Genomic DNA, 57,671 nt, shown 5'->3' on the forward strand with positions numbered 1-57,671 from the left:
CATTGTTGGATTACACAACATTAGTGCACGAGGCTTCAAGTAATCATGCGACGCATCAGTTGGTGGCAGCTATAAATACCCGTACTGTCGGATACGCAAAGAAAACTGACTACTACGTAGACAAACTAGCTGAAGGTATAGCGAAGGTTGCAGCTACGTTTTGGCCGCACGACGTCATTATTCGGTTCTCTGATTTTAAGACCAATGAGTACCGCACGCTTCTTGGTGGCGAACGCTACGAGCCAGCCGAGGAGAATCCAATGCTGGGTTGGCGGGGCGCGTCCAGATACTACGATCCTAAGTTTACGAAAGCGTTTGGTTTAGAATGTCAGGCCTTAAAACGGGTTCGGAATGAATTAGGACTCACCAATGTTATTCCCATGGTGCCGTTCTGCCGTACGGTTGCGGAAGCAGAGCAAGTACTTGCCGTCATGGTCAAACATGGTCTAACAAAAGCAAAAGATAGAAGCCTGAAAATTTACATGATGTGTGAGATACCATCGAACGTGTTGCTCGCCGATACATTTCTAGATTACTTTGACGGCCTCTCAATTGGGTCAAATGATTTAACCCAATTAACGTTAGGGTTAGACAGAGATTCAGGAATTGTCGCTCACGTAGGGAACGAAAACGATCCAGCGGTCAAACAGCTGATTGCAAGCGTTATCGCCGTTTGCAAGAAGCGCGGGAAATACATTGGCATTTGTGGGCAGGCCCCATCGGACTATCCTGACTTTGCAGCCTTTTTGGTTGAGAAGGGAATAGACAGTATGTCACTTAATCCTGACGTGGTTGTAAAAACGATTGTTGCCGTCGCAAAGCAAGAGAAAAAAAGTAAGTAGTATGGCAACACGAATCGCCTTCTTTGACCTAGAGGGATGGGAAGATGAGGAAATTAAACAGCGTTTTTCCGATGCTGATCTGTTTCTCTCTCGAGAGACATTAAACGACGCAGCAGCACCAGCTCGTACCGATGCCGAAGTAATTTCCGTATTTGTCCGTTCGCGGATAACAGCACAGGTGCTTGAAAAGTTTCCAAACTTAAAATTGATTGTGACACGGTCAACAGGCTACGATCACGTTGACGCGGCGGCCTGCAGAGAGCGCAATGTCACCGTCGCGTACGTTCCTGGCTATGGCGACAACACTGTTGCCGAGTATGCGTTTGGACTACTGCTGGCACTTTCACGAAAAGTGTACGAGGCCGTTGATCGACTGAAAGAGGGTGGTCCTTTTTCACCAGACGGATTACGTGGCTTTGATTTAAAAGGAAAAGTTATCGGTGTTGTCGGTACGGGGAGAATAGGCAGAGAAGCCATTTCGATTGCTAAAGGCTTTGGTATGCAGGTCGTGGCGTATGATCCTTTTCCAGATGAAAAAATTACAGCCACGCTCGGTTTTACCTATGCTAGTCTCGAGTCGCTCCTGGCGACTGCTGATGTTGTAACACTTCATGCGCCATATATGCCCGAAACACATCACCTTTTGAATGCGGCTCGTATTGCATTGATGAAACCAAGCGCTGTTATTATTAATACCGCCCGTGGCGGCCTTATTGATACAACGGCTTTATTTGCGGCTTTAACCGAGAAGCGTTTAGGGGGTGCGGCGTTGGATGTTTTAGAGGCTGAGGGCGACATCAGCGATGAGGCCGCACTTATGCGACATGCTGATGCGACGCTGGAAGAATATAAAGTAGCTCTTGAGAATCAATCGCTCATGCGCATGTCAAACGTACTCATCAGTCCTCACAACGCTTTCAACACCATTGAGGCCATGCGGCGGATTTTGGAAACAACCTATACAGATATTGAGCAGTTTCTTCAGGGTAAGCCAATCAACATCATTCCCTCATGAAGATACTTGGGTTGACCGTTCGCTCAGAATTCGATTCGCGTGGCGAAGAAACGATCGCCGTGAGCGTTGTTGATGGCGAGAAGCATGTATCGGAAGCGTTTGTTCCTGCTGGTAAAAGTCGCGGCAGCGGCGAGGCAAGTGTTTTTTCACTCATTGACGCCAAGCGTTCCGTAACAGCACTGCAGCAGTCGCTGACGGGAAAATCATTTCAATCAATCAGTGAATTCGATTCGGTATTACTTGGTGTTGACGGTACTCAAGACAAAAATATTTTAGGGGGTAATGTGATGCTCGGTCTATCAACGGCCGTAGCTCGCGCGATTGCGACAACAGAAAAGCGTGAGTTGTGGGAACTCATGCGGAGTGAATTTTTTCCCCACGTGCAGGCTGTCCGCCCAAAAGTGTATGCCAACTTTATTAACGGCGGGGCGCACGCTGATAACGGTTTGGCCATTCAGGAGTACCACATTGTTGGTTCACCAATGACATCATACGAAGATTTGACAATTGAGCTCGTGCGATTTTATCGAGCTCTTGGTCTCGTTTTAGCAACGCAACCGGGTCCGGTACCTATTGGGGACGAGAGTGGTTATGCTACCCAGTTTTCTGATAGTTTACGACCGCTCAGTGTGCTTACACAGCTGCTCGCGGAAGCTGGGAGTGAGCGGTTTACTTTGGCAATTGATGCCGCTGCATCAAGCTTTTTTCGTGACGGCGTCTATGAAGTAGATGGTGACCAACTATCCACGAACGCTTTGGCCGAACTGTATGGTCGATTTTTGACTACCGCACCACTGCTCAAAAGTATCGAAGATCCTTTTGCCGAGCATGATGCTGATGGGTTTCGCGTTCTCCGAGACCGTCGTCCCGATTTGCAGGTAGTGGGGGATGATCTTACGGTCACAAACGCCGCCAAAATTGAAACGTTTGCCGCCAGCGGATGCATCAATGCCGTCATTATAAAACCAAATCAGGTTGGTACTGTGAGTGAGGCTTGTCAGGCTATTGTGGCAGCACGTCGGCATAAGGTGCAGGTAATCGTTTCGCATAGATCAGGAGAAACCGAAGACCCTTTTATTATCTCACTAGCAAAGGCGTGTGCGGCGGACGGGGTAAAAATTGGGGCACCAATGCATGAACGGATTTCAAAGTATAATGAGCTGATACGTCTGTTTGATGGTTTAACTTGACGACAGAAATGTCTTTGCTATCATTACTTTGTATGCAGAACAGTTTATACATCATGTCGCTGTCAATCGTCGTGAAGAACGTCGATTGTATTGTCGTGCTTAAGGACGGCGCTGTGGTGTAGGGGAAAGAACATTCAACAAACCCGAAACCACTCCGCCACAAGCGGGGTGGTTTCTTTATATCTGGAAACAGAAGGAGAAGTAACATGAAGAACGATGTGGTAGTTGAGGAGCAGGCTGATGCCTCGAAAGCGGTAGTGACCGGACCTTTCGGCGGGGGGTTTCAGTACCTACTGGCTTGCGACTTTCCTCCGGTGGACCACCGGCGGACCTATGGTCAGTATCGTCCTGACCAATTCGGGGATTGAGTCATGAAACGGTTTTTGTTGATCGAGGCATCCATTGACGAATTCGGGCAGCTCAGCCCAGAGTTCGTTCAGGATTGCGTCGATGGGTGGGGTAGCGGCGCAATCCAAATCCTGGTTGTCAGGCTTCAGGTTGAAGCTCGAAAACGTCGTGGCAACTTGGGGCTTGAAAAGATCGGCATCATCTACCGTAACTTTGCCCGTTTGCGACTTCTCGCAAGCCTGCGACGGCGAGCCGAAACGGGTGTTTCTTAGTAACGCAACCAAGAGGAGGTGTCACTCTAAACAAAGGCTTAGGGGTCGGTTTCGCAACGCGAACCGACCCCTTACTCGTGTTATACTTTTTTTATGGAAGAAATCCTAGCGGATTTAAATGATGCCCAAAAAGCCGCGGTAACGCACCCCTCTGGCCCGCAGCTTGTGCTGGCTGGGGCGGGTACTGGTAAAACAACGGTTATCACTCGGCGTTTGGCGTGGCTTATTCGTGAAGGCCAGGCAAAAACATCTGAAGTTTTGGCACTCACGTTCACCGATAAGGCGGCCGGAGAACTTGAGGAACGACTGGATAAACTTTTACCGTACGGCTATACCGACCTTTGGGTGTCAACGTTTCATGCGTTTGGTCAGCGACTCCTCGAGCGTCACGGTCTTGATATTGGCTTGCCACATTCATTTAAAGTGCTCTCTGAGACAGAGCAGTGGCTCTTGGTACGTCAAAATCTGGACCGCTTTGCTTTGTCGTATTACCGACCATTGGGTAACCCGACAAAGTTTATTCATGCGTTGGTACGGCACTTTTCAAGAATGAAAGATGAAGGTGTCCTGCCGTCTCAGTATGCTACGTATGCCGAGGATCTGCGGCTTGACAGTGACCAAGTGATTACTCGCCGCGCAAAACGAAAGAAATCTGTACCAGACGTTGACGAAGCAGCGCGACTAGAGGAAGTGGCTCATGCGTATACGGTGTATCAAACGTTACTGCGAGAGCAGAGCGCCCTTGATTTTGGCGATCTAATTTTGGAAGCAGTGCGGCTGCTTGAAACACGGCCAGATTTGCTAGCCTCATATCGTGCCATGTTTCGTCACGTACTCGTTGACGAGTTTCAAGATACAAACGCATCACAGTACCGTTTAGTGAAGTTATTGGCTGCCCCAAATAATAATCTCACCGTGGTGGGTGACGATGATCAAGCCATTTATCGTTTCCGTGGTGCGGCTATGAGTAATATTCTTCAATTCAGAAAAGAATACCCAACGGCAGTAACAACGGTATTGACCAAAAATTATCGTTCTAACCAAACAATTCTTGATGCTGCATATGCGTTTATTCAGCACAATAATCCAAATCGATTAGAGACTACTTTGACGGCTACTGACGGAGCACAGTTGTCGAAACAGCTACAGGCGGCTCGACCTGAAATTGGTGTTATTCGTCATCGCGCTGGTCAAACTGACCGTGACGAGCAAGAACTTATTATTCGGGATATTCGGGCGTTTAATGCTGGTGGTTCAGCGTGGGGGAGCATGGCTATTCTGGCTCGGTCAAACGAAGTGGCGAATGATTTTGCTGCCGCACTCGCTGCCGCTCATGTGCCACATCAATCGCACACGGCACGTGGTTTATATCGAACACCCTCGACCGTCGACGCACTTTCCTATTTAAAACTTCTTGATAATTACCATGAGAGTGTTTGTCTGTGGCGGGTGCTACTTCTGCCGTGCCTCGGTATGCCGCACGTGGACGCAGTAGCGGTTTCTCATTACAGCACTCGTAAATCGCTCTCTCTCTTTGAAGGCCTGCAAGACGTACGAGTTATTCCGAATATTAGTAAGGAGGGTTTACGCGTCGGGCAGCGAGTGCTTGACCTCATCGCAACGCACGCTGCGATGGCCAGAACGCGTCGGCCAAGCGAAGTTTTTGTTAGTGCATTTACCGACCTTGGCTATACTACGGCGGTTGAAAAAGAGGGGGACGCGATTGCTCGGCAAACATTTAGTCACCTCAATCAGTTTTACGAGCGAATACGACGGTGGGAGGCAACCCAAGACGACCCACGTTTGCGTGAATTTTTAGAGGTAGTTCGTTTTGAGGCCGACGCAGGAGAAACCGGCCCGTTGGCCTTTGATCCTGAAATTGGTCCTGATGCCGTTCAGGTGATGACCGTGCACGCTGCCAAGGGTCTTGAGTTTGACCATGTGTTTATCGTTGGGCTCGTTGACCGGCGTTTTCCTGCAATTTCGCGCCCTGACCCGGTTCCCTTGCCGAAGGCGCTCCTTCATCTGACGACACAAGAAACAGGTGATAGTCATGTAGAAGAAGAACGTCGACTTTTTTATGTAGCGCTTACCAGAGCACGGCATACCGTAACCGTGTCCTCGTTTACAGATTTTGGTGGTGCGCGAGCCAAGAAGCCGTCTCGTTTTTTGTTGGAACTTGGCGTGCCCCTCGCCGAACCAGAAAGCGTGGCTGTCTCGCCGTTTGCGACAGGGAGAAATGACGTAACAACGCCACCGCCATATCTTTTTCCCGAACCAGTGCAAGAACATTTTAGCTATAGTGCGCTGAAAGCATTTGAAACATGCCCGCTGCAGTATCGGTATGCTCACGTGCTACGAGTACCAACGTGGGGTCGACACACGTTTAGTTTTGGAAAATCTTTACATGCCACATTGGAGTTATTTTTTCAGGACGTAGCAGGCAGACAACAAAAGATACAGGCCGGGCTTTTTACTGGTGAAAAGCCGGCGTCCGTTACTGTGCCGTCACTCTCAGAGCTGCTCAAGCTCTATGAAGAAGCATGGATTGATGAATGGTATCCAGATAAAAAAATACGAAACGAGTACTATGCACAAGGACGACGTATGCTTCGCGCTTTCTATGCACGGCATCAAGCATCATGGCCAAACGTGCGAGCTGTTGAGCAACCATTCACCCTTCACCTAGATCAGTTTACGGTTCGGGGGAAAATTGACCGTATTGATGAGGTCGATGGCGGCATCGCTATCGTTGATTACAAGACGGGCAAAGTACCGTCAGAAAAAAACGTTGACCGTAATCAGCTGCTGATATATCAACTAGCAGCAGAACGGTTATGGAACGAACGGCCGATGCAATTAACGTTTTATTACTTAGAGACCGGTGAAACTATTTCCTTTCGAGCGACGCCTGGCGAAGTTGCGACTATAGAAGATACGTTACGAACGACCATTGCGGCGGTTCAACGTGGCTCGTTCCCTGCCACACCCTCGCAGCCGGTGTGTCGACAGTGTGATTTTCGTACTATTTGTCCATTTTCAAAAGCATAATATGTGGCAACCATTTGGAGAACTAATTGATCACGCCATGAATAGGGCCGGGGTAAAACGAACGGTGTCAGCGGCGGTTGTTGTTGACGCGGCGCAGCAGCTTATTCTTCAGGTTGTACCTGAGCTCCGTCCAACCGACTTTCAGGTGGTTTCATTCAAAGGCGGAACCATTACTATTACCGTGGCTAGCGCCATTGTGGCGAGTGAACTAGGCATACGAACAGAAGCGCTGCTTGATGCTCTCCGGCACGAGTTGCCAGAGAGCGGCATTATGCGTTTGTTGTTTCGTCCTATGAGCGCTGTCGATCGTACTGGTTTCCGTTGAGCTTCGCCACTCCTTCTGGTATGGTACATAGATACTTATGACTTTACGTCGCTACGCAGCATTGATGGGTTTCGGAACCATCCTGACCTGGTCGGCCTGGGTGCTGGTGCTTTCCCAGTTCGAGCCGAATAGTGCGGGTTGGCTTGGTTTTACAATGTTTTACGCTTCACTCTACTTGGCACTTGTTGGTACGTTTTCGCTTTTGGGATTAACGTTGCGAAGAATCATAAACCCGACTGAGTTGCCCTACCGGCACGTGGCCACGGCGTTTCGGCAGTCTTTTTCGTTCGCTTTTCTGGTTGTGGTAGCACTTTTTTTGCAGAGTCGAACGCTGCTTACTTGGTGGAACACCTTGTTTTTAGTAACAGCACTTACCTTTCTCGAGTTTGCTATTCTGGCAGTTCGGCGGCCGCAGCTATGAACAGTGTTTCTGAATTACTTAGTGCGGCTAGTCGTGAAATTGCTGCCGCGGGAACTGCCGAGGCCCTCGAAGCAGTCCGTCTGCAGTATCTGGGCCGAAAGGGTTTACTCACAGCAATTTTACGAACGCTGAAAGATTTGTCGGACGAGGAACGTCGGACTGTTGGTGCCTCAGCGAATGAAGCGCGCGAGCGAATAGAGTCGTTACTTAGTGAGCGGCAAGAAGTGGTTGCTCCAACCGTTGCGTGGTTCGACACAACAGTACCCGGTTCATCTCGCACCGTGGGGCATTTGCATCTGGTGACCGAAGCCATTCAGGACATTACGCAAATTTTTAGTGAGCTAGGATTTACGCGCGTACGACATCCAGAGGTGGAAAGTGATTGGTACGCTTTCGAGGCACTCAATATGCCGCCCGATCATCCAGCAAGAGATGAGTGGGAGACATTTTTTATGGCGCACGAGGCTCGTGGTGGTGAGCGATTTATATTAACGCCACACGCTACCTCTGGAACTGCGCGGGCAATTTCCACGGGACCGGTTCCTATTCGAGCGATTAACATTCAAAAGTGTTATCGAAGACAATCTGACGTGTCGCATACACCAATGTTCCATCAGTTTGACGGTGTGTATGTTGCTGAGGGAGTAACCGTTGGGCATCTTAAGGGAGTGCTGGAGTATTTTGTAAAAGCGTATTTTGGGCAGGATCGAGAAGTTCGACTGCGGCCGTTCCATTTTCGTTTTACCGAGCCCAGCTTCGAGGTAGATATTAGTTGTGGTGTTTGTAACGGCAAAGGGTGCCGATTATGCAAACAGGGTTGGGTAGAGCTCGGTGGCGCTGGTATGTTGCACCCAAATGTTTTGCGGGCAGCGAAGCTAAATCCAAATAAAGTAAGTGGCCTAGCCTTTGGTTGGGGGGTAGAGCGAACGCTGCTCATGCGCCAGGGACTTGGCATTCCAGATTTACGGTTGCTGTATGAGAATGACATTCGGTTTCTCAATCAATTTTAACTATGCAATTCCGACTTCCTATTGATTGGTTACGCTCGGTAATTTCTGTGAAGGAATCACCGAGTGAGTTGGCGGCATTACTGTCGGTTCACGGTCCTTCTGTCGATCGGATTATTTCTACGCAACACGAATTTACAAAAGTTATTATTGGCCACATACGCAGCATTGCGCCGCATCCGGATGCTGATCGTCTTCAGGTGGCAGAAGTCGAAATAGGGAAAGGAAAAATTGCTGAAATTGTGTGTGGGGCACCAAACATTGCTGTTGGGCAGAAAGTACCTGTTGCGCTTCCTGGGGCAACGTTACCCGGTGGCATGGTGATAGAGCGGCGTGCTGTGCGGGGTGTTGTGTCTGAGGGCATGCTGTGTTCGGCTCGAGAACTTGGCATTCACGATGATCATGTAGGGATTTTAATACTTAGCGCCGCAGCAATGGTCGGCAAATCGCTGACCGCCGAAGGAATCGAGAAAGATACTATTTTAGATATTGAACCAACCACCAATCGACCTGACGTGGCGTCTGTCATTGGCGTGGCGCGTGAATTGGCGGCCATTACGAATCGTCCACTTCGCTGGCGAGCGCCAAAACCATTAGTCACTGGCAAACGTTCTGGAGTAACCATTCAGATTGAAGACAAGGCGGGTTGTAAAAGGTTTATGGCGGTTTGCCTTAATAACGTTTCTGTTGGGCCGTCACCTTGGTGGCTGCAGGAACGATTGGTGCGCGCCGGTCTACGGCCTATTAACAATATTGTTGATGTCACTAATTACGTCATGCTCGAATTAGGGCACCCCCTACACGTTTTTGATGCTGCCGTTACCGGGTCCACGTTGATTGTTCGTCGGGCAAAGAAGAACGAGTCATTTCTTGCGCTTGATGGAAAGACGTATCAGTTGACCGCTCAAGATCTTGTTGTGGCAAATGAAGTTCGCGCACTGTCATTGGCCGGCGTCATGGGTGGGTCGGAGAGTGGCATCAAATCGGACACCGTGGACGTTATTTTAGAAGCAGCTACCTGGGAGCCGGTTGGCGTCCGACGAACGAGTCGGCAGCACCAACTATCTTCAGATGCGCAAAAACTTTTTGAGAAAGGACTTTCTTCTGAAGCGCCACCACTGGCTTTAGCACGGGCGGCGCAGCTTATCCAAGAGTTAGCCGGAGGTACCATTACTGTGGCGGCTGATTGGCGGCAGAAGACCTACCAATCTCGCTCCATAACGGTTACGACAGCTGCAGTGAGTCGGTTGCTTGGCATAGCACTTCCCATCGTTGTTATTCGTCGATACCTAACGCAACTGGGATTTACTGTTCGGGGCAATGGTCAAGTGCTTTCAGTGACGGTGCCGTATTGGCGTGATGGCGACGTTGTCGCGGCGGAAGACATTATTGAGGAAATCGCACGACTGCATGGCTACGATAAATTTAGTAGTCTGGTTCCAACGCCAGACGTAATGACCCGAGCGGACGGTCAAGTTTTTCAAAGAGAGCATGCGCTAAAGCAGTCATTAGTCGCACTGGGTTATACTGAAATTTATTCTTACGCACTCGTTAGTGAAGCGTTAGTCCGTGCTGCTGGTGAACAGCCGTTGCATGCTCTGGCGGTTGCAAATCCATTGAACAGTGACCTCACCTATTTACGTCCGAATCTATTACCCTCGCTACTAACCGTGCTGGAACGTAATGCGGCCTTTAGCGCATCACTACGACTGTTTGAGATGGCGAAGATTTATCTTCCCGGCAGCGGCAAAAAGGGGATTGATGCCTACCGCACTGAGTCATTGCGGTGTGCGGCTGTTCTGGTCGATACTGCACGCTCACCACAGGAACTCTTTCAGGAGGCGAAAGGTGTTCTTGAAAGTCTCGTACATGAGGCGGGTTTGCCGCTGGAGGATGCTCAATGGCAGAACGGCGCTCCAGACCCATTTTTGGGAAGTCGCAGTGTTACCCTTCGGATAGCGGATCGTACTGTTGGGTCAGTGGGCATTCTTGACTCGGCGTTTACTAAAATAGTTGGTTTATCTGGAACAGTAGCCGCGGTAGATGCTGACGCCACATTTTTGAGTGCTACTGTTGCGAGGCGGCCGTACCAAGCAATCGCAAAATTCCCTGTGGTGAAACGTGACATTAGTCTTGTTGTACCTCAAAACGTTCGCTATACTGACGTTGTTGCCGCTATGCAGAAGGCTTCACCGTTACTCGTTAGTATTGATCTTTTTGATACGTACACTGGTCTTCAAATTGGCGAAGGTATGACGAGTTATAGTCTACATCTTACGTTTCGAGCTGCCGACAGAACACTTAGTGTCGACGAGGTCGCCGGAGCATGGTCGGCACTTGAGACAGCACTTAGTAATAGTAACGTTACGATTCGTTCGTAAATATGCTTTACACCAGTCAAGATCTCTTATTCGTTATCCTGGCGTTTTGTGCGCTTTGGTTAACTATATTACTTTCCTGGTCCCTTTATTACGTCGCGCTACTACTGCGTGGAGTTCATCAAACCTTCGAGGGCGCCCGTCAGCGTCTGCAAGCCGTTGATCGTTTTTTGAAATTAGTGAGCGAGAAGCTTGAGCATACCAGTGCGTCACTGCGCATACTGGTCGAAGGTGTCGGTTCGCTCGTCGGCTATTTGATTGAGCGAAAAACGGCCAAAGGGAGCGCACGGAGGAAGCCGCGTGATTAATGTGCGGTCAACGGCACTGTTCTTCAAGCCCCGCTATGCGGGGTTTGTTGCGTAAATGATATGCGGTTCGTTCATCTCCATACACACAGTCACTACAGCTTGCTCGATGGGCTACCAAAAATTCCTGATTTGGTAGCGCGCACCGCTGAACTCGGCATGGATGCGGTGGCATTAACCGATCACGGAGTGCTCTACGGCGTCATTGAATTTTATAAAGCTGCCTTGTCATTAGGCATCCGTCCGATAATTGGACTTGAAACCTATGTGGCCCCGAATCGACTTTTTGAAAAGCGTCCAAAGATTGACGATAGTCCGTTTCATCTCACACTGCTCACTGAAACAAATGAAGGATATCGAAATTTATTAAAATTGAGTACCGTCGCGCAGCTTGATGGTTTCTACTACCGTCCACGAGTGGATAAGCAATTACTGGAACGTCACGCTCGTGGTCTTATCGCACTGTCGGGCTGTTTGGGCGGCGAAGTTGCCCAAGCGTTATTGAAAGATGATTATGATGCAGCTCGCGCAGTTGCGCGACAGTATCGCGATATTTTTGGTGAACAAAACTATTTTCTTGAAATTCAACAACACCCAAATTTACCAGAACAAGCCAAGGCAAATAAGGGTCTTATTACTTTGGCGGAAGAGCTTGGTATACCGCTCGTGGCAACGAAAGACAGTCATTACCTCACGCTCGACGACGCAGAGGCACAGGACGCCTTGGTGTGCGTTCAGACCGGACGACTTTTGACTGATACCAATAGGCTGAACATGCGAGATACGGATTTGCATTTTGCGAGTCCGGCTGAAATGGAAAAATTATTTGCCGCCTTGCCAGAGGCAGTTAGTAAGACAGCGGAAATAGCTGACCGGTGCAACGTCAACATTGAGCTCGGGAAGTGGATTTTTCCAGGCATAGAAATTCCAAATAGTAGAACGCCAGACGAGCACTTAGAAGTAGCAGCGCAGAGTGGTCTAAAAGAACGAGTGGGGGAGTTAACGGAAGAAGCAAAAGAGCGCTTAACCTACGAGCTCGACATTATTAAAACGAAAGGGTACGCAACATACTTTTTAGTGATGGCTGATCTCACCACCTGGACAAGAAAGCAACGCATTATCACAACAACTCGTGGTTCGGCCGCTGGCTCGTTAGTGGCTTACTCACTGGGGATTACTACGGTGAATCCTTTAACGTACGATTTGCCGTTCGAGCGGTTTCTTAATCCGTTCCGTCCAACACCGCCAGATATTGATCTTGATATTGCTGATAACCGTCGTGATGAGGCTATTCAGTACGTCAAAGAGCGTTATGGAGAGGACCATGTGGCACAAATTGTTACGTTTGGAACAATGCAAGCGAGAGCGGCTGTTCGTGACATTGGCCGAGTGTTGGGTTATTCGTATGCGCTTTGTGATAGGGTTGCCAAAATGGTGCCACTCGGATCGCAAGGTTTCCACATGACCATTGATCGGGCCATCGAGATGGAGTCAGATTTAAAGTTACTTGCGAAAGATGATCCACAAGTCGGGCGTCTTTTGGCGCTTGCAAAAAAAGTTGAAGGCTGCGTGCGACATGCCTCAGTGCATGCGGCCGGCGTCGTTATCACGCCACAGCCTTTGGTAGAGTATCTGCCTCTACAGCGGGAGTCTGGCGGCGAGAAGGTTATCACACAGTATGAAATGCACGCCGTAGAAGATATTGGTGTTCTAAAAATGGATTTTTTGGGAATTAGAAACCTGGCAATTCTCGATAGGGCACTACATCTCATTGAGGATATTCATGGCACCCGTATAGATTTGGACGAGTTGCCGCTTGATGACAAGAAGACCTATGCGCTACTTGCCCGTGGCGAAACCATTGGCCTTTTTCAATTGGGTGGCTCTGGCATGACGCGCTACTTAAAAGAATTGCGCCCGACAACTATCCACGACATCATGGCCATGGTGGCGCTGTTCCGACCTGGTCCGATGAATAATATTCCGCACTACATTGAACGAAAACATAACCCGAAATTAATCTCATATCTCCATCCTAAGTTGAAGCCGATTCTTGAGCGCTCCTTTGGTATCCTGACGTATCAAGATGACGTCCTGCTGATTGCTATTCATATTGCTGGTTATACGTGGGAAGAGGCGGATAAACTTCGTCGGGCAATCGGTAAAAAAATTCCGGAAGAGATGGAAGCGCAGCGAGAAAAATTTTTGCGGGGCTGTGTAGATAAAGGGGGTATTCCGGGGCCACTCGCCGAAGAACTCTGGAAGTTAATCGAACCATTTGCCGCCTATGGTTTCAACAAATCTCATGCAGCGAGTTACGGTATTGTTGCCTACCAGACTGCCTATTTGAAAGCGAACTACCCGAGCTTGTATATGACAGCGGTGCTGCAGGCTGAGAGTGGCAACATGGATAAAATAGGTGAAATCGTGGAAGAATGTCGTCGCATGGGGATAGACGTATTACCACCGAGCATCAATGAAAGTGATGAAAACTTTACTCGTCTGGACGACAAACACATTCGTTTTGGTTTGATGGCCATCAAGAATGTGGGGGAAGAAGTGGCGACGGCAGTAATAACTGAGCGACGTGCCAATGGCGCATTTACTTCACTCGAAGATTTTTTGCGACGTTTGCAAACTAAAAACTTCAATAAACGTTTTCTAGAGAGTGCTATTCGTGCCGGTTGCTTGGATGATTTTGGGGAACGAGGACAACTTATTGAAAGTGTGGAGGCGCTACTGAAGTATAATCGAGCGGCTGGCGAAGCTGTGGGCAATCAGCAAGCGGCCTTATTTGGCGATGTCGCCATGTTCACGGCAGCCCTTGCCTTAGCACCCGCCCCACCAATCGATCGTGCCCAGCGCTTGGCCTGGGAGCGCGAATTGCTGGGGTTATACGTTACGGAGCATCCTCTGGCGCAGTTTGACGGGCTGTCTACAATAAACGTACCGTTTAAAGAATTGACGTTGTACAGTGCCAACGACATTATTGTCGTCGCTGGGGTTGTTGATAGTGTCCGAAAAATTATGACGAAAGCTGGGGAGCCCATGTGCTTCGTTCGTATGTCTGACGTCAGTGGTTCGGCAGAGCTCATTGTTTTTCCTGGGACATTCAAGAAAACTGCTGAGCATTGGGTGGAGGGTACGGTGCTGCTCGTTGGTGGTAAGGTTTCACGGCGAGAAGGGGAGGTACAAATATTGGCAGACACCGTTGAGGCGTTAGTGGTTGAGCGTTTTCCCGATACACTTCGCCGTTGGCAGAAATTACGCTTTCGTCGACGGCAAGCAGAGCCAGCTGCTAGTGGTGATTTTTCAGCTGTGCTAGAATAAAAAAATATGGAAGAATTTCTGCCCGATCGTACCCGCGCATTGCGCAATATTGCTATTACGTTTGTGTTGCTAACTGTTGTGCTGCTCGGTTTTGTGGTGTACACGGCGTTGTCCCGTGCTCGCATTCAAGTCACGCTAACACCAATTCAAAAAGATGTGTCTTTCCAGATTCCCCTACAAGAAAACGTAATAGGGGCTGCTGTTCCGAGTGGTTCGGTTGCTGCCACGTTCTTTGAATCAACAGCGACGATGTCTGACACGTTTACTGTTTCGACTCCCACACAGTTGAGTGAATACGCCGGTGGGGTTGTAAATATTCATAACGAAGCGAATCGCGATCAGCCGCTCGTGGCAACAACTCGGTTCCTGGGGCCAAGTGGCGAACTCTTTCGTTTAGTGGAAGCGGTTCGGGTACCCGCCGGTGGTGAGGTAAAGGCCGTGGTTAAAGCCGACAGTTTGGGTGAGCAGTTTTTACTTGGTGCCAGTCGTTTTACTATCCCGGGTCTTGCTGACACGCTACAGTCGCAGATATATGCGACGTCTGACGTTGCAATGGTGTTAGGTGGCGCAGATGAGCAGGTTGTTACTGAACAAGATATTGAGAATGCACGGCAGACGTTACTGCAACGCATCAGGCAGCAAACGAAAGACGAGCTGATGAGCAGTGTCGCTGAGGGGGACTTGGCTGAGCAAGATTACGTTACCGTGGTGACGCAGGAGACCGTATCAGAAAAGCCTGGTGCGAAGGCTCGTTCGTTCTCGGTATCCCTTGAAACTCGGATTACGGCGGTAGCGTTTAAAAAAGAATTTTTGGATGCACTCATTATTACTCAGGCGGGAGGCAACGTAACAATAGTTCCGGACAGTCGAAAGTATGAAATTGAGTCGTTTGACGCCGTAAAACGATCAGCCACGCTGACCGGTCAGGCGCAAGTTGAAGCAGGCATTGATCGTGGTAGTTCAATATTTTCACCAGTAAATTTTGTGGGTGCGACTCCGAAGGAAATTCAGGAGTTCTTGCAAAATTTTGAGGGTGTGGCTAATGTCGCCGTGTCCGTTTCGCCCTACTGGCAACGTCAGCTACCGCGATTACCAAGTCGCATCCACGTCGAATTTCGCTAGTTGACCATTCTTAATTCCCTGGTTACACTTTTGTTGCTAGCGATTGATGGCGCTACCAACGCCGTGTTCCCCCGTATTGGGCTAAGCTGGCAGACAATTTCTAAGTGTCCGCCTACAGTATGGCGGAAATTTGGGTGGAACCCTCCGACTACTCGGAGCCCAAGGTCACGAACAGTGATGTTGGGTTTTTCTTTTTTAGATTATGGAAAAAGTACATACACTTGAAGAGTTACAAGCGCTCCGCCACTCGTTGGCACATCTTTTGGGTGCGTCACTTCTAGAACTTTATCCTGGTACAAAGCTGGCCATTGGCCCAGCTGTTGAGCATGGTTTTTACTACGATGCTTTTGTACCAGGCGGGGTGAGCGAAGATGATTTAGAGAAGATTGAAGCCACCATGCGACACTTGCTCGGCACGTGGTCGACGTTTACGCACGAGGAGGTAACACCTGAAGCGGCCCGTGCTCGTTTCCTGGGTAACCCATATAAGCTCGAGCTTATAGATGAAATTACCAGTCGGGGTGAACCGATTACGCTATATACCTCAGGAACATTTACTGATTTGTGTCGAGGTGGCCACGTTGACGATGCATCAACGATTCATCCAGATTCTTTTTCTTTAAGTAAGGTCGCTGGTGCGTACTGGCGAGGGGATGAAAAAAATGATCAATTGACGAGGATTTATGGCTTGGCGTTTATGACGCCGCAAGAGCTAGAAGCACACCAAACAATGTTGGCAGAGGCCGAGAAGCGGGACCACCGACGGCTTGGACAAGAGCTTGAGCTGTTTTTCTTTCACGAGACAGCACCAGGGATGCCTTACTGGTTGCCGAAAGGCACAACGCTTTATAATGAACTTATCAACTTTTGGCGAGAAGAGCATCGACAGCGCGGGTATCAAGAGATTGTTTCTCCAATCTTGAATAAGCGGGAACTGTACGAAACTTCAGGGCATTACGAGCATTACTGGCCCGATATGTTTGTGGCAAAGACAAAGGATGGTGAAGAGTACGGTATTAAGGCAATGAATTGCCCAAATGCCATGGTAGTTTTTGGCTCACGCGGCCGAAGCTATCGGGATTTGCCGCTTCGTTTATCTGACACTGATACACTGCATCGAAATGAGCTTTCCGGTACCTTAAATGGGTTACTGCGGGTACGAGAGTTCCGTCAAGATGACGCGCATATTTTTGTAACTGAAGAACAAATCGCATCTGAATATAGAGCCGTTTTTTCGATTGTAGAGCGATTCTATACCATCTTCGGTCTCAACTATTCCTTTCGACTTGGTACACGCCCAGAGAAATTCATGGGAGACATTGAGACGTGGAATCAAGCGGAGGCAGTGTTGCAAGAAATTTTGAAAGAAAGTGGTAAGCCGTTTGTTATACAGGACGGCGATGGTGCTTTCTATGGCCCAAAGATAGACATCCTTATGAAGGATGCAATTGGTCGAGAGTGGCAGATGGGAACGATTCAGCTCGATTTTCAACAACCACGTCGTTTCAATTTACACTACACTGATGCTTCGGGGGAAAAGAAAACGCCCGTAGCAATTCATCGCGTTGTGTACGGTTCGTTGGAGCGTTTCGTTGGTATCATCATCGAACATTTTGCTGGCGCCTTTCCAGTGTGGCTTTCCCCAGTACAGGTTGCCGTGCTGTCAGTTAGTGAAACGCATCTTGAAGCGTGTCGTTCATTAGTTGAGATACTCGAGGCGGTTGGTATTCGGGTAGCACTAGACGCAAGTGGGGATACGGTCGGCAACAAGATTCGACGGTCAGTTGCCGAAAAAATGCCCTACGCACTTGTCATTGGTGACAAGGAAGCACCCGTAAGCGGCACGTGGGATAGCAGCACGATGTTGTCAGTTCGCGTACGCGGCTCAAGAGAGTTACTACAAATCACCTTAGCCGACTTTCAGAAAAGACTAGCGGATGAGATTAAAGAGCGTAAAGATGTAGCCGTTGACGTTGCGAAGCCAGTTTGATAGGGTAGACGAGAAGTATGCAATACCAATCCAGCAGCTACATCATTAGCATTATTATTAGCCAACCCGAAGAGGGTGGAAGGTTTGCGCTGTAGCTAAAGAGTATCTTGAGTTTCAACGCCAGCCCTTCACCGGGGCTGGTGTTTTGTATCCGTCGAAACGGCGAGATATTGGGGTGCGGGAATTGTTCCTTGCACATTCACAACTACGGTAGAGGAAAGGTGGTGAAATGAGAACCGTCGGTTTTAGTGAGCTTGGGAAAGTGGATTTGGTCGGGACAGGCGGTAACGCGGCAGTCGTCATTGCCGAGACCCTTATTGCGGGCACGTTCAATCGTGATGAGGCGGTGTCGCTTGGAATGTGGATGGCGCGCATGGAGCCGGGGTACGTGCCGCCTTTTATGGTGAAGAAGTATCGGGTGATTGAGGCGCATGAGCCCCCCGATGCTGGTGCTGTCACGGCAACTATCATGTTGCAATACGAAGGTGAAGACCATCATGTCGCCGGTGACGGAGACGGTCCCATCAATGCGCTGGACAACGCACTGCGCAAGGTGGTCGGCGCTTGCGTAAATGACCTCGTACTTGGTGACTACCACGTGGTGGTTCGGCGGGGCCAGGAGAGTGGTTCAGCGGTTCGCGTACAGGCATTTGTTGACTGGGAGTTCGGTGATTGGCACTTCCGGACCACAGGGGTGGCGACCAGCGTGGTGGAGGCAAGCTGGATAGCCATGGTCGACGCTTTCGAATTCATCATGGTTGCTGGAGTGAAGTTGCCGACAAGGTAACAAGGGGGGAGTGTGGCGGCGCGAGAGAAAGGGGACTCTCGCGCCGCACAGCCATTGATTTTTTCGTTTAGATGCGGTATACTAGTTACTGTTCGTAAAATAAAAGTAAGAAAAAATAAAAATGCGTGAGCTTTTGATGGGAACATGGCAAGTAGTAATGCCAGTTCTTGAGACAACTCCTTTGAAACAGTGGTGGCAATTTATTGATGCAAATTTCCTTTTCTTAACGTCATCTGCTACGTTGTTTGCCTCGTTAGTGCTCTGGGCGAATATTTAGGTTAGCAAATGGCCAGTGGCAAATAGCCAATATAAAAACTAATGAACCCCGAAAGGGGTTTTTTCAATGCTTGAGTAGATGCGGGGGTTAGGCTAGTATGGCGTGATGCATGAGAAAAAAGTTGTTGTAATTTTAGGGCCAACAGCGTCCGGAAAGTCGGCGTTGGCCGTTACCTTAGCCAAGTCTTTTGGTGGCGAACTTATTTCGGCTGATTCTCGACAGGTGTATAAAGGAATGCAGATTTTGACAGGCATCCTGCAGCCTCCCGCTGGCATAGTGCAGCATTTGGTTAATTTCGTTGAGCCTACTGAAACCTATAGTGTCAAAACATTCAAGCATGATGCGGAAGCGATTATAGCTGAAATCCATGAACATAAGGCGCTACCCATACTTGTTGGTGGTACGGCATTATACATTGATGCAGTGCTTGATAACTGGCAGATGCCGTCAGTGTCGCCTGATCCGGTACTGCGCCTTGAGCTTCAAGAAATCTACGCTCGTGAAGGTTTGGGAGCACTTGTTCGTCGACTTAGTAAAAAAGACCCAGCGGCGCTCACGGTGGTAGATGTTGTAAATCCGCGGAGAATTATGCGAGCGCTTGAGGTGGCTTACAGTTTAGGGAATTGGTCGGCTGTTGCTCGGGAAAAAAGTACGCCAAAGTACAATGTGCTCCGCATCGGAATCACGATCGACAGAGTGGAGCTGCGTAGAAAAATTGCAGCGCGAGTTTCAGAAATGTTTGCGGCGGGAGTAGTTGAAGAAACAAAAAGCTTGCTGCTGCGATATCCTTCGGCGTCGACTGTCATGACAAGCATAGGGTGTGACGCACTGATAGCGCATATTCATGGAATCATGACGCGCGAAGAGTGCGAAGAAAAAATAGTAACAAAAAGCTATCAGTATGCTAGGCGCCAGATGACGTGGTGGAAAAAAGATAAACGGATTCAGTGGACGAGTAGCGAAGAGTCAGCTATTGCACTCGTTCGAAAGTTTCTTTCGTAGTTGGGAGAAGGCCGATCATGGTGATCGGCCTTCATAGAGCGGCGTTGCCACTCCGGGGTTTTTGCGCAGGAGCACTGCGCCGTTCATAATGTGTCGCCTCACTTCGACCGATTCGGCGTAGTCGCCGTAGCGGACTGCGTTTTGGTCGTAGACGCTGGGTGCGTCCGCCATCATGACGAGGAGTGGCGTTGAGAGTTCGTACTTGGGTGCTCGAGGCATTGTGCGAGCAATGCGCACGAGTTCCTGAAGCAGTTCAGCGGCGTGTTTCGGGGGTGCGCTGAGCGTGCAGCAGTATGCCAGCTGTGCGAGTGTCTCGATGCAGACGCTACTGGTTGCCGTAGCTCGGAGCGCTTGAGTGTGAATGGCGCCGGCATCTTGCACCTCCTCAACAGCAGTGGTTGCTATTCTGAACTGTGTGCAGGGCAGCGACTCAGCAAACACCGGCGTGGTAATTGGCTCGCTAGCCGCGAATGCAGCTACTGCCGCGAGTTGAGCCTCGTTCGCCCGTGTGACGAAGTCAACGAGCGCAGCTATCACGAGCCAGCGGTCGCCTAGGCTTTTTTCGTTAAATGCGGCTTCGAATGGGCGATTGGTTGTCAAAGTGCTCATGGATTCTTTCCTCCGTTTTGCTTTTTTGGCCTAAAAAAAAGGCCCCAATTGGGGTCTTCTCTAGATCCTGTTGCTATTCCGCGAAATTTTGGGACGCTTAGCTATTCGCATACCTTGGCGTATGCTAGCAGGGGTTGCAACTGCGGTCAAGAACCAATCTGCGTTATTTTTCAGGTACCTGCTTTAGCCTCGGAGTGCCTTTTGGATGCGTTCAGCCAGGGCTTCCGGGTTTGCCTTACCTTTAGAGGCTTTCATGCCCTGGCCAACTAAAAATTGTAAAACGTTATCCTTTCCGTTTTTATACTCGTTGGCCGGTCCTTCGTTCGCATTGATGACTGACTGCACGGTTTGGTCTAAGGATGCGGTGTCGTTTGTTTGGCTGAGGTCTTTTTCAGCGAGGATAGTCTCAGGATCACTGCCCGTTAAAACCATTTCGCTTAATATGACCTGCCCGGCTGAACTATTTACTCTTCGTAAATAGATAAGTTTAAGAAAATCTGTAAATTGCCCTGGGGTTAGTTTTGCGGTTTTTAGTGTTAGGTTGTGTTCACGGAGGAGCTTAAAGAGTTCACTTGTCATCCAGCCACCGACGAGCTTACCAACTTTTGCTTTAGCGCCTGCCCAGATTTCTTCTTCAGTTCCAGAAACGTCGTCAAGCGTGGGTAACCAAGAACGTATGGAGACCGCCACGGTTTCTACAAACAGTGCCAGTTCAGCATCGCTACTCAGTAGCAGCGCGTCTTCAGCGCTTAACCCAAGGTCGGCCATGAATCGATGTCGTTTCGCCTGCGGTAATTCCGGCAGTGTTCGCCGTAAAGCCGCCACGTCAATGCCGTCGGCTATTGCTATTTCTCCCTCATCAAAGAGTGTGATTGGTGTGAGATCTGGGTCAGGGAAATAACGGTAGTCATGGGCGGATTCCTTGGTGCGCTGCGAATAGGTTTTTTGGCCAGCGTCGTCCCAGCCCCGCGTTTCTTGCAGCACGGTTCCACCACTGTTCAGAACTTCGGTTTGTCGCTTAATCTCGAATTCAATTGCTCGTTCGACTGCCCGGAAAGAGTTAAGATTTTTAACTTCCACTTTCGTGCCAAAGTTTTCTGGTTTCCATTCTTTTGTTTCGGCCATGAGTGAAATATTTGCCTCGCAACGCATTTGTCCTTTTTCCATGTCGGCATCAGAAACGTCCAGCGTTCGCAATAGCAATTGCAGTTCTTGGCAAAATCGTTTCGCTTCGGTTGATGAGCGAACAGCAGGTTCGGTCACGAGTTCCATGAGTGGTACGCTGGCTCGATTGAAATCAACGTAGGAGTAGTTCGCACCAGTTGGATGTTGCAGCTTTCCAGTGTCTTCTTCCAAGTGAATGCGGGTAATGGCAATATCGCGGTCGTTGGCTGATAATGTGCCACCAGCCACCAGCGGTTGGTCGTACTGACTAATTTGGTACCCCTTTGGTAGGTCGGGGTAGAAGTAGTTTTTACGATCAAACTTTGATACTGAAGCAATTTTGCCGCTTATCGCCAGCCCAACCTTTACCACCAGCTTAATTGCTTCGCGGTTAGCGACTGGTAGTGCGCCTGGATGAGCCAAGCAGACCGGGCAGACGTTAGTATTTGCTGGTACATCGAGACCGGCGCCATTTGGGCAACGGCAAAACATCTTACTGGCTGTTTTCAGCTCAGTGTGTACTTCCATGCCGATGACGGGGATAAGTTTGGACATATGTATTAAACAATGGTGCGGACAGTGTCCCAGATCTTCTCGTGAACCTCAAGAGGGGTGAGTAGCTGTTGTTTTTCTATGCAATTAATGACCGAGAAACCCGAGAACTGCTTTGCCATGGTCAAGAAGGTTTGTTCGGCGGCTTTAAGGTGCCCAAGGTCTGCTTCGTGAATATCACGTTTTCGTCGAATGTAGTCCCGTCGGCCCTTTCTGTCTACGAGCCGCTGCGCCATGGCGGCCGGTACGTGCAGCAGTATTGTTTTGTCGGGTCGTGGTAAGCCAAGTAAATCATGTTCAAGCCAGTCGAGCCAGCGAAAGAATTCCCTTCGCTTACTAGCGTTCGTAATTTTACCACCCTGGTGCCCCATATTGGCGCTGACATATCTATTTGAAACCACAATTTTTCCTGCCGCAAGTTCTCTAAGGAGCATGCGTTTTGCGTCGTATCGGTCAAGCGCATAGAAGAGTGAAGCAGCGTGCGGGTCAACGGTTGCCGCCGCACCATAGCGGCCGTTAAGATACTGCTCGACAAAATATGCAGATGGTAGCCCGTAGCGGGGGAAGTCGGCGATGGCAACCTTTTTGCCAGCGGCGCGAAGTCGCGTAACTAAAAGTTTTGTTTGCGTTGTTTTGCCGGTGCCATCGGTGCCATCGATGACAATAAGTCGGCCCTTAGCGTTTGAAGAAGTCGGCATCGTAGTCGGGTATAACAATTCGTAAATCTTCAACGAGTAGCGGGTGTCGGGCTTTGACGAGGTTGTACATATCTAAGACGATTGTTCTGTATGACATATGGCCACCCGGTTTGCTGCGTAATTCAATCATATGATAGAGCTCGCGTAAATTCATTTTGAAGAGCGTCCGTTTTTTACATGCGAGTGGTAAGAGGTAGTCAGCATCGACGCCAATGCGCTTCTTAAGTTCAGTATGGGTGTTTATGGCCATGGTAATCATTTCGTGGTACCGGTCGACAACACCAGCTTCTTCTAGCTCGAATGGCACCTCATAGCCATGCGCAGCGGTAAGTGGCTGGTGAATTTGAGTAGTCATGCGGTGGCGTTGTAAATCACGAAACGCCCCGTAATCCATGAGTGTGTCAAAAATGAACTGCCCGCCAATTTCGTATTCTCGCTTTGGTTGGTCGTGTACGCCTCGTTCGTTGGCCACTGCCCGTAACAAGGTAGCCTGCTGTTCTTGAGGTATGACCTGGACGAGTTTTAAGAGCTGCCGGTAGGGAAGTATTGTTTCTGGGTAGAGTAGCGTGGTTAAAAGCTCATCTTCGTAACTGTGCGGTTCAATATAGTCGACGCGTGGCACGGTGTCTGGAACACTGTTTGCCGTTAACGTAGTAGCGTATGCACGTAATAGTTCTTTGCTACGACTGTAGTAGGGTAGTGGGTCGGTATATTTAATTAAGGTCGGTGCCCCCTTAACCTGAAGTGAGGAGAGTTTTGTCAGTTCATTTGCCAATGCTTCACCTTTCTCTCCCATGGCGATGAGCTCATCAAGGTGCGGTTGTAATTTCTTCGTTTGTGGATTGTAGGCCGATTCAAGGGCGGCTTTCTGAATTGCTTCCCCAAGTTCGCGAATCTCTTGGTAGTCACTTCCTTTCAGCTTTGAAATAAGGTGCCGAAGTGAACGGGCGTTCATTATCATTCCGAAGTTCGTCAGCGTGGCTGTTGGTAGGAGATAACGAACAGCGTCAAGCGAGCGTGCTTTTAGCTTTGCTTCATAGATAGTTTCCGTTTTGTCTTCCGGTTTCTGAAAGCGCCCTCGTAGGTATGCGATAGCCGGACTAAGGAGCTCTTCATATGTAGCCAGCAGTTGCTGTATGGCTGTTTCGTACGTCGCGGCGTCACTCTCAGTCAAGTTTGTTGGGCGATGGTAGCGAGACGTATCAAAATCGACATAGCGGGTGGATTTTTCTTGGAACGAAGCCAGGCGAGTGTCTTCAATCGCTTTTGAAGCAATCATGGAAACGTTTTCACAGGCAATAGCAATAACTGCCATGTCAGCCACTGAGGCGTCTCCGTAACCGATGACCCATTTTTCATGGAATTCAGCAGACTTTTCTTCAGTGAGTTCGTCGATTGTATCGCGAATCGATTGTTTTGAACGGCTGTATTTAGCCATCGCCACAGCTAAGACCTCTGGTGGCAAACCGCTTATTGCGAATATGTCTCTGCTTGCTTGCGGCGCTTTTTCGTTCGGGATGTTGCTAGGCATGTGGTCAAGAAAAATATTTACTGAGACGAATCGCCGTGTCGGTATAGGTGGATCCGGCAGCCGCACCGTAGAGTTTGGTTGGTTTCTCTAGTACTCGCTCGAACATCATTTTACAGATTACTTGGCCATCTGTTAAACGGAAAGGAGCACTATGGGCTCGCACTTCTAATACAACAATATTTCCCTTCATGGTGCCGTCGGTGCCACAGCCAAATCCGGGGTCAAAAAATCCAGCATAGTGTGATCGTAGTTCGCCGGTAGAGGGGTCGTACGGCATGATTTCTGCCGCAAGATACGCCGGTATGCGCACTCGTTCTTTGGTGGCTAAAATATAGAATGAATTTGGTTCGAGAATTAACTCACCTGAAGTTTGACGCTCGATGGGGGTCCAGAATGCAGTGGCATCGTGTACACCGATGGCACTGAGGTCGAGTAGACGGTCGACGTAATGCTGTGCCTTATATCCAACGATGGCACTGCCTGTTAGGTCAACGGTAAAAGACAGTACGTTACCGCGGAGCCGAAGCTCTTCTGGTGGCAGTGGTTTTCCATTGACGTCCATAAGTATGCCGTCTTGCTTGTGGAACGCGAGTAACTCATCAGCAGTTGGAAGCACCTCCGAATTGTGTCGGAACCGAATTTGTGTCATGGCTAGCCCCGGCGCAACGCGAATGGCGAAGGTGAGAGGAATAATTTCTAGATATAAGGGTCCGGTGTACCCAGCAGGAATGAAGTCGTACTGTGGGTTGCGGTCTGTTAGAACACGAACAAATACATCCACCCGTCCGATGGAGCTTTTGGGGTTCGCCATGGCACCGATGTCATGAGGGAGACGGAGCTGCTCATTTAACTCGATGATGTACGGCGTATTCGTTTCAAGAATTGTTCCCGGGGTAATGGTAAATTCGTAGAGCGTTCGCTTTTTTAGTAGCTCGCTAACCGTCTCGTTTTCTTTGGGTAAAAAGCCAGATGAGATACGGTAGGCTTTACTGCCCAGCGTGCAGTCTAGCGACGCTGGTTGCACTTGTGCTTCAGTGATTGGCATTGTTCCCGTGATTGCCTTGTCAAGAAGCATCGATTGGATTTTTTGGTAGGGAAGTGCCATAGAGTTATAGTCCTAGTTTACGTGCGAGCAAGTCGACTTGGCGCTTAACGTCAGTTAGGGATCCGTTGGTGTCTATATGGAAGGCAGCATGGCTACTGGTTTTAGCAATGACGGCTGTTTCAGTTGCTAATTTTTCTTCAGCCAAAAAACGAGCATACGTGAGACTTCGTTCGTCAGCCGTTCTTCCTCGCCGTTCTACGCGTGCGAATCGTAACTTTACATCCGCATGCAGTGCCACAAGGTAGGCGCGCCGATTTTTTTGCCACGGTGTCCAGTCAGCTAGCGGTCGGATGTTATCAATGACGATGAGGCGTCGACTCTTTTTGGGCAATTGGTCAATGACAGCGGCAACCGCTATACCGATGGCAGCTTCGCCAAACGTCTTACGCAATGTTTGAGCCAAAATAATTTGATGTACTCTGGTTTGCCCTTGACCAATGCGGTGGAGAATATCACTGAGTATGTCCGGGCTAGAAACAACGGTAGCGCCGTAGTGATTTTTTAGATACTTTGCAACAGTACCTTTGCCAGACCCCTTAGCGCCAGCAAGACCAATAATGATTGGAGTCGACTTCTTTTCCATTGGAGAAGTGTACCAGATGCGCGGGTAGCAGAAAACCGGCCACGGGGGCCGGTTTTCTGGTGGAAAGACTGTTTGTATTACGCCAGGGTAATGTTGACACCAGGCCCCATGGTGGTCGTTAGTGTTGTTGCGATAATGTAGCCACCCTTCGCGCTAGCGGGCTTCGCTCGACGCAATGCTTCGAGGAAGGCATTGAAGTTTTCTACTAATTCAGACGTTGGTTGTGAGATTTTGCCGATAAGCTGATGAACATTGGCCGTGTCATCGTTTTTGAAAGCGATTTTACCGGCCTTCAGTTCCGTGACCGCTTTTCCAACGTTCTTTGTAACCGTTTCGTTTTTTGGCGAAGGCATGAGACCGCGAGGGCCAAGGATTTTGGCAATTGCGGCTAGTTGCGCCATTATGTCTGGCGTCGCAACAGCAACGTCGAAATCACACTTGCCGGTGGTGCGGATGGTGTCGATGAGGTCTTTGGCGCCAACAATGTCTGCGCCAGCTTGCTTGGCCGCCAATTCTGATTCACCTTCGGCGAAAACAGCCACTCGTTTCGTTTTTCCAGTGCTGTGCGGCAACGTTACCGTGCCACGAACCTGTTGGTCACCCTGTTTGGTGTCAACACTAAGTCGCACGTGAACTTCCACTGATTCAGTGAACTTGGCTTGGCCAAGTGTCTTCAAGAGCTCAATAGCTTCTGTTGGCTGATAAGGTCGTTTTTCAACCTTCTTTACGTTCTGCTGGTGTCGCTTGCCTTTTGTGGCCATAAAATAGAGGTTAGTGGTACAAACGTTCTAAATGAACTCCCACGATTAATGATTTGTTACTCGACGGTAATGCCCATTTGTCGGGCTGTGCCTTGAATAGTGTTCATGGCTGATTCAATACTGGTGGTATTGAGGTCGCTCATTTTCTTTTCAGCAATTTCTCTTAGTTGCGCCTTGCTAATCTTACCCACCTTCTCTTGCAGTGGCTTGCCAGAACCCTTCGCCACGCCGGCTGCTTTTTTGATTAACACCGAAGCAGGGGATGTCTTTAAGATGAAGGTGTAGGTTCGATCCTCGAAAACAGTAATTTCGACTGGGGTAACATCGTCACCGCGATCTTGGGTCGCTGCGTTAAATTTGGTACAGAATTCTTGGATGTTGACACCATGCTGACCAAGCGCCGGACCAACTGGTGGAGCGGGGTTGGCCTTACCAGCGGTGATTTGCAGCTTGATAATTGTCTTAATCTTCTTTGCCATAGTGATGTTAAATACGGGTGATTACACTTTTTGGATTTGGAGGAAGTCTAACTCGACGGGGGTTTCTCGGCCGAACATTGAAACGAGCACCCGTACTTTTCCACGAATATCGTCAACGCTGGCCACTTTTCCTTCAAAGTCTTTGAACGGCCCGTCGGTTATTTTTACCGCTGTATCGGGCGTAACGTCGATGGTATATTTTGGCTCTTCAATACCCATTCTCTTTTGTATTCCTTTCACCTCTTCTTCAGACAACGCGGTTGGCGTGGTGCCAGTACCAATAAACCCGGTGACGTTTGGTGTGTTACGAACAACGTACCAAGAATCATCTGTGACCATCATTTCAACAAGCACATACCCCGGGAAAATCTTTTCAGTCACCACCCGTCGACGACCGTTTCGGATTTTAATTTTTTTCTCAGTCGGAATCAGTATGTTGAAGATTTTGTCTTCAAGCCCCAAGGTTTCGACCCGTTGCTTTAAATTTCTTTCAACGTTCTCTTCATACCCTGAATAGGTGTGCAGTACGTACCATCGTCGCCCTTGGTCGCCAATCTGCTTTGTCATATTTACAACAGCCGAGCTAAGCCCAGGGTGAGTAGGTAATCAACGATACCAAAGAACACTGCCACAATGGCGCTTACTGCCACAACGAGGAGTGCGTGTTGGGTGGCGACAGCTCGAGTTGGCCAGGTGACCTTTTTGAGCTCCATCCACGATGTTTTGAAGTAATTGATGATAGGATTTGTCATCGAATTGTTCGGATTTTAAAACCCCCCGAAACGGGGGTTCATTCACGACTCTACCAGATGTTCTTGCCTTTGGCAAGCGTATGCCGCTCACTGCTAAAATGTCTAAACATCCAAGTTTTTAACTGCTTTGGCATGGGTTTGGATGAAGTGCTTTCGGGGGGCAACCTCTGAACCCATGAGCACAATGAAGGTGGCATCGGCTTTTTCTGCGTCGTCTATTGTAACTTGTCGCAAAATGCGACGGGCGGGATCCATGGTTGTTTCCCATAGTTGTTCGGCATTCATTTCACCAAGTCCTTTGTATCGTTGGATGTTAAGCTTTATTTCGTCCACTGCCTCAGACTCTTCATCAGTGTCTTTTGTTTCTTTCTTTTTTGCTTTAGGAGATTTCGCGGCAGCTTCAGCGATGAGCTCACTGCGCAACGCATCCAGCTCTGCGTCACTGTAGCAGTAGTACGATTCTTTACCTCGGGATACTTTGTACAGGGGCGGCTGCGCGATATAGATGTGACCCTGATTCACAAGGGCGGGGAAGTATCGGTAGAAAAGGGTAAGGAGCAAGGTACGAATGTGGGCGCCGTCAACATCAGCATCGGTCATGATGACAATTTTGTGATAGCGCAATTTTTCGATATCGAACTGTTCACCAATATTCGTACCCATCGCAATAATGAGCGATTTAATTTCGTTGTTGGCCAGCATTTTATCGAGTCGCGCTTTTTCAACGTTCAATATTTTTCCACGGAGCGGTAAAATTGCCTGGTTTTCTCGGCTCCTGCCTTGTTTGGCGCTGCCGCCGGCGCTATCACCCTCAACAATAAAGAGTTCTGATTTGGTGGCGTCTTTGCTGGAACAGTCAGCCAGCTTACCGGGCAACATGAATCCTTCCAAGGCACCTTTACGGAGCACTGAGGCACGAGCTGCCCGAGCAGCCAGCCGGGCTTGGGCGGCCAGCGTCACTTTTCCAACAATTGCCTCTGCGTCTCGAGGGTGCTCTTCAAGGTAGGTAGCAAAGGCGTCGCCGTATACTGTATCAACAATTGAGCGCACCTCAGCATTACCAAGTTTGGCTTTTGTTTGCCCTTCAAATTGTGGATCTCGTACTTTTACACTAATGACAGCGGTCAGGCCTTCACGGAGATCTTCACCCTGCAGGTTTTCATCCTTTTCTTTAAGAAAATTTTTACGACGGGCGTAGGCATTGATGGCGCGGGTTAGCGCAGTGCGGAAACCAGCAACGTGAGTGCCGCCTTCCGGGTTGTAGATGTTATTCGCAAAAGCAAAGAGTGTTTCATTGTATTCGTCGTTGTACTGCACAGCCACCTCAACCAAGACGTCATCAACTTCCTTCTCTATATAGAAGATGTTTTCGTGTTTCGGTGTTTTTAAGTGGTTCAGGTGCCTCACATAAGACGCAACGCCACCTTCAAAGTAGAAGGTATAGGCATTGGCGTTTGCCACGGTCGCACTGGGCAGTGGTTTTCGTTCATCAATGACGCGAATAGTAACGCCTTTGGTCAAGTAGGCCTGTTGCCGGAGGTGACTCAGTATTTCTTTCAATGAGAATTCGGTGACGGTGAATATCTGGTCGTCGGGCGCAAAGCGAATGGTGGTGCCCGTTTCGGCTTTGGTTGTTTTGCCGACAGGCTTTACTTTTCCGGTTGGTTTACCGCGCTCGTAATCCTGGGCATAGATGATGCCCTCACGGCGTACTTCGGCTCGCAATTTTGAGGAGAGAGCATTTACAACGGAAACACCAACACCGTGCAGACCACCTGATACTTTATAACCACCATCGCCGAATTTACCGCCAGCATGAAGCGTGGTGAGGACTGTTTCGAGGGCTGACTTTTTGGTCTGCTTGTGAATATCAATTGGAATACCGCGTCCGTTGTCTATGACTTCAACTTCGTTTCCTGGGAGTAGCCGTACCGTGATGCGAGTGGCAAATCCCGCCATGGCTTCGTCAATGCCGTTGTCCACAACTTCCCAAATCAGGTGGTGGAGACCTTCACTGGCAGTATTACCAATGTACATACCCGGTCGTTTGCGGACCGGGTCGAGACCCTCAAGGACGGTTATTTGTTTCGCAGTGTAGCTTTGGGAGTCAGGAGCATTTCCTGCTTTGCGCTTTTCTGTATCTTGAGCCATTTCTTGGAAGTTATTCAGTAACAGTATTCTAGCATAGCCAGAAGCCACCCGTAAACGATTCGTGGATACAATATGGGCGTATAGTATCAAAAAACGTGGTACAATTTTTTTAACATGATACCTTCAATCGAAAATCCAGCACTCAATGAACGGTGGCTTCGGTGGGCAACGTTTTGGGCGCTGCATCGCGATACGCTCCGTCAATCTATAATTGGGTTTGTTGTTATTGTCGAAGCAGCGGCACTCCTTTTCAGTGGCTATAGCGTTCTCGATTATTTTGTTCTGTCGCGCGCCAGAGATGTGGCCATGGAACGAAGTTTAACGAGAAGTGTTGATGTTACACAGCTTCATGCAGTGATGGCACCGAAACCACTCCCGGCGCCAGTGGTGGTGGCTTTAGCTGGCAGTGGTAACAATGGTCGATTCGACGTGCTTTTAAAGTTTGTTAATGCAAACCCGCAGTGGGTGGCTTGGGTAACGTATCGGGTGGGAGAAGTATCAGGTACAACGCAGGTTTTGCCTGATAGCGAGCGTTTTGCTATTGCCCCGGCTGCGGCGAGCAGCCCCAGTGGGGCCATTGATTTGAGTATCACAACTATACGTTGGCAACGGATACGAGATGTCGCTGCATACAAAGAACGAGTACCGGAATTTGTTGTACGGGATGTCACTTATATTCCTGGCAGCGGGGGGGTCTCGAGCGGAGCCACGCCGAGCCGTGTGCAGTTTATAGCAAAAAATGATAGCGCCTATGGTTTTTGGACAGTCGGTTTTACGGTTGTACTGTTGCAGGGCGACCAGGCAGTTGCCGCCAATATGTTGCGTGTCGAGCAGGTTGCCCCTGGCGCTGAACGAACGATTGCGGTCAATTTCTATTCGGCAATTGTGGGCGTAACGAAAGCGCTCGTTGTGCCAGATGTTAATGTCGTGGACCAAACAAACATCATGGACCAACCAGGTGAATTGATGCGCTTCTAAACTATGTTAGGTGCGTTTCGCGGTCGGGTTGGAAAGTTTGATTGGTTTTTGGCCTTAGGAATCGTTATTTTGTTAGCGGTGAGTTTGGTTACGCTCTACAGCATCGGTGCGGCACGGTCCGATGGTGATTTTGCTGTTTTCACAAAGCAGCTCTGGGTGGCGGTTCTCGGCCTCGGTATTTTTATTATTTTGAGTGCGTTTGATTTTCAACTTTGGCAGTGGTTGAGTCGTTGGACATTTTTGGCAACAGTACTGCTGTTGTTTTCTACGCTCATTTTTGGCCGCGTTATTAACGGTACGCGTGGTTGGTTGAGTGTAGCCGGATTGCAATTTCAGCCAGTAGAGATAGCCAAGTTTGCGGCCGTGCTGGCGCTGGCAAGTTTTTTTTCTCTGCGAGCACGGGAACTTAACCGCACCCGAAATCTTTTACAAAGCGTCACGTTGATTGGGCTACTCGTTGTACCTGTTCTTTTGCAACCAGATTTTGGTTCGGCGGCTGTGCTTTTGTCTTTGTGGGTCGGCACGGTACTCGTGATTGGGGTTAAGCGTCGTTACCTTGTTACGTTAGTTACCGTTAGCGCTGTTATTTTTGGAATTGCCTGGTTCTTTTTATTTGTCCCGTACCAGCGCGATCGTATTCGAACTTTTTTTGCGCCTAATGCCGATACCGCTGCTAGCTATAACGTTCGTCAAGCGACGATAGCTGTTGGCTCTGGTCAAGTGTTTGGTCGGGGATTAGGGCAAGGGTCACAGAGTCAGTTGAAATTTTTGCCCGAGGTGGAAACCGACTTCATATTTGCCGCTGTCGCCGAGCAGCTCGGTTTCGCCGGCGTCGTAGTTGTTTTCGGCTTAATGGGTTTGATATTTTTTCGCCTCTACATTTTACTCAATCGCTGCCAAGACTGGTTTGGCGCCTTCTTTGTTTTGGGGGTACTGGTGCTTTTAACCACGGAAGTTTTTGTGAATGCGGGTATGTCTATGGGGCTTATGCCAGTTGTCGGTATTCCCTTCCCATTACTCTCGGCCGGCGGGAGCGCTTTACTCGTTCATCTGGCGCTATTTGGTGTGGTGGAGAGTATTGCCCGCAGGGAAGGTTCACGAGGGTATCAAGTTTCCCAAGTGGCGTTAGGTTGACAGTAAAGTTCACATTCGCTAGGCTTTTCGCAACTATGATTATTCGCTTCCAAAATAATTTGCTTCTTAGTCTTCCTCTTCCTCTTACCCTTACCCAGGGTGGAGTGTTGAATGGTGTGTAACTTTATTTAAAAGTACCTACCCTTCAGCCCTTCACCACGCGTGAGGGGCTGATTTGTATCCGGAAGGTTTTTTCACAATTGAGCAGTGAGCACAGGACCATCTGTGAAACAGGTGGTGAGGGAGAGGAAGGAACATGATTGAAGTGGAACAGAGTCAAGATTACGTTCGGATTTTCGATACTACCTTGCGTGACGGCGAACAGGCGCCGGGCTGCACCATGGGTGCGCAGGAAAAGGTGCGGATGGCTGCGGTCATCGCCGACTTGGGGGTCAGCGTCATTGAGGCGGGGTTTGCGGCCGCGCGGGCTGGTGAACCCGAAGCGATTCGGGCAGTGGTTGCGGCAGTGGGTCGTGAATCTAACAGCCCCGTCATTTTGAGCCTGGCTCGGACACGTCGAGATGACATCGATATGGCCCTTGCAGCGGTCAAAGATGCTGCGCATCCTGGAATTCACCTCTTCATTGCCACGTCGGAACTTCATCTGCGGGAGAAGTTGGTCATCCCGTTTGAGGAGGCACTTTCGCAGATGGTCGAGGCAGTGGAGTACGCCAAGCAATTTGTGGGGCACATCGAGGTCTCGGCGGAAGATGCGACGAGAACTTCGCCGGATCGTCTGGTGGAATTCTACAAGGCACTGATTCGGGCTGGGGCTACGGTGTGCAACGTTCCCGACACGACCGGCTACGCCACCGTGGACGACTACCGGGCGCTTTTTCGGAACTTGCTTCAGCAAGCCCGGGTTTGCGCGTGCAACAAGCGGCGACCATGTCATCACGTGACATGGAGTGCCCACGTTCATGACGACCTCGGCTTGGCAGTGGCGAAAAGTTTGGCGGCTGTTCAAGGTGGTGCACGCCAGGTCGAGTGTACGCTGCTCGGGATTGGTGAGCGGTGTGGCAACACTGCGCTTGAGGAAGTGGTGATGGCGCTTGATACGAGACAAGATCGGTTCGGTATCGCCACGCACGTTCATACCACGGGTTTGTGGCGAGCCTGTCAGGAACTGTCGCAAACCATCGGTTTTCCAATACCCATGAACAAGCCGGTTGTGGGGGCTAACGCCTTCGCGCACGAGGCTGGCATTCACCAAGATGGTGTTTTGGCAAATCGGGCGACGTACGAAATCATGTCGCCAGCCCGCATCGGTCGGCCCATCGATGAGCTCGTTCTGGGTAAGCACTCGGGTCGGAAAGGAATCAATGACAGGTTGCGAGCCTTGGGGGTCGACCTGGACGGCGTCGACATGAATTTGGTACTCGAAAGATTCAAGGCGTTGGCCGAAGCAAAACGCGGGAGTCATGGCATCGACGACGCTGAGTTGTTGGCGCTACTGGTTGGTCCGAGCGATTGTGAGCGTTTTGTTCTGCGGTCTGCTTTTGGCAGTACTGCCTTGAACTCTGCGCACCGATCGCCGACGGCTCATGTGTTTTTGGTTGTCAATGGCCAAGAGCATGACCTTGAGCGAGACGGCGACGGCATCATCGATGCGGCTTTTGCGGCGGTTCAGGACATTACGCACTTGGATCCGCAACTGCTGGATTTTCAACTGCGTACGATTGGTCGGGCCACCGACGCCATGGGTCAAGCCGTGGTTGTACTTAAGTTGGATGGCACAGTCGTGCGAGGTGTGGGAGTTCATACTGACGTGACGATGGCTGCTTTGGAGGCCTATGTCAGCGGCTTGAACAAGCTCGAGCGGTTGCGTGAGTTTCGGGCGACGAATGGTCAGGTAACAGAACCGACGCCGTAGGAGGACGGCGTTAACCGAGAGGGGATTTGAAACATCGGGGCAGGCTACAGCTGTAGCCTGCCCCGAATTCGTTATCTTGACACCTCACGAGTCCGCTGGTACGGTAGGTCAGTACTTTATATGCCCATGCACGATTTAGAGCGGCCGTTCTTTCATGAGGGATTTCGCCTCATGGCTCGCTGTCCTCTGTGTCAAACTCGGTATCAACCGAGCGCCGCAAAGGTGATTGCCGAGCGAGAAGACGCCTACCTTCTGCACGTGCCGTGCGTAAAGTGCAAAAGTGCCGTTGTGGCATTGATATTCGCAAATATGTTCGGTGTTAATTCAGTCGGTGTTCTGACGGATCTAACGAGCGATGAAGTGCTCACGACCGATTCTCAGGCAGTATCCGCTGATGACGTCCTCGCTCTGTATGAGGCAACTACTGGTGGCTCTCTCGTTAGTCTTGTAACGTAATTAATTTATGGCAACACGGCAGACATTGTCCGTCCGCACTCGGACGGTTTTTGGTAAAAAGAATGCAGACCTCCGCACCTCGGGGGTTATTCCTGGTGTTATATATGGACAAGGTGCTGAAGCGGTTAGCGTTTCTGTTACTCGCAGCGTATTTGAAAAGCTTTTTACTGCCGCCGGAGAGAGCACGTTGATTGACTTAGTCATTGATGAACAGTCGCCAACGGTTGCGCTTATTCATGATGTGCAGCGTGATCCATTGCGTGGTGAATTGGCGCACTTTGATTTGTACCGAGTGAACATGAACAAAGCCATTACCGTTACCGTTCCCTTGGTCTTGGTCGGTGAAGCGCCGGTTGTAAAGTCTCAGGGCGCGGTTTTGGTTCGTGCCATCGACCACGTGAGCGTATCTTGTCTTCCGGCTGATTTGATTCACGAGTTAACCATTGATCTCGGTGGGCTGACCGCCATTGATGACGCTATTCGTATTGGTACGATTGTTCCGCCGAGTGGCGTCACCATTGAGGGGGACCCTGAAGCGGTTGTCGTTACCGTGCAAGCGCCGAGAGCTGAAGAAGTGGTTGTGGCAGCTCCAGAAGCCGATGTTACAAAAGTTGAAGTTGAGAAGAAAGGGAAACAAGAAACTGACACTGCCGAGGCAGCGAAGAGTTAATCCAATAGTTTTCTTTCCTGAAATACTCCTCGACAATTGTCGAGGAGTATTTCTATACAGTAAAAATAACGTAGCGCTTGTATCCCTCCGCATCGCGCTTTACGTTAACAGTAGCGGTTGGAAAAGTTCGTACAATCAGTCGAGCCAGCGCACCGGTATTGCAAGCGTCAGCTTCCCAACAAGCCCACAATCTTTGTGGCGATGACACGTTTCGTTTTGCGAGCATAGCGACAAGCCGTCGATAGTAATAGAGCCCGTCGTGGCCAGCAACAAGCGCTCGACGTGGCTCAAAACGTCGAACACTTTTTGGTGCGTTTACGTAGTCATACTTTGGGAGGTAGGGGAGATTTGCAAGGAGTATTAGGCCGTCCGCTTTATCAGCCGCCGTACCACGGAGCGGCGCGATTAGGTCGCCGAATAGCCACGTTACGCTCGGTACAGTATGTCGACGAGCATTTTTCTTTGCCACGAGTAGTGCGGCTCGGGAAGCGTCAATGCCGTAGCAGGGGACAGCAGTGCCGACAGTTGCCGCTATGGAAATAATAATATTTCCACTACCGGTTCCGATATCGATAATTGGTGTGCCTGTTGGGGCAGCGTTGCAAAATGTTAATCCTTGCTCGACCAAAAATTCGGTTCCCGGTCGTGGAATAAGCACGCGAGAAGTTACCAGGAAGTTTCGATCACAAAAAATACGTTCACCCAAAAGGTAGGCCATTGGCTTTCCTCGTCGGTATTGCCAGCAGTGCCACACAAACTGCACTAGTTGGCTGCGTGTCAGTTGCAGCTCAGGGTAGGCGACAATTGCAATGGTGTCTCGATGAAGCGCAGCGGCGAGCAGCGTCGTTGCATCGGCATGGGGGACACCAAGGCGCTTTGCTAGTTTATAGCAGTTATGTACGTTCGCGCTTGGCACGTTCTACTATTTTGAGTTGATCAATAATGTCGTCTAAGTTGCCATCGAGTATGCGCTGGACGCCGTTGAAATTATCGCTGAGTCGATGGTCGGTCACTCTATCTTGGGGAACGTTGTAGGTGCGAATTTTTTCTGAGCGTTCGCCAGTGCCGACCTGTTCTTTTCTAGCGCTGGCCTCGGCCATTTGCTGCCGCGTGCTTTCAGCGGCAAAAAGTCGAGCTCGGAGTACTTCCATAGCCTTAATCTTATTTTGCTGAAAGTTTCGTTCATCTTGGCACTGCACCACAATGCCCGATGGTCGGTGCAGGATACGGATGGCTGAGTAGGTTGTGTTAACAGATTGTCCGCCATGGCCACCAGCCGTCGACGCTTTAATGTCTAAATCTTTTGGGTCAATCGTTATATCAATTTCGTCAGCTTCGGCCATCACCGCCACCGTGGCGGTGGAGGTATGAATACGACCACTTTTCTCGGTGTCAGGGACCCGTTGTACTCGATGGACCCCGCTTTCGAATTTTAATCGGCTATACACACGCTCACCTTCGATAGCAAAAATGACTTCTTTGTAGCCGCCAATGCCCGTGCTGCTGGAACTGAGCAGTCTGGTGCGCCAGTTGTGTGTTTCCGCATAGCGGTTGTACATGCGCAACAATTCACCAGCAAATAAGCCGGCCTCGTCACCACCGGCCGCCGCTCGAATTTCGATAATTGTGTTTTTATTATCTCTCGGGTCGGCCGGGTGGAGATACTCGTCGAGCGCCAAGAGCGCCGCCGCTTGTTTTATTTTCAATTCTTCAACTTCAATTTCGGCTATGTTACGCAATTCCGCGTCTTCGTCGCGAATGAGTGTCTCAGCTTCGGCTAGTCTTTGTGTCAACGTGTGAGCGGTTGTGAAGAGGGCAAGGCCTCGGGTAACCTCACGATGTTCTTCAGAGGCTCGTCTGAGCGCCACAGAATTGCCGGCCGTGCTGAGCTCAGCCAGTTCGTTTTCGAGCGTAATGAGTCGCTCGCGGAGTTGTTGTTCTTGAGGCGCGTTCACGGTTGCGACGTGCGGCAGCCAGTTGCGCTGACCAATCTACTTGGCCGCGCTCGTTCGCTTCTTTGCCAGGACTGTTTTTGGTGATTCGTCTACCTTACGTTGTCGTTTACCGGAACGAAGGGTGCGCTTGGTTTTTCGACCAACTTTACCGACCGCTGCTGTTGATTGCGCATCAATTCTCTTTTGGAACCTGTCGACCCGTCGGGCAGTGTCCACCAGCTTCTGCTTACCGGTGTAGAAAGGGTGGCAGTTACTGCAAAGTTCAACTTGTAACGTTTGTGCTGTCGCGCCAATGGTAAACGTATTACCGCAAACGCAGGTAACCGTTGCTTCTGGATAGTATGTTGGATGAATCTTTGGTTTCATAAGGTATATCTTAATGTGGAGCGATAATACCAAAGTGCTTAGTAATTGGCAAGTTTTGGTACGGAACGAGGTCTCGGTCATCAGACTTGCCAAGTTTTCGGCACTTTGGTAGGATATTTGCGCTTGCAGTACTCGGTAAAAGCCGCGTCGCGGCATTTTTATTCATCAAGCGTTTTCGCATTTTCCTTTCCGCTACGTATGTCACAAACCATCACCAATAAGAAATCTGGTTCGCCAACCCTCCTCGAGCTGTTAAAGGCCGGGGTTCATTTTGGTCATCTCACCTCAAAGTGGCACCCAAAAATGGCACCCTTTATATTTTCTTCCCGACAAGGTGTCCACATTATCAATCTAGAAGCCACGCAGCAGCAGCTCGCCAAGGCGCTCGATTTTATTCGAGAAACTGTTGCCAAAGGGGGATCCATACTATTTGTCGGCACGAAGAAGCAAATTCAGGATTACGTAAAAGAAGCCGCCTCATCAGTTAATATGCCGTACGTTCATGACCGCTGGATTGGTGGCATGCTCACGAACTTTGCTGTTATCGGGAAAATGATTGCGCGCCACAAGGAGCTTGGTCGTTTGCTTGGCGAAAATGGGTTTGCTGATAACACGAAGAAAGAGCGACTCGAACGACAGCGAGAGTATGCCCGACTGGAAGGCGTTATTGGTGGTATTTCAAACCTGGAGCGTTTGCCAGAAGCTATTTTCCTCATCGACGTTCGTCGTGAGCGAACGGCTGTACATGAGGCGACTCGCGTTGGTGTCCCGATTGTGGCCCTTTGCGACACAAACGTGAACCCTGGAACCGTGCAGTACCCAATTCCAGCCAACGATGATGGGGTTAGTGCCTTGAAGTTAATGATTGATCAGGCGGTTGATGCTATTCGTGACGGTATCGCTGAAAGAGGCACCAGAATTGCCACGGCTGCAGCTGCGAAAGAATAAGTGTTCGTTCGGAGTAGTGGGTTAGTACTCTTTTTAATTTTTGTATGAAAGAAGCAATTATCGCCCTTCGTCGTGCTACGGCCGCCGGTGTCAGTGATATTCAGCAAGCACTGATTGAAGCTGATGGCGATCAAGAAAAGGCGTTAGAGCTGCTTCGAAAGCGTGGTCAGATAAAGGCAGCCAAGAAGCTTGATAGAGCGACGAATGAAGGGTTGGTTCATAGTTACATTCATGCCAACGGCCGCGTCGGCGTGCTCATCGAAGTTCGTTGCGAAACAGATTTCGTGGCTCGCAATGATGAATTTCAATCTTTCGTTCACGATTTGGCGCTACAAGTTGCGGCGACTGCGCCAAGTTATGTCGCGACGCTGGACGTGCCTGAAGATGTGCTTATCCACGAAAGAAATCTTGGCCGTGAACGTTTGGAAACGACGGGCAAACTGGCGGGTAAGAATGAAGCGGTTATTGAGAAGATTTTAGAAGGGAACCTGGCCAAGTACTACGAAGAAGCGGTACTCTTACTGCAGCCGTCTATTAAGGACGAATCAGTAACCGTTCAAGATATGCTTACTGCCGTTGCTGCCAAGATGGGCGAAAATATTCAAATTAAACGGTTCATTCGCTACTCACTTGGCGAAGAATAATCATGGCTCTAAAAGTTGCCATTAACGGCTTCGGGCGCATCGGTCGCGCTGCTTTTAGAATTCTACAAGAACGAAAAGTAGAAGTGGTTGCGATTAATGATTTGACTGACCCGGAAACCTTGGCGACGCTTTTAAAGTACGACTCTGTCTATGGCCGAGCGTCTTTTCCCGTGTCGTTTGATGAATCTGCGATTCTTATAGACAAAAAGCGCTATCCCATCTTGACCGAAAAAGATCCGAGTTTGCTGCCGTGGGCAGAACTTCGCGTTGACGTCGTGCTTGAGTGCACTGGTCGTTTTACGGTTGACGATGCGGCCAAGGCGCACATTGCCGCCGGCGCTCGTCGGGTTATCGTTTCGGCCCCTACCAAGGGCGGTGAGACCAAAACGTACCTATTCGGGGTAAATGCGGACACTTACCAGGACGACGCTATTATCTCTAATGCCTCGTGTACAACCAACTGCGTTGGTCCGGTGAGTGCGATTATTGAAGAAGCCTTTGGTATTGAGAAGGCGGCGCTTACAACCGTACATTCGTATACTGCCGAACAAAATTTGGTCGACGGTCCAGTACCTCCACTGCATAAAGATTTGCGACGGGCTCGCGCTGCCGGAATTAATATTGTCCCGACCTCGACCGGCGCCGCCGTAGCCACCACAAAAATACTGCCGAGCTTAACGGGCAAGTTTGACGGTATGGCAATTCGCGTCCCAACCGCCGTCGGTTCTTTGTCAGATTTCACGTTTCTCACGAAGCGTGTCGTCACCGCTGAAGAAGTAAACGCCGCTTTTGTAGCCGCCGCGGCCACCCCTCGTTTTGAAGGTATTCTGGCGGTAACCACCGACCCGATTGTTTCAACAGATATTATCGGTGACTCGCACTCTGCTATTGTTGACCTTTCTTTAACAAAAGTGATTGATGGAAATCTTTTAAAAGTTATTGCCTGGTATGACAACGAGTGGGGGTACGCCAATCGATTAGTTGATATGGCGCTGCTCGCCGCTAAGTCTCTATAGAGAGAACTGCGCTTGTTGCCATCCGCTCCCGAGTTCTCGGGGCGGATTTTTTGCTGCCGAGAGAACCCCTTGTGCTACAATGGTTTAAATGAAAAGGTCGTTACCGACAATAACCGATGATGCAAAGCTGGCTGGACGGCGAGTGTTGGTTCGCATCGCCGCCGACGTTCCTCTGGTTGGTAATCGGGTGACCGACGATTCGAGATTACGTGAAGCATTGCCGACCGTTGTTCGGTTACTGCGGGCAAATGCGAAAGTTATTCTTCTTGGTCACCTCGGTCGACCGAAAGGTCGTGTACAGTCGGCCTTATCGCTTAAGCCAGTGGCAGAGCGACTACGGCAACTTTTACCTTCAGACGTGGGCGACGTTACGTTTGTCAGTAGTTGGAATCACCCCACGGTTGAAACGGCAGTGCGTCGACTTCGCAATAGAAATATTCTTTTTTTAGAAAATTTGCGCTTTCTCAAAGGCGAGGAAGCAAATGATAAAGGCTTGGCCAAGTGGTTAGCGACTCTTGGAGACGTGTATGTGAATGAGTGCATATCAAACTCGCATCGCGCACACGCATCTATTGCCGGCGTGCCAAAATATATACCTCACTATATCGGCTGGGAGTTTGCGAAAGAACTTAACGCATTGCAGGATGTAGCCGCCAAACCGACACAACCGTTCGTTTTGCTGATTGGTGGGGTAAAAGTTGAGGACAAAGTACCAATGCTTGTGCAGCTAGCAGCCGAGGCCAAAGCAATACTCGTTGGTGGCGCGGTGGCGAATACCTGTTTGCGACTGCGAGGCGTCGGTATTGGAAAATCTGCTTTTCTTTCTCGGCCGCCCCGTGCCTTGAAGTCAGTCTTATTGAAGCGAGTACGGTATGCGGGCGTACGGGGTGCATTGTTGCAGGTCCCGCTTGATGTTGTTGTGGCTAAGCGAAGCAATGGTCCGTATCGTTTGGTTCGTTTTGCTCGCGGAGAGACCGTTGCCCCTACGGAAACCATTTTTGACATTGGACCAGAGACGACACGACTGTATGCGACGTTTATTAAAAAGGCCGAGACGATACTTTGGAACGGTCCGTTGGGTATGGTTGAAGTGCCCCCCTTTGATCAAGGCACAAAAGCTATTGCCCGGTTAGTCGCCGGTCGCTCTCGAGGATTAGCGTACGGTGTGGTTGGTGGTGGTGACACGGTTGGCCTGTTTGATCAGCTTGGTATTCGTGGTGATCTTGATTACTGTTCAACGGCAGGGGGCGCCATGCTGACCTACTTAGCGAACAAACCTCTTCCGGGCTTAGTGGCTCTTGGAGTAAAGTAAGTCTATGGATATTTTTGGTATTCGGCGACTCTCAGCGCATCCTGTTTTTACCGTGGACCATACTGACGGCGTTACTGTGGTGGCCGAGACGTTGGTTGGTCACCGTGGCGTCGCCGTAGTTGCGTTGCCGCACCATGTTGCGGTTGACATAGCGAATAGCATAAATAAGACATTTCATAATGGGCTCTTGGGTTGTAACGCTACTGACCAGACTGCGGTTGACGATAGACTTACCGCTGTGCGCTCATCTCTGAAACAGACAACGCCACTCTCGGTTACCAGGGCAATTTCCACAGCCATTGCTCGAGCTGGTGCCAACGCGACTGGCCGTGAATTGGCAGCGCATTTGCGAGAATTTGCGCCATTCGCGGGACCGGGTTGGCATGCGCCAACACCTGTCTTTGATGCCTTTGGGCAAGGTGAAGTCGGTGGTTTAGTGACCTTTGCAATTAATCCACGCCCGGCCCGCGGTGCGCGTCGTTCGATTTCACAACTATTAACCGCCGGTCGTCGTCTGTTTACTTTTTTACCACGATCACTGCACAGTATTGGGCACGTGCCTGTGGTGAGTTCGACGGGCGGTTGGCATACCCCCGACATTGGGGTACGCGACGCGCTCGATGCCTTGGTGCTCGCTCGACATACGGCTGGCATCGATGAAGCTGATATTCGTTTTGGTCTGCGGCGAGAACCGCACATATTTTTTGCACCTCATTTGGGCGTTCTGCAATCGGGGAATAACGACCAGCTAGTACTCGATACGGGGGCTTTAGGGGCGGCGTACGGTGAACTTGCTCGTCGGTATCCACTGGGCATGCTGGAAGACCCATTTCGTACGGACAGTTGGGAGCAGTGGCGAAGCGGTCGACAGCAGTTACCGAATACACAATTTATGGCTGACCGGGCGGTATCGTTGAGCGACACGGCGTTGGTGGCGGCGGCGACGAGCGATGCAATTCATGGCGTCGTTGTGAACATGGACTTGGCGCCAACACTTTCTGACGCTGTGCGTTTTGCTGTTCGTGCCAAAGGGGCTGGCCTTGATCGTTTAGTTGCCGCCGCAACTGACAGCACTGATCCTGTCGCGGTTGATGTCGCGGTGGCCATTGGCGCTGAGTATATTCGTCTCGGCACCACCAGTCGCTTTGAACATGTTGGTCAGTACAATCGCTTAAACGAATTGGCGGTGTCACTTGGTTTATGATTGCTCGACAGCCGTTCGTTTTAGTAATCCTCGATGGGTGGGGTATTGCACCAGCCGGGCCGGGGAACGCTATCGCCCTTGCTCATAAGCCAACCTATGATGCGCTTATTGAGCGTTATCCAGCAACGACAGTTACCGCTTCGGGGGACGCAGTTGGTTTGTTACACAATGCGGCTGGAAACTCCGAAGCTGGTCACATGAATCTTGGTGGTGGTCGAATTGTGAAGCAGCAAGTGCGTATTATTTCTGACGCTATTGAAGATGGTTCTTTTTTTACTAATCCAGCGTTTTCTTCCTTGCTTCATCATGTTACAAGCGGCACGCGCCGAGTGCATTTGATGGGATTGTTATCAAGTGACCAAAGCCCGCATAGCCATCCGTCGCACCTGGTGGCACTCCGACAGTTATGCCGTGATGCGGGTGTTTCCGTTTTTTTTCATCTCTTTACAGATGGCCGCGATTCGTCGCCGCGCGCCGCAGCAGATTTTTTGAATGCGTTTGACCTGCACCCCAGTGAGCGCATTGCTTCGATTTGTGGGCGAGCGTATGCAATGGATCGTAAGAATGATTGGTCGAGAACAGCAGCTGCGTACAACATGCTCGTCGATGGTCGCGGTGCACAGGCCGACAGCGCAGCCTCGGCAATTGCCGCAGCGTACGCGCGCGGTGAAACAGACGAGTTTATTACGCCGACAGTTATCGACGTCGACGGTTGCGTTCAAGACGGAGATGGGGTGCTGTTTTTTAATTTTCGAGCCGATCGGGCTCGACAATTAACAAAAGCGTTTGTGCAACCTGACTTTGAAGTAAAAAACCAGCCGGCCTTTGCCCGACGTCTACTTGCCAACCTGGCGTTCGTTACGCTGACTGATTATGGCCCTGAACTGACGAAGGTGAAGTTTGGTTATCCTGAAATCACCGTGGCCGAGAGTTTGCCTTTTGCGCTGCAGTTACTACGGCAGTGTTATATTGGAGAGAGTGAAAAATTTGCCCACGTGACCTACTTTTTTAATGGTGGCCATGCTGGCCCGGTTGCTGGTGAAGAGCGTATTCGCATTTCTTCGCCTGACGTCTTGCATTACGATACAGCGCCAGATATGGCTGCGGTAGAAATTACCGACGCAGTTTTGTCATCAATCGCTACAGAAAAAACTGAGTTCATTGTTGTTAATTTTGCGAACGCCGATATGCTGGGGCATACGGAAAACATAGCCGCGGCGGTGCGTGGGGTGGAATGTATTGATCGGTGTCTCGGGAGAATAGTGAACGCTGCTTTAAAAAAACACGGAACAGTTCTTATTACCGCTGACCATGGTAATGCTGAAATCATGCGCACTCCTGACGGTCAACCATTCACCGAACATACCACTTCGCCAGTACCTTGCATTGTCGTGAGTGAGCAGCTGCGAGCGAATCGCCAATCACTTCGGCCTGGCATTCTCGCTGATATTGCGCCGACAGTTCTTGAGCTTCTGCGCCTACCTAAGCCAGAGGGCATGACCGGTACGTCGCTTATTAGCTAACCCATGCCTGAACTTCCTGAGGTTGAAACGCTTCGTTGCGATCTGTCACGACGGATTATCGGCGAAGTAATTGAGAGTGTTTCTGTCGGTAATAGGAAAATGGTTTCGCCAGCCAAATCTTTCTCCCGCTTACTGAAAGGTCAGCGTATTACGGCGGTCAACCGGCGCGGTAAGCTGCTCATACTAGACGTAGCGAGTGGGTTGCGGCTGCATGTACATTTGAAAATGACCGGTCAGTTGGTGTATCGCAGAGGACGGGTGCTCGTTGTTGGCGGACATGCCATTCTCGGCGCGACAGCGGTTCCGAATTCGTATACCCAGTTACTGTTTCGGTTTCGGAATAAGGGCGAGCTCTATTTTAATGACCAGCGGCAGTTCGGGTATGCAAAAATACTCACCCTAGCCGCCTCTGACGAGGTAGTACAACGTTTTGGCCCTGAACCGCTAGCCAAAAATTTCACCCGAGCGCGTTTGACGTCGCAGCTTGCAAGACGTTCTCGTACGTCACTTAAAGCTGCCCTTTTAGATCAATCGGTTCTGGCTGGTGTTGGAAATATTTATGCGGACGAAATATGCTTTCGAGCGGGTCTTCGACCCGAACGTCAAGTCCAGTCACTAACGCAGAACGACCAGCAGCGCTTGTGGCGTAGCATTCGTGCAATTCTTCAGCGCAGCGTTCGACTACGGGGGACAATGCGAAGTACGTATCGGAGAGATGATGCTCGTGATGGGCGATATTGGCCATACATCGCAGTGTATGGCCGAGGCGGAAAACCGTGTCGAAATTGTGGCACCCCACTTGAACGGTTTCGAGTGGCCGGTAGGGGAACCGTGTGCTGCCCGATATGCCAGCGATGAGTGGGTGTGATAGGATAGGGCAATGAAGACAAATAAAGTTGCGATTTTTGATATTGACGGAACAATTTTTCGTTCCAGTCTTCTGATTGAGTTTAACAAAGGATTGGTTCGGGCTGGCGTATTGCCACAAAAATCGACGGTAGAAATTCTTGACGCGTATGAAGCGTGGGTTGAACGACGCGGCTCCTATGACGACTATATCAGCCAGGTGGTCGCCATGCATGCCCGATATATACGCGGGACCGAGCAGCGATATGTCGCCGCTGTTGCTGATCTTGTTTTTTTGCGTCATCGAAATCGCGTGTACCGCTATACACGGGATTTAGTGCACAGGCTGGCGCCAACGCACTCGCTTTTGGCTATCTCGGGTTCACCCGCAGAAATGGTGCAACCTTTCGGTCACTACTTTGGCTTTGATAAAACATGGGGCACTGTTTATGAAGTTGATACGGCTGGTCGATATACCGGTCAGGTTTTGGATCGTCGTTCAGTAGACGATAAGGAAAAGATTTTGAGGGAATACTTAGCGGAGGCTGGTTTATCGCTCGATGATTCTTGGGGCGTGGGAGACACTGAAACCGACGTGAGTTTCTTGTCTGTTGTTACCCATCCGATTGCTTTTAATCCTACGTCAGGATTACGTGAACAGGCGAAGTCTCATTCGTGGCCAGTGATTGTGGAGCGGAAAGACGTTATTTATGAGATTTAAACTGAACCGTTGACGGAAGACCACAATTTCGTTACTTTCTACTCACTATGAGCGAAATAAAACCCTGGAAAATTTTGCAGTCAGACTACGTTGTTGAGAATGAAAAGTATCGATTACGCAAAGACATTTGTCAGGTACCCGATGGCACTATTATTCAAGATTATTTTGTTCGCGAAGAGCCGGACGCGGTTATTATGTGTTGCGTCACGAAAGACAATAACGTTGTGCTCGTCCGACAGTATCGTCATGGTCTTGGTGCCACGACGTTAGAGTTTCCCGGCGGATATATTAGTCGGCATGATATCAATGCTGTTGAGGCCATGCGACGCGAGTTGATGGAGGAAACAGGTTTTTCTGTTGATCGTGTCGAGCCGCTTGGCACATTTATATTGGCGCCGTCAACGGCCGCGGCTAAAGTGACGGTGTATTTAGGAACTGACGGAGAACGTATTACTGCGCCGCAGTATATTCCGGATGAACATACCGAGGTAGAGCTGGTAACGGTCGCCGCACTGCCCGAGTTACTTAAGAACCCGGATTTTGTGAGTATGGTACACGTTGCAGCGTTATCACTAGCGCTCAGCGCGCTCGGCGGTCACGACAAACAGTAACCATGAAGACGGCTCGGTCTTTTTCTTTATTTTTTCTTGCGGTAGGCGCATTGGTATTTGCGCTTCTTTTGTATCTCGGTAACTTTACTAATACGTTGTTGCGTCCAGCGGGGAATGGTGAAGCGACAGTTATGGTCGCAATTCCCTCGGGCAGTAGTTTGAGAACAATTAGCGATACACTGGCACGGTCAGGTGTTGTTACCAATCCACGTGCTTTTCAAGTCTATGTGTGGCTACGTGGTTGGTCGAAATCAATTAAAGCAGGGGAGTACGAACTACCACGAAACCTTAATGTACGGGAACTTGCCTACGTGCTTCTCGATGGTAACCCAACGTTCAATGAGCGAACCATCACGGTGATTGAAGGATGGACGGTCAGTGAGGTAGCGCACTACTTGGCGACGCAAGGGGTCGTTAATGAGGACGATTTTTTAAAAGCGGTGAATCGCCAAGCGGCGCACGCCACCGTGTCTGTTATGTCGGACAAACCGGCCAGTGCTTCACTTGAAGGCTATCTTTTTCCAGATAGTTATCGAATTTATAAAGGGGCAAGTGCAGACGAGGTAATTGCTAAGATGCTCAGCACGCTAGATCAAAAGTTCACGTCTGAAATGCGCGAAGCGGTTGCGGCTCGTGGCGGCACGGTATATGAAACGTTAATTTTGGCGAGTATTTTAGAACGAGAAATAAAACATCAGGAAGATTTACCACGCGCGGCCGGAGTGTTTATGAACCGGCTAGCCGCCGGTGAATTATTACAATCAGACGCGACGCTTAACTATGTGTTGCCTGAGAACGAACGTTCCGAGCGCCTAAGCCTCGAGCAAGTTGGGGCGACGTCTCCGTATAATACCTATCGTAATCCCGGATTGCCACCAACACCCATTAGCAATCCAGGTCTTGCCGCTATTCGGGCCGCCGTGTATCCCGCCACAACAAAAGAGTGGTACTTTTTGACAGACAAATCAGGGGTAACGCATTTTGCTGAAACATACGCTGAGCACCTAGCAAATAAGCGTCAGTATTTTAACGGACAGTAAGCACTATGAATAACTGGAGTGTCATTTCTCTTGGTGGTTCGATTATAGTTCCAGATGCTATTTCGGTTAGCTTCCTTCGACGGTTTCGCACATTACTCTTGTCATTTCCGAGTCGTCGATTCGCTATAATTTGTGGCGGTGGTAATACCAATCGGATCTATAACGCAGCCGCGAAAGCAATAGGTAAACCAACTGACGACGACCTTGATTGGATTGGGATTCGGTCATTAACGTTGAATGCCGAATTGCTGCGGTCAGCCTTTGGTTCACAAGCGTATGCAAGCGTAATCGCGAATCCAGCGGACTTGAAGCAACTGCCGAAAGAGCGAATTATCATCGGCGCGGCGTATAAGCCAGGTTGTTCGTCTGATCTTGATGCCGTGCTGTGGGCCAAGCGACTTCAGTCGAAGCTGGTTTTGAACCTTTCTAACATCACGCATGTCTATAGTGCTGATCCGAAACGCGATAAGTCGGCCGTACCGCTGTCAAAACTTTCTTGGCCGGCGTACCGTCGCATTGTGGGAAACCATTGGACGCCACGCCTTAATTCGCCATTTGATCCAAAAGCCGCCGCCTTAGCAGAGAAACTGGGTATAGCGGCCAATATTATGGATGGCCGAAAGCTAGTAAACGTGCGTCGCGCTATACAAGGCAAATCTTTCGTTGGTACTCGTTTGGGGTAGTATATTGACAGTTTTCACAGCGTCATCTATTCTAGCTCAGTAGCCAGAGACCGTAGGTATCCATCAAGGATTTAAGCCGATAAGGGCCTACCGAGGCAGATCCGTACGAACTGTACGGCACCTCAGCAGCGGCTAATCCGTTGTTTTTTTATACCATTATGCCAAAAACACGAGAAAAAAAGCACGAAGAAATTGAAGCTTTAGTTGCCGAAGCGCAAAAGGCCAAGGGTGTTGTATTTGCAAACTTTGCCGGTCTGACTGTCGGCGAGGTGAGCGCGCTACGACGAGAGTGCCAAGTTAAGGGCGTTACGTATCTCGTTGCTAAAAAGACGCTCCTCAAAAGGGCTTTCGAAGCGGTTGGCATAACGGCTGATCCAAAACAAATTCAGGGTAACGTTGCCGTGATTTTTGGTTCCGAGGATGAGCTTGCCCCAGCAAAAGTTATTAGCGGTTTTGCGAAGACGCACGATAAGCTTCAGTTTTCTGGTGGTCTGATGTCGACGCCAAGTGGCTGGCATCTTTTGTCAGTTGCCGACGTAAAAGGTTTGGCCATGTTGCCAAGCAAAGAAGAGCTTATTGCTAAGCTGGTTGGTTCACTGGCGGCGCCATTACGTGGCACCTTGGGTGTTTTGTCTGGTCCTAGCCGGTCACTCGTGCAAGTGCTTTCGGCAATTGCGCAGACCAAATCATAATTTGTCATTACTTTATTTACTTTCTGTAAAAATATGTCTGAAGAAACCGCAAAGGATTCAGAGGTCGAAGTTCCCGCGAAGTTTAAAGAGTTCGTAGAAACGATTTCCGGTATGTCGGTTATCGACCTTGCGGAACTCGTGAAGATTTTAGAGAAGAAGTTCGGTGTGTCTTCGGCTGCCCCAATGATGATGGCGGGTGCGGCTGCTCCCGCTGCAGCTGACGCTGGGGATGATGCACCAGCAACGGTAAACATTGAACTCACTGAAGCTGGTACGAACAAAATCGGCGTTATTAAAGTGGTTCGAGAGATTACAGAGAAGGGCCTCAAGGAGGCAAAGGACCTCGTTGATGGTGCGCCACAGATTGTTAAGGAAGGTGTGCCGAAGGCTGAAGCCGACGTTATTAAGAAGAAAATTGAAGAGGCAGGCGGTAAGGTTACGTACAAGTAAAAGGATTTTTCCAATAAAAAGAACCCCGACTTGTCGGGGTTCTTTTTATTATTGTCCCAGTGGCACTTCTAAAATAGTTGAGTCGCTGAGAAGGTATAGCGTACGACCGTCGTTTGAAATACTGAAATCACGAATCTCTCTGTCCGCTAAAGCGTACTGATGAAGTAATTTTCCTGAAGATTTTTCCCAAATTACAATACGGTGTTGGCTTGCATCAAGCGCGTAGAGGTATGGTGATTGTGCTCGGCCAATAAGTTTTTTGAAATCTCCGCTGGCATCTACCGGCGCGTTAGCAATCCAGGTATCACGAGCGCCGGCGGAGAAACGAATGATGCTGCCAGAACGACTTAGTACATACACCGAACCATCAACCACTATTCCTGAGGCGTTAGCCACTTCCGCCGGTGCGGTACCAGAGAGCCACGGCGCCGGACTGCCGAAGCCGCTCGATGAGTTAGTAAATCGGTAAATTTGTTTTTCACTTGGAACAACAGCGTAGAGCCGCCCGTTATAGAATGCAACATCGATACTGTTTGGAAACGTCGCTGTAAAAGGTATAGCGGTTAACGTGTTTGTTTCTGAAGAAAAAGTTGCGAGACCCGGACCGTCTGTCATGAGAATAATACCCTCAGCGTCATCAAGTTTTACGGAACGCACTGAAGGAACATTTACAGAAGTGACTGGTAATTTGGTGAGGACGCCGTTTGTAAAACCAGCCACGGCATTGTCGGATTGAAAAACATAGAGCGAATCTTTGCTGGCTACTATACCGATGGGTGCCGCGAGCATCGTGGCAGGTATGGCGGCGATGGTTTTGGCGTCTGAGATAATTGTTACTTTGGCAATTCGTTCGCGGATACTTTTAAGTTGCGCTTCGAGCACCGCTCGCTCTTCACGTTGACGCGTGGTGCGTTGTGGGTAATTGGTAATGAGCGTCGTCGCCTCTGCGATAAGTTGAGCAGCAGAAGTGTCGTCGCCAAAGATGATGCTTGATTCGGCGCGATCAAGTTTGTCCTGGGCACTAGTAATAAGCTCATTATTTTGCGTTATGGTCTGCTGGCGAGTTTGTCTGTCAGCCAAGTACACCAATGTTTGACTAAAGAGGTAGGCAAAGAGAAGCGCGATAATCAGTAAGCGTTGGCTACGGCGGGGGAGTTGTGAAAGGTGATGCGAAATCTTTTTCATGAGCGCGTTCCAGCGGTCAGTCGTTATTCGCGGTTGTGAAATAGTTGGAATGGTTTTGCCACGAATTCTGTCCGGTATGGTAACGAGTAAAACCATGCTGTGTATGACAGCACCAGCTACGAGACGCAATGTCTGGCCAATCTGTTCACTCGCGGCTTGCGGTAGTCCTGGCCGCTTTCGTAGTACACCCTTTAAGGTTGAAATTGCTGGATACCCCTCCGGCGCTAAAAGGGTTGCCGTTGTTTGCCGTTGCTGTTCCAACGATGCCATTGAGGCAGTGACGCCCGTTTTACCAGCTGCCACTGGCAGTGTTTCACCGATACGTAAGAGCAGCGCGCCAAAACCCATGCGCCCGTGAAGACTCATTAATGCTTGCTCAAGGACGGCCCTGGCCCCGTCGATTGGTTCATCAGCAATAATATTTTCGATACGGGGTAAACCCAATGCGTCTAGTATTGATTCAGTTGTCATAAATAAGGTGTCGCCCTTACTGCCAGTACCACTTACAATACTGGCGGTGGCCAGCCCGGTATCCTTTTCCATTTTGCTTTTCCCCGTTGCAGTAACGGGAACCCAACGGAAGTGGCGACTGCCATCAGTTGACGTATGGCCATGCAATAGGTAGCCAGCAATGTCACCGCGGTGGGTTAGGTGAATGTGCGTGTCATTTACCGCGCCAAGACAAAAAGATACGTCGTCATATTTTACTGACTTTGTTTCAAGCAGTAGTTGGCGTAACTTTTTGACCAAACGTTGCCGAGTCGCGGCCAATGCCCGGTCAACCGTTGCTGCGGGCTTGGCAGATTCTTCAGCAAACATGCGAACAGTAAAATCAATGAGGCCACGCACCCATTGAACAAGAGGTTCGATTTCATTTACCTTAATCAGAACAAAGAACGTCAGCTCACCGCCGTCGTTTTTTGCTGCCAGTGTTACCTTTCCTACGACGGTATCAAGTGCCGTCTTGGGGGCTACAAGAATTGTATTTTTTGTGTACGCCATGATTGCTCTCGCATGCTGTGCTGTAGTATACTACAGCACGGTACTTATCACAGCTATATCGTATGCCAACTGTTGAGCACATCATGGGGTCCAGGGAGTCGTTACGACTCCTGAAATTTTTTTTATTTCATCCCGAGGAGACCTTTACCTTCGCCCAGTTGCGTCGTCGCATGGGTGCGTCCTCGCTCAGGGATCGTCGTACGCTCAGAGTCATGGTGGTTATGAAAGCTATTATTCAAGAGGGACTTGGTGAAGCTGCTACCTTCCGAGTGAATACTGATTGGCTCCTGTATCCCGAATTTCGAGCATTGTTTGTGAAGGCGCAATTACTGGTCGAGCGAGATCTCATCGACCGTTTGCAGCGTTCAGGTGCCGTTAGCCTCCTTATCTTGGCAGGGTTATTCGTGGGCGACCCGGCCGCCGCGACCGATATTTTAATTGTTGGTCGAGTAAATACCCGTTCGGCCGCACGGTATCTCCGGGCATTCGAACAAGATATTGGTCGTGAATTAAACTACACAATTCTTTCCGTTGCGGAGTTTAAGTATAGAAAAAACGTTGGTGATCGATTTCTCTATGCAATTCTAGAGAAGCCACATCTGGTGGTGGTTGACGCGATTGAGCGACCGATAGCAAAGAAAGTAGTTGCGAAACATGGTAGTCGGAAGCGAAAAAAGTGAACGGTGGCTGGTGCTTGAGCCTATTGACGACGGGAGCATCAGGGTCATGGCAGTTGCGGGTGAGGTTGTACGAGAGGTAGCCCTATTTGATCGGCTTCGTTTACGGCAGGTTGGATTATCCAATCTTATATTTGAGTGTAAAGCGCAATCAGCAAGTGCTACGGTCGGTTTGGCTTTAGTAAACGGTACAGGTTCCTTCACTAGCGCCAGATTGGCAGCGGCGGTCATGAATACTGCTCATTTCCTTGAAGGTCTTCCGATAGCACTTGCTAAAAAGCGTGCGGCCTCGTATCGAATTCGTGCTGTCAGCGTTGTGCGGCCGCTGTATAGTCGGCCAGCGAACATTACAAAAGCAAAGAAAAAACTCCATTTTTGAGGTGTCTTCTTCGTTTATAGTACTAACCCCCGATAGGGGGCTTTTTTGTAACAAGATTTGTTACTCCTGTGGTTGACGCTTGCGCTATCGTGGTGTAAAATGGTGTTAAAGTGGTTTGAAGTGGAAAAGAGTGGGGATAACTCTATTAAACTGTGGAGAAGATAAAGAAAGTAAAAGCAGCTGCCGTCATGTTCCTCGGTGAGTACCAGCATGTGCTGGACGAAAAGGGGAGAGTGGCGCTACCCGTTAAGTTTCGAACCCGATTACACGCGGGAGCGGTGGTGACGCGCGGCCTCGACAACTGCCTTTTTATTTATCCAGTAGCTGAGTGGCGGGTTTTAGCAGACCGTTTAGCAGCATTGCCAATCGCGCAGGCCAACACGCGTGCCTTCGCTCGATTAATGCTCGCCGGGGCGATGGAAACAAATGTCGATAAGCAAGGAAGGATGATGGTGCCTGACTATCTTCGCAGCTATGCGGGTCTGAATCGTAAGGTTGTCGTTGCTGGCCTTTATAACCGATTAGAATTGTGGAGTAGTGACGCCTGGGCACGGTATCGGTCTGGCACAGAAGAGAACAGTGTAGCTATTGCTGAGGCAATGAATAACGTGAACCTATAAGTATGGTATGGAGCGTACTCATAACCCCGTTCTACTATCGGAAGTACTGCGCGAGTTGGATCTCAGTGCAAATGATACGATTGTCGATGCTACGTTTGGGGGCGGTGGGCACACTCGAGCACTGCTTGAGGCAACGCAGCCAAATGGCATTGTTTTTGCTTTTGATAGAGACCCACAAGCAATTGCAGCAGCAGCTTCGCTTGCTCGGGTTCATCCTTTCAACGCAAATTTTGACGCCATGGAGAAGCTCATCCGACGGGATTATCCCAAGGCAGTTATTAATGGCGTTCTCTTCGATTTCGGTATCTCTTCCTTACAGCTTGCCGATTCATCGCTTGGACTCAGTTTTCAGTCCGACGTCCCGCTGGACATGCGGCTTGACCGATCAGGCGCTATGACGGCCGCCACCTATCTGAATGGTGTTTCGGAAGTCGAACTGGCTGATGCCATTTTTGCGTACGGCGAAGAGCGTGCGTCGAGAAGAATTGCTAAAGCTATTGTACTGGCTCGTCGACAAGCGAAGCTTGAAACCACCGGGCAATTGGTGCGCATTATAGAAACAGTATTACCACGACGAGGTCGACTACATCCGGCAACAAAGACGTTTCAAGCCATTCGCATTGTGGTGAACGACGAACTTGGTGCTATTGCCCGCGGTATTACCGCGGCACGTAATTTGCTCACGGTGGGTGGGAGAATCGTAGCAATTTCATTTCACTCGCTTGAAGATCGTATTGTAAAAAATACGTTCCGTGCCGCTGCTATGGAGTGCAGTTGTCCGAAGGGTGCGTCATGTTCGTGCCCGAATGGTCGTTGGCGGCTTTTGACCAAGAAGCCAATCGTTCCAAGTCGAACTGAACAAAAACAAAACCCTCGAGCTCGCAGTGCGAAGCTTCGAGTTATCGAAAAAATCGTATGATGCATCGTCAGCGCGTTATGTCGGTTCCATCAACTCAGAGGTATAGTCGCGTGGTCACCGTTGCGCTTGCTGCAAGTTGCGCTGGTTTTTTTGCGTTATATATAGTACTCGCGAATCATGTTTCAACACGAGGGTATGAATTAGCACGGGTCCAAGCACGGGTCGAGGCTGAACAGTCGACTTTAGAAACGGTTCAATTAGAAATTTCAGCGGCCAAAGCTTTAAATCGTATCGAGGCTGAAGCCGTCTCGCTTTCCCTCGCCCCGGTTGGAGCGGCTGAGTACGGTAGTGCGGCGACCGCTGTTGCAACTCGGTAGGGTATGAGCTGGGCCGGGTATGAGCAGGCGCCCAAAAAAAGCGGAACGAATGAGGTAGTGAGTCACGGACGTTGGAGAATAGTAAAGCTATGCATTTGCTTCGCTTTGGTAAGTATTTCATTTCGTCTTTGGCACTTGCAGGTGCGAGGGCACGATGCCTACGCACAGCAAGCCGTTGATCAGCAGACCGCCTATCAGTTGCTGACGCCGGAACGGGGAATCATATATGCTTCGGACAGTGCTGGAAAAGGAGATGTCGTGCCAATTGCTGTCAATCGCGACGCCTTTTTTGTATACGCTGAGCCGAAAAAAATTGAAGATGTTGCCGCGGCGGTTGGTGCGCTTGCACCACTCATTGGGAAAGATCCAGAGGTGCTTCGAAAGCAACTCGACCAGCCACAGGACCCTTTCGAACCATTACTACATCGTGCGCCTAGTGAAGTTGCTGCGGCTGTTCGCGCCCTAGAAATGCCGGGCATTGGACTCATTACAGAACGTGAGCGTTTTTATCCTGGGAATAACATTGCGAGCCATGTCCTTGGGTTTGTGAGCTATCGCAATGATCGTCTGGTGGGTCAGTACGGGATTGAGGGTTCCATGAATGGTACGTTGGTCGGCGTGTCTGGCAGTGCAGACGCTGAACGTACGACCGGTGGCGTTCTCATTGCGCTTGGAGACAATGACACTGTGGCGGCGCAAAACGGCAGCGATGTTGTTCTGACGATTGATTGGACGCTCGAGTACAAAGCGTGCCGCTTGCTTGAAGATTGGGTGCGGGCACACGGGGCGAGTAGCGGCAGCCTCATTGTGATGAACCCAAAGACCGGCGCAATACTGGCCATGTGTGGTGCGCCTGATTTCAATCCAAATATTTACGGAGAGACAGAGCGCATTGTTGATTTTAACAACCCATCCATATTTTTAGATTACGAGCCGGGTTCCATTATGAAGCCACTAACGATGGCGGCGGCACTCGATCAGCAAAAAGTTTCACCCACCACCACTTATACCGACACGGGAGAGGTAAAAATTGGTTCAAAAACGATTCGGAACTCTGACAATAAAGCCAATGGTTTACAGACCATGACAGATGTTTTAACAAAGTCACTCAATACGGGCGCCATATACTCGATGCGACAAGTGGGGGTAGAGGTTTTTAGAAAATATTTAGTTGATTTCGGCTTTTCAGTGCCAACGGGAATTGAGTTACCTGGTGAAGCGACGGGCGACATTAGAAGTTTGCGAAGTGATAATGAAATTTATGGGGCGACAGCCTCATTCGGTCAAGGAATAACCACGACGCCGCTCCAAATGGTGACGGCATACGCGGCCATTGCGAACGGGGGCGAACTCATGCGCCCGTACATCATAAAAGAAATTCGGCAGAAAAATGGTACTGTAATTGAAACGAAGCCGACGGCTATTCGTCGTGTTATTCGAGAGCGTACGGCGGCGCTACTCTCTGGGATGCTTGTTACGGTCATTGATTCTGGTCATGGTAAGCGAGCCGGGGTAGCCGGTTACACGTTGGCAGGGAAAACGGGTACGGCAGAAATTGCGAGTCGCAATGGAGGCTATGAGGCCGGGGCGACCATTGGTTCTTTTGTTGGGTTCGGCCCGGTTCGCGACCCGCAGTTCGCTATGATTGTTCGAGTCGACAGACCTAAGGATGTTCAGTATGCCGAATCTTCAGCCGCGCCACTGTTTGGTCAAGTAGCAAAATTTTTACTACAGTATTATGAAATTCCACCGGACCGTTAATATATGAGAAGAATTCTTCAAGCCTTGCTGTACGTTTTAGCCGCTGCCACCCTTCGGCGACATGCAACGGTTGTTATCGGTGTTACTGGTTCAGTTGGTAAAACAACGACTAAAGATAGTGCGGCTATTGTGCTCGCAACGAAGTATCGGGTACGCGCCAGTGCGAAAAGTTATAACAATGAGTTTGGCTTGCCGCTCACAATTTTGGGCGAAGATAGCCCTGGCGGTTCGCTGGTTGGTTGGGTCGCACTCATTGTTCGCTCCAGTGCTCGACTTCTGTACTACCGTCGCCGTTCGTATCCGGAGGTATTGCTACTCGAGATGGGAGCTGATCATCCGGGGGACCTTGCGAAACTAACAGCCCTGGCTCGTCCGAAGATTTCCGTCGTGACCGCTATAGCTTCGGCGCATTTAGAATTTTTTACTTCGCTTGAAGAAGTTGCAAAAGAGAAGCGGACGTTATTTACTGTTCTAGCAAAAAATGGGGTAGCAATTATGAATGCCGATGATCCACTAGTAGCGGCGAGCGTGGTGCCAGACGGGGTTCGGGTACTCAGTTATGGCTTTTCTACGTGCGACGTTCGGGCGCATGATGTGGCAACAACCTTTGAGCGGACAGGTGAAACAGGGACGTCGGTGCAAGTAGTTACGAGTTTCAAGGTAACGACTGGCGGCTCGACTGTGCCGGTGCACCTCTATGGGCTCATGGGTGTTCCGGCTGTTACCTCGGCCTTGGCGGCTATAGCCATTGGGGTCGCAATGGACGTTACGGTTGTGGATGCCGCACATGCGCTAGCAGGTTACCAAGGAACCCCGGGCCGACTACGATTACTGCCAGGGGTTCGCGGTACGACACTCATTGATGACAGCTATAATGCTTCACCAAAAGCGGCCTTAGCTGCAGTGGATGTCTTAGCGTCAGTGCCGATTGTTGCCGGTCAGTGGCGCTGGGCAGTGCTTGGCAGTATGGCTGAACTGGGGTCAGACACAGAAAGCGGCCACACTTCGGTTGGGGAGTATATAGTACAGCGCGGCATAAGTGGTCTGGTTACTGTTGGCGAACGAGCTCGCATTATAGCCCAAGCGGCACGTAAGGCTGGCATGGATCCACACATGATTTTCTCATTTGCTAAGTCCACAGAAGCCGGCCAGTTTTTACAGGACAGACTGCAGACCGGCGACATAGTACTCGTGAAAGGTTCACAAATCATGCGCATGGAGCACGTCGTGAAGGAATTATTAGCGGAGCCGCTTCGTGCTGAAGAGTTGCTAGTACGGCAAAGTCCAGAGTGGCAATAACGTTGACGGAACTCACAAAAGCCGATACCTTTCCGCCATTGTGCCGCGTTCGTCTAATGGTTAGGACACCGCGTTCTCAACGCGGTAATACGGGTTCGATTCCCGTACGCGGTACCAAAAAGTTTCTGACCCATTTTGGGTCGGAAACTTTTTTTGTCGCTGAAGGGAATCGAACCCGGGAAAGGGGTCGGGGAAACGGTAGTTTCCCCGCAGCGGAATTATTCAAACCGAGGGGTTTGAAAGAGGAGCCTCGGCGACGAGGGTTCTAGAAGCGAAGCCGAGTCAGACTCGGCGAAGCGACGGATTCCCGTACGCGGTACCAACAAAAATCCGAGCCCATCTG

The 57,671-nt window shown here is 49.9% G+C and carries 55 protein-coding genes, 1 tRNA gene and 1 pseudogene; 42 read left to right on the plus strand and 15 right to left on the minus strand.

Annotated elements, in window-relative coordinates; translation table 11 throughout:
• From WC052_02170 to miaA, 16 genes are all read left to right on the plus strand, one after another.
• The coding region (locus WC052_02170) for a putative PEP-binding protein (protein ID MFA7286443.1) at window positions 1–842 on the plus strand (842 nt) is incomplete at its 5' end.
• Between the two features lies 1 nt (window position 843).
• Window positions 844–1,857 carry an NAD(P)-dependent oxidoreductase gene (locus WC052_02175; GenBank protein ID MFA7286444.1) on the plus strand — a complete coding sequence of 338 codons (1,014 nt, stop codon included), beginning with the start codon at window positions 844–846 and terminating at the stop codon, window positions 1,855–1,857.
• Complete coding sequence (locus WC052_02180) at window positions 1,854–3,047, plus strand: hypothetical protein (protein ID MFA7286445.1); 1,194 nt, start codon at window positions 1,854–1,856, stop codon at window positions 3,045–3,047. Before WC052_02175 ends, WC052_02180 begins: the two co-directional genes overlap by 4 nt.
• 371 nt (window positions 3,048–3,418) lie before the next feature.
• Window positions 3,419–3,667, plus strand: coding sequence for a hypothetical protein (locus WC052_02185; protein MFA7286446.1), 249 nt, complete (start codon window positions 3,419–3,421; stop codon window positions 3,665–3,667).
• A gap of 93 nt (window positions 3,668–3,760) precedes the next feature.
• Window positions 3,761–6,718, plus strand: coding sequence for an ATP-dependent DNA helicase (locus tag WC052_02190; protein ID MFA7286447.1), 2,958 nt, complete (start codon window positions 3,761–3,763; stop codon window positions 6,716–6,718).
• 1 nt (window position 6,719) lies between these two features.
• On the plus strand, window positions 6,720–7,043 hold the full coding sequence (locus WC052_02195; protein ID MFA7286448.1) for a DciA family protein: 324 nt from the start codon (window positions 6,720–6,722) through the stop codon (window positions 7,041–7,043).
• A 37-nt stretch (window positions 7,044–7,080) separates the two neighbouring features.
• Window positions 7,081–7,464: a hypothetical protein gene (locus tag WC052_02200; protein ID MFA7286449.1), complete on the plus strand. Its 384-nt coding sequence runs from the start codon at window positions 7,081–7,083 to the stop codon at window positions 7,462–7,464.
• Window positions 7,461–8,474, plus strand: a complete 1,014-nt coding sequence (locus WC052_02205) for a phenylalanine--tRNA ligase subunit alpha (GenBank protein MFA7286450.1) — start codon at window positions 7,461–7,463, stop codon at window positions 8,472–8,474. Before WC052_02200 ends, WC052_02205 begins: the two co-directional genes overlap by 4 nt.
• A gap of 2 nt (window positions 8,475–8,476) precedes the next feature.
• Window positions 8,477–10,852 (plus strand): phenylalanine--tRNA ligase subunit beta, encoded by a 2,376-nt coding sequence (pheT, locus tag WC052_02210; protein ID MFA7286451.1) that lies wholly within the window; start codon window positions 8,477–8,479, stop codon window positions 10,850–10,852.
• Window positions 10,853–10,854: 2 nt separating this feature from the next.
• On the plus strand, window positions 10,855–11,157 hold the full coding sequence (locus WC052_02215) for a hypothetical protein (protein ID MFA7286452.1): 303 nt from the start codon (window positions 10,855–10,857) through the stop codon (window positions 11,155–11,157).
• A gap of 60 nt (window positions 11,158–11,217) precedes the next feature.
• A complete protein-coding gene (locus WC052_02220) occupies window positions 11,218–14,484 on the plus strand; it encodes a DNA polymerase III subunit alpha (protein ID MFA7286453.1) in 3,267 nt (1,088 codons plus the stop codon).
• Window positions 14,485–14,490: 6 nt separating this feature from the next.
• Complete coding sequence (locus WC052_02225) at window positions 14,491–15,606, plus strand: hypothetical protein (protein MFA7286454.1); 1,116 nt, start codon at window positions 14,491–14,493, stop codon at window positions 15,604–15,606.
• Between the two features lie 202 nt (window positions 15,607–15,808).
• Entirely contained in the window at window positions 15,809–17,596 is a 1,788-nt protein-coding gene (gene thrS, locus WC052_02230) for a threonine--tRNA ligase (GenBank protein ID MFA7286455.1), read from the plus strand.
• A gap of 229 nt (window positions 17,597–17,825) precedes the next feature.
• Window positions 17,826–18,383: an alpha-isopropylmalate synthase regulatory domain-containing protein gene (locus WC052_02235; protein MFA7286456.1), complete on the plus strand. Its 558-nt coding sequence runs from the start codon at window positions 17,826–17,828 to the stop codon at window positions 18,381–18,383.
• Window positions 18,384–18,519: 136 nt separating this feature from the next.
• Entirely contained in the window at window positions 18,520–18,660 is a 141-nt protein-coding gene (locus WC052_02240; protein MFA7286457.1) for a hypothetical protein, read from the plus strand.
• A 105-nt stretch (window positions 18,661–18,765) separates the two neighbouring features.
• Entirely contained in the window at window positions 18,766–19,662 is an 897-nt protein-coding gene (gene miaA / locus WC052_02245; protein MFA7286458.1) for a tRNA (adenosine(37)-N6)-dimethylallyltransferase MiaA, read from the plus strand.
• A gap of 15 nt (window positions 19,663–19,677) precedes the next feature.
• Here the strand turns inward: miaA and WC052_02250 are convergent, their stop codons facing one another.
• The 11 genes from WC052_02250 to gyrB all read right to left on the minus strand — a co-directional run bounded on the left by WC052_02250 (window position 19,678) and on the right by gyrB (window position 30,047).
• Window positions 19,678–20,271: a hypothetical protein gene (locus WC052_02250; protein MFA7286459.1), complete on the minus strand. Its 594-nt coding sequence runs from the start codon at window positions 20,269–20,271 to the stop codon at window positions 19,678–19,680.
• A gap of 183 nt (window positions 20,272–20,454) precedes the next feature.
• Window positions 20,455–21,990, minus strand: a complete 1,536-nt coding sequence (gene gatB / locus WC052_02255) for an Asp-tRNA(Asn)/Glu-tRNA(Gln) amidotransferase subunit GatB (protein MFA7286460.1) — start codon at window positions 21,988–21,990, stop codon at window positions 20,455–20,457.
• 5 nt (window positions 21,991–21,995) lie between these two features.
• The gene (locus WC052_02260) at window positions 21,996–22,685 is read right to left on the minus strand and encodes a type IV secretion system DNA-binding domain-containing protein (GenBank protein ID MFA7286461.1); all 690 of its coding nucleotides are present in this window, start codon (window positions 22,683–22,685) and stop codon (window positions 21,996–21,998) included.
• Entirely contained in the window at window positions 22,663–24,216 is a 1,554-nt protein-coding gene (locus WC052_02265; protein ID MFA7286462.1) for an FAD-dependent thymidylate synthase, read from the minus strand. The genes WC052_02260 and WC052_02265 overlap by 23 nt, the downstream gene beginning before the upstream one ends.
• A 4-nt stretch (window positions 24,217–24,220) precedes the next feature.
• Window positions 24,221–25,321 (minus strand): 2'-deoxycytidine 5'-triphosphate deaminase, encoded by a 1,101-nt coding sequence (locus tag WC052_02270; GenBank protein ID MFA7286463.1) that lies wholly within the window; start codon window positions 25,319–25,321, stop codon window positions 24,221–24,223.
• Between the two features lie 4 nt (window positions 25,322–25,325).
• Entirely contained in the window at window positions 25,326–25,904 is a 579-nt protein-coding gene (locus WC052_02275; GenBank protein ID MFA7286464.1) for an AAA family ATPase, read from the minus strand.
• 77 nt (window positions 25,905–25,981) lie between these two features.
• Entirely contained in the window at window positions 25,982–26,665 is a 684-nt protein-coding gene (rplA, locus tag WC052_02280) for a 50S ribosomal protein L1 (protein ID MFA7286465.1), read from the minus strand.
• 56 nt (window positions 26,666–26,721) lie between these two features.
• A complete protein-coding gene (gene rplK / locus WC052_02285; protein ID MFA7286466.1) occupies window positions 26,722–27,144 on the minus strand; it encodes a 50S ribosomal protein L11 in 423 nt (140 codons plus the stop codon).
• A 21-nt stretch (window positions 27,145–27,165) separates the two neighbouring features.
• Complete coding sequence (gene nusG, locus WC052_02290) at window positions 27,166–27,711, minus strand: transcription termination/antitermination protein NusG (protein ID MFA7286467.1); 546 nt, start codon at window positions 27,709–27,711, stop codon at window positions 27,166–27,168.
• Window positions 27,712–27,713: 2 nt separating this feature from the next.
• Window positions 27,714–27,896 (minus strand): preprotein translocase subunit SecE, encoded by a 183-nt coding sequence (gene secE / locus WC052_02295; protein MFA7286468.1) that lies wholly within the window; start codon window positions 27,894–27,896, stop codon window positions 27,714–27,716.
• A gap of 102 nt (window positions 27,897–27,998) precedes the next feature.
• The gene (gene gyrB, locus WC052_02300) at window positions 27,999–30,047 is read right to left on the minus strand and encodes a DNA topoisomerase (ATP-hydrolyzing) subunit B (protein MFA7286469.1); all 2,049 of its coding nucleotides are present in this window, start codon (window positions 30,045–30,047) and stop codon (window positions 27,999–28,001) included.
• 114 nt (window positions 30,048–30,161) lie between these two features.
• Here gyrB and WC052_02305 point away from each other — a divergent pair, with 114 nt between their 5' ends.
• From WC052_02305 to WC052_02325, 5 genes are all read left to right on the plus strand, one after another.
• Window positions 30,162–31,025, plus strand: coding sequence for a hypothetical protein (locus WC052_02305; protein ID MFA7286470.1), 864 nt, complete (start codon window positions 30,162–30,164; stop codon window positions 31,023–31,025).
• Between the two features lie 3 nt (window positions 31,026–31,028).
• Entirely contained in the window at window positions 31,029–32,159 is a 1,131-nt protein-coding gene (locus WC052_02310) for an FtsW/RodA/SpoVE family cell cycle protein (GenBank protein MFA7286471.1), read from the plus strand.
• Between the two features lie 256 nt (window positions 32,160–32,415).
• The gene (locus WC052_02315; protein MFA7286472.1) at window positions 32,416–34,032 is read left to right on the plus strand and encodes a 2-isopropylmalate synthase; all 1,617 of its coding nucleotides are present in this window, start codon (window positions 32,416–32,418) and stop codon (window positions 34,030–34,032) included.
• Window positions 34,033–34,152: 120 nt separating this feature from the next.
• The gene (locus WC052_02320) at window positions 34,153–34,488 is read left to right on the plus strand and encodes a hypothetical protein (GenBank protein MFA7286473.1); all 336 of its coding nucleotides are present in this window, start codon (window positions 34,153–34,155) and stop codon (window positions 34,486–34,488) included.
• Window positions 34,489–34,495: 7 nt separating this feature from the next.
• Window positions 34,496–35,158 carry a 50S ribosomal protein L25 gene (locus tag WC052_02325; protein MFA7286474.1) on the plus strand — a complete coding sequence of 221 codons (663 nt, stop codon included), beginning with the start codon at window positions 34,496–34,498 and terminating at the stop codon, window positions 35,156–35,158.
• A gap of 52 nt (window positions 35,159–35,210) precedes the next feature.
• Here the strand turns inward: WC052_02325 and WC052_02330 are convergent, their stop codons facing one another.
• From WC052_02330 to rpmE, 3 genes and pseudogenes are all read right to left on the minus strand, one after another.
• Window positions 35,211–36,074: a HemK family protein methyltransferase gene (locus WC052_02330; protein MFA7286475.1), complete on the minus strand. Its 864-nt coding sequence runs from the start codon at window positions 36,072–36,074 to the stop codon at window positions 35,211–35,213.
• Window positions 36,052–37,113: a peptide chain release factor 1 gene (gene prfA, locus WC052_02335; protein ID MFA7286476.1), complete on the minus strand. Its 1,062-nt coding sequence runs from the start codon at window positions 37,111–37,113 to the stop codon at window positions 36,052–36,054. The genes WC052_02330 and prfA overlap by 23 nt, the downstream gene beginning before the upstream one ends.
• A 165-nt stretch (window positions 37,114–37,278) precedes the next feature.
• A pseudogene (rpmE, locus tag WC052_02340) lies at window positions 37,279–37,479 on the minus strand (50S ribosomal protein L31).
• Window positions 37,480–37,677: 198 nt separating this feature from the next.
• Here rpmE and rpsB point away from each other — a divergent pair.
• The 13 genes from rpsB to rplL all read left to right on the plus strand — a co-directional run bounded on the left by rpsB (window position 37,678) and on the right by rplL (window position 49,169).
• Window positions 37,678–38,427: a 30S ribosomal protein S2 gene (gene rpsB, locus WC052_02345; GenBank protein MFA7286477.1), complete on the plus strand. Its 750-nt coding sequence runs from the start codon at window positions 37,678–37,680 to the stop codon at window positions 38,425–38,427.
• Window positions 38,428–38,471: 44 nt separating this feature from the next.
• On the plus strand, window positions 38,472–39,071 hold the full coding sequence (locus WC052_02350; GenBank protein ID MFA7286478.1) for a translation elongation factor Ts: 600 nt from the start codon (window positions 38,472–38,474) through the stop codon (window positions 39,069–39,071).
• 2 nt (window positions 39,072–39,073) lie between these two features.
• Window positions 39,074–40,087 carry a type I glyceraldehyde-3-phosphate dehydrogenase gene (gene gap, locus WC052_02355; GenBank protein ID MFA7286479.1) on the plus strand — a complete coding sequence of 338 codons (1,014 nt, stop codon included), beginning with the start codon at window positions 39,074–39,076 and terminating at the stop codon, window positions 40,085–40,087.
• Window positions 40,088–40,175: 88 nt separating this feature from the next.
• Entirely contained in the window at window positions 40,176–41,399 is a 1,224-nt protein-coding gene (pgk, locus tag WC052_02360; GenBank protein ID MFA7286480.1) for a phosphoglycerate kinase, read from the plus strand.
• Between the two features lie 4 nt (window positions 41,400–41,403).
• A complete protein-coding gene (locus tag WC052_02365; GenBank protein MFA7286481.1) occupies window positions 41,404–42,603 on the plus strand; it encodes a hypothetical protein in 1,200 nt (399 codons plus the stop codon).
• A complete protein-coding gene (gene gpmI / locus WC052_02370) occupies window positions 42,600–44,126 on the plus strand; it encodes a 2,3-bisphosphoglycerate-independent phosphoglycerate mutase (GenBank protein ID MFA7286482.1) in 1,527 nt (508 codons plus the stop codon). The genes WC052_02365 and gpmI overlap by 4 nt, the downstream gene beginning before the upstream one ends.
• A gap of 3 nt (window positions 44,127–44,129) precedes the next feature.
• Complete coding sequence (gene mutM, locus WC052_02375; GenBank protein MFA7286483.1) at window positions 44,130–44,984, plus strand: bifunctional DNA-formamidopyrimidine glycosylase/DNA-(apurinic or apyrimidinic site) lyase; 855 nt, start codon at window positions 44,130–44,132, stop codon at window positions 44,982–44,984.
• A 22-nt stretch (window positions 44,985–45,006) separates the two neighbouring features.
• Entirely contained in the window at window positions 45,007–45,693 is a 687-nt protein-coding gene (locus WC052_02380; GenBank protein ID MFA7286484.1) for an HAD family phosphatase, read from the plus strand.
• Window positions 45,694–45,740: 47 nt separating this feature from the next.
• Window positions 45,741–46,304: an NUDIX hydrolase gene (locus WC052_02385; protein ID MFA7286485.1), complete on the plus strand. Its 564-nt coding sequence runs from the start codon at window positions 45,741–45,743 to the stop codon at window positions 46,302–46,304.
• Window positions 46,305–46,306: 2 nt separating this feature from the next.
• A complete protein-coding gene (mltG, locus tag WC052_02390; GenBank protein MFA7286486.1) occupies window positions 46,307–47,344 on the plus strand; it encodes an endolytic transglycosylase MltG in 1,038 nt (345 codons plus the stop codon).
• Window positions 47,345–47,349: 5 nt separating this feature from the next.
• Window positions 47,350–48,027 (plus strand): UMP kinase, encoded by a 678-nt coding sequence (locus WC052_02395; protein MFA7286487.1) that lies wholly within the window; start codon window positions 47,350–47,352, stop codon window positions 48,025–48,027.
• Window positions 48,028–48,185: 158 nt separating this feature from the next.
• Entirely contained in the window at window positions 48,186–48,719 is a 534-nt protein-coding gene (gene rplJ / locus WC052_02400; protein MFA7286488.1) for a 50S ribosomal protein L10, read from the plus strand.
• Window positions 48,720–48,752: 33 nt separating this feature from the next.
• On the plus strand, window positions 48,753–49,169 hold the full coding sequence (gene rplL, locus WC052_02405) for a 50S ribosomal protein L7/L12 (GenBank protein ID MFA7286489.1): 417 nt from the start codon (window positions 48,753–48,755) through the stop codon (window positions 49,167–49,169).
• A 48-nt stretch (window positions 49,170–49,217) separates the two neighbouring features.
• On the opposite strand, the gene WC052_02410 is transcribed toward rplL, so the two are convergent.
• Complete coding sequence (locus tag WC052_02410; protein ID MFA7286490.1) at window positions 49,218–51,356, minus strand: hypothetical protein; 2,139 nt, start codon at window positions 51,354–51,356, stop codon at window positions 49,218–49,220.
• Between the two features lie 62 nt (window positions 51,357–51,418).
• Here WC052_02410 and WC052_02415 point away from each other — a divergent pair, with 62 nt between their 5' ends.
• The 8 genes from WC052_02415 (at window position 51,419) to WC052_02450 (ending at window position 57,445) form a co-directional block, all read left to right on the plus strand.
• Window positions 51,419–52,036 (plus strand): hypothetical protein, encoded by a 618-nt coding sequence (locus WC052_02415; protein MFA7286491.1) that lies wholly within the window; start codon window positions 51,419–51,421, stop codon window positions 52,034–52,036.
• A complete protein-coding gene (locus WC052_02420) occupies window positions 52,011–52,412 on the plus strand; it encodes a hypothetical protein (protein MFA7286492.1) in 402 nt (133 codons plus the stop codon). Before WC052_02415 ends, WC052_02420 begins: the two co-directional genes overlap by 26 nt.
• Window positions 52,413–52,564: 152 nt before the next feature.
• Window positions 52,565–53,032 (plus strand): division/cell wall cluster transcriptional repressor MraZ, encoded by a 468-nt coding sequence (mraZ, locus tag WC052_02425; GenBank protein MFA7286493.1) that lies wholly within the window; start codon window positions 52,565–52,567, stop codon window positions 53,030–53,032.
• Window positions 53,033–53,039: 7 nt separating this feature from the next.
• Entirely contained in the window at window positions 53,040–53,951 is a 912-nt protein-coding gene (gene rsmH, locus WC052_02430) for a 16S rRNA (cytosine(1402)-N(4))-methyltransferase RsmH (GenBank protein ID MFA7286494.1), read from the plus strand.
• Between the two features lie 17 nt (window positions 53,952–53,968).
• Complete coding sequence (locus WC052_02435) at window positions 53,969–54,268, plus strand: hypothetical protein (protein MFA7286495.1); 300 nt, start codon at window positions 53,969–53,971, stop codon at window positions 54,266–54,268.
• 3 nt (window positions 54,269–54,271) lie between these two features.
• Entirely contained in the window at window positions 54,272–56,029 is a 1,758-nt protein-coding gene (locus WC052_02440; GenBank protein ID MFA7286496.1) for a penicillin-binding protein 2, read from the plus strand.
• Between the two features lie 3 nt (window positions 56,030–56,032).
• Window positions 56,033–57,328 carry a UDP-N-acetylmuramoyl-tripeptide--D-alanyl-D-alanine ligase gene (gene murF / locus WC052_02445; protein ID MFA7286497.1) on the plus strand — a complete coding sequence of 432 codons (1,296 nt, stop codon included), beginning with the start codon at window positions 56,033–56,035 and terminating at the stop codon, window positions 57,326–57,328.
• A gap of 42 nt (window positions 57,329–57,370) precedes the next feature.
• Window positions 57,371–57,445: transfer RNA gene (locus WC052_02450), tRNA-Glu, on the plus strand.
• Window positions 57,446–57,671 lie beyond the last annotated feature (226 nt).

This window comes from Patescibacteria group bacterium (assembly GCA_041675205.1).
Taxonomy (GTDB): domain Bacteria; phylum Patescibacteriota; class Patescibacteriia; order GWA2-46-9; family GWA2-46-9; genus JBAYUF01.

Excerpts from the sequence above, each read along its gene's own strand:
- WC052_02175 (MFA7286444.1), top strand. The coding sequence starts at position 844 with ATGGCAACACGAATCGCCTTCTTTGACCTAGAGGGATGGGAAGATGAG.
- WC052_02180 (MFA7286445.1), top strand. The coding sequence starts at position 1,854 with ATGAAGATACTTGGGTTGACCGTTCGCTCAGAATTCGATTCGCGTGGC.
- WC052_02185 (MFA7286446.1), top strand. The coding sequence starts at position 3,419 with ATGAAACGGTTTTTGTTGATCGAGGCATCCATTGACGAATTCGGGCAG.
- WC052_02190 (MFA7286447.1), top strand. The coding sequence starts at position 3,761 with ATGGAAGAAATCCTAGCGGATTTAAATGATGCCCAAAAAGCCGCGGTA.
- WC052_02195 (MFA7286448.1), top strand. The coding sequence starts at position 6,720 with ATGTGGCAACCATTTGGAGAACTAATTGATCACGCCATGAATAGGGCC.
- WC052_02200 (MFA7286449.1), top strand. The coding sequence starts at position 7,081 with ATGACTTTACGTCGCTACGCAGCATTGATGGGTTTCGGAACCATCCTG.
- WC052_02205 (MFA7286450.1), top strand. The coding sequence starts at position 7,461 with ATGAACAGTGTTTCTGAATTACTTAGTGCGGCTAGTCGTGAAATTGCT.
- pheT (MFA7286451.1), top strand. The coding sequence starts at position 8,477 with ATGCAATTCCGACTTCCTATTGATTGGTTACGCTCGGTAATTTCTGTG.
- WC052_02215 (MFA7286452.1), top strand. The coding sequence starts at position 10,855 with ATGCTTTACACCAGTCAAGATCTCTTATTCGTTATCCTGGCGTTTTGT.
- WC052_02220 (MFA7286453.1), top strand. The coding sequence starts at position 11,218 with ATGCGGTTCGTTCATCTCCATACACACAGTCACTACAGCTTGCTCGAT.
- WC052_02225 (MFA7286454.1), top strand. The coding sequence starts at position 14,491 with ATGGAAGAATTTCTGCCCGATCGTACCCGCGCATTGCGCAATATTGCT.
- thrS (MFA7286455.1), top strand. The coding sequence starts at position 15,809 with ATGGAAAAAGTACATACACTTGAAGAGTTACAAGCGCTCCGCCACTCG.
- WC052_02235 (MFA7286456.1), top strand. The coding sequence starts at position 17,826 with ATGAGAACCGTCGGTTTTAGTGAGCTTGGGAAAGTGGATTTGGTCGGG.
- WC052_02240 (MFA7286457.1), top strand. The coding sequence starts at position 18,520 with ATGGGAACATGGCAAGTAGTAATGCCAGTTCTTGAGACAACTCCTTTG.
- miaA (MFA7286458.1), top strand. The coding sequence starts at position 18,766 with ATGCATGAGAAAAAAGTTGTTGTAATTTTAGGGCCAACAGCGTCCGGA.
- WC052_02250 (MFA7286459.1), bottom strand. The coding sequence starts at position 20,271 with ATGAGCACTTTGACAACCAATCGCCCATTCGAAGCCGCATTTAACGAA.
- gatB (MFA7286460.1), bottom strand. The coding sequence starts at position 21,990 with ATGTCCAAACTTATCCCCGTCATCGGCATGGAAGTACACACTGAGCTG.
- WC052_02260 (MFA7286461.1), bottom strand. The coding sequence starts at position 22,685 with ATGCCGACTTCTTCAAACGCTAAGGGCCGACTTATTGTCATCGATGGC.
- WC052_02265 (MFA7286462.1), bottom strand. The coding sequence starts at position 24,216 with ATGCCTAGCAACATCCCGAACGAAAAAGCGCCGCAAGCAAGCAGAGAC.
- WC052_02270 (MFA7286463.1), bottom strand. The coding sequence starts at position 25,321 with ATGGCACTTCCCTACCAAAAAATCCAATCGATGCTTCTTGACAAGGCA.
- WC052_02275 (MFA7286464.1), bottom strand. The coding sequence starts at position 25,904 with ATGGAAAAGAAGTCGACTCCAATCATTATTGGTCTTGCTGGCGCTAAG.
- rplA (MFA7286465.1), bottom strand. The coding sequence starts at position 26,665 with ATGGCCACAAAAGGCAAGCGACACCAGCAGAACGTAAAGAAGGTTGAA.
- rplK (MFA7286466.1), bottom strand. The coding sequence starts at position 27,144 with ATGGCAAAGAAGATTAAGACAATTATCAAGCTGCAAATCACCGCTGGT.
- nusG (MFA7286467.1), bottom strand. The coding sequence starts at position 27,711 with ATGACAAAGCAGATTGGCGACCAAGGGCGACGATGGTACGTACTGCAC.
- secE (MFA7286468.1), bottom strand. The coding sequence starts at position 27,896 with ATGACAAATCCTATCATCAATTACTTCAAAACATCGTGGATGGAGCTC.
- gyrB (MFA7286469.1), bottom strand. The coding sequence starts at position 30,047 with ATGGCTCAAGATACAGAAAAGCGCAAAGCAGGAAATGCTCCTGACTCC.
- WC052_02305 (MFA7286470.1), top strand. The coding sequence starts at position 30,162 with ATGATACCTTCAATCGAAAATCCAGCACTCAATGAACGGTGGCTTCGG.
- WC052_02310 (MFA7286471.1), top strand. The coding sequence starts at position 31,029 with ATGTTAGGTGCGTTTCGCGGTCGGGTTGGAAAGTTTGATTGGTTTTTG.
- WC052_02315 (MFA7286472.1), top strand. The coding sequence starts at position 32,416 with ATGATTGAAGTGGAACAGAGTCAAGATTACGTTCGGATTTTCGATACT.
- WC052_02320 (MFA7286473.1), top strand. The coding sequence starts at position 34,153 with ATGCCCATGCACGATTTAGAGCGGCCGTTCTTTCATGAGGGATTTCGC.
- WC052_02325 (MFA7286474.1), top strand. The coding sequence starts at position 34,496 with ATGGCAACACGGCAGACATTGTCCGTCCGCACTCGGACGGTTTTTGGT.
- rpsB (MFA7286477.1), top strand. The coding sequence starts at position 37,678 with ATGTCACAAACCATCACCAATAAGAAATCTGGTTCGCCAACCCTCCTC.
- WC052_02350 (MFA7286478.1), top strand. The coding sequence starts at position 38,472 with ATGAAAGAAGCAATTATCGCCCTTCGTCGTGCTACGGCCGCCGGTGTC.
- gap (MFA7286479.1), top strand. The coding sequence starts at position 39,074 with ATGGCTCTAAAAGTTGCCATTAACGGCTTCGGGCGCATCGGTCGCGCT.
- pgk (MFA7286480.1), top strand. The coding sequence starts at position 40,176 with ATGAAAAGGTCGTTACCGACAATAACCGATGATGCAAAGCTGGCTGGA.
- WC052_02365 (MFA7286481.1), top strand. The coding sequence starts at position 41,404 with ATGGATATTTTTGGTATTCGGCGACTCTCAGCGCATCCTGTTTTTACC.
- gpmI (MFA7286482.1), top strand. The coding sequence starts at position 42,600 with ATGATTGCTCGACAGCCGTTCGTTTTAGTAATCCTCGATGGGTGGGGT.
- mutM (MFA7286483.1), top strand. The coding sequence starts at position 44,130 with ATGCCTGAACTTCCTGAGGTTGAAACGCTTCGTTGCGATCTGTCACGA.
- WC052_02380 (MFA7286484.1), top strand. The coding sequence starts at position 45,007 with ATGAAGACAAATAAAGTTGCGATTTTTGATATTGACGGAACAATTTTT.
- WC052_02385 (MFA7286485.1), top strand. The coding sequence starts at position 45,741 with ATGAGCGAAATAAAACCCTGGAAAATTTTGCAGTCAGACTACGTTGTT.
- mltG (MFA7286486.1), top strand. The coding sequence starts at position 46,307 with ATGAAGACGGCTCGGTCTTTTTCTTTATTTTTTCTTGCGGTAGGCGCA.
- WC052_02395 (MFA7286487.1), top strand. The coding sequence starts at position 47,350 with ATGAATAACTGGAGTGTCATTTCTCTTGGTGGTTCGATTATAGTTCCA.
- rplJ (MFA7286488.1), top strand. The coding sequence starts at position 48,186 with ATGCCAAAAACACGAGAAAAAAAGCACGAAGAAATTGAAGCTTTAGTT.
- rplL (MFA7286489.1), top strand. The coding sequence starts at position 48,753 with ATGTCTGAAGAAACCGCAAAGGATTCAGAGGTCGAAGTTCCCGCGAAG.
- WC052_02410 (MFA7286490.1), bottom strand. The coding sequence starts at position 51,356 with ATGGCGTACACAAAAAATACAATTCTTGTAGCCCCCAAGACGGCACTT.
- WC052_02415 (MFA7286491.1), top strand. The coding sequence starts at position 51,419 with ATGCCAACTGTTGAGCACATCATGGGGTCCAGGGAGTCGTTACGACTC.
- WC052_02420 (MFA7286492.1), top strand. The coding sequence starts at position 52,011 with ATGGTAGTCGGAAGCGAAAAAAGTGAACGGTGGCTGGTGCTTGAGCCT.
- rsmH (MFA7286494.1), top strand. The coding sequence starts at position 53,040 with ATGGAGCGTACTCATAACCCCGTTCTACTATCGGAAGTACTGCGCGAG.
- WC052_02435 (MFA7286495.1), top strand. The coding sequence starts at position 53,969 with ATGTCGGTTCCATCAACTCAGAGGTATAGTCGCGTGGTCACCGTTGCG.
- WC052_02440 (MFA7286496.1), top strand. The coding sequence starts at position 54,272 with ATGAGCTGGGCCGGGTATGAGCAGGCGCCCAAAAAAAGCGGAACGAAT.
- murF (MFA7286497.1), top strand. The coding sequence starts at position 56,033 with ATGAGAAGAATTCTTCAAGCCTTGCTGTACGTTTTAGCCGCTGCCACC.